At 63.4% G+C, this 56387-nt stretch carries 49 protein-coding genes and 1 tRNA gene (1 of these 50 running past the window's edge); 15 read left to right on the forward strand and 35 right to left on the reverse strand.

Going from position 1 to position 56387, the window contains the following annotated elements; all coding sequences use genetic code 11:
• Positions 1-184 precede the first annotated feature (184 nt).
• Positions 185-261: transfer RNA gene (locus JAB6_RS15785), tRNA-Met, on the forward strand.
• A gap of 70 nt (positions 262-331) precedes the next feature.
• Here JAB6_RS15785 and JAB6_RS15790 read toward each other — a convergent pair.
• Positions 332-1120 (reverse strand): helix-turn-helix transcriptional regulator, encoded by a 789-nt coding sequence (locus JAB6_RS15790; RefSeq protein ID WP_070303573.1) that lies wholly within the window; start codon positions 1118-1120, stop codon positions 332-334.
• Positions 1121-1230: 110 nt separating this feature from the next.
• Here JAB6_RS15790 and JAB6_RS15795 point away from each other — a divergent pair, with 110 nt between their 5' ends.
• Positions 1231-2424 carry an MFS transporter gene (locus JAB6_RS15795; RefSeq protein ID WP_070303574.1) on the forward strand — a complete coding sequence of 398 codons (1194 nt, stop codon included), beginning with the start codon at positions 1231-1233 and terminating at the stop codon, positions 2422-2424.
• On the opposite strand, the gene JAB6_RS15800 is transcribed toward JAB6_RS15795, so the two are convergent.
• Positions 2421-4727 carry a xanthine dehydrogenase family protein molybdopterin-binding subunit gene (locus tag JAB6_RS15800; protein ID WP_070303575.1) on the reverse strand — a complete coding sequence of 769 codons (2307 nt, stop codon included), beginning with the start codon at positions 4725-4727 and terminating at the stop codon, positions 2421-2423. The two genes, JAB6_RS15795 and JAB6_RS15800, sit on opposite strands and share 4 nt — an antisense overlap.
• Positions 4724-5200 (reverse strand): (2Fe-2S)-binding protein, encoded by a 477-nt coding sequence (locus tag JAB6_RS15805; RefSeq protein ID WP_034754200.1) that lies wholly within the window; start codon positions 5198-5200, stop codon positions 4724-4726. Before JAB6_RS15805 ends, JAB6_RS15800 begins: the two co-directional genes overlap by 4 nt.
• A 151-nt stretch (positions 5201-5351) precedes the next feature.
• On the opposite strand from JAB6_RS15805, the gene mug reads away from it, so the two are divergent.
• A complete protein-coding gene (mug, locus tag JAB6_RS15810) occupies positions 5352-5873 on the forward strand; it encodes a G/U mismatch-specific DNA glycosylase (protein ID WP_070303576.1) in 522 nt (173 codons plus the stop codon).
• Here the strand turns inward: mug and JAB6_RS15815 are convergent.
• Positions 5806-6768 carry a LysR family transcriptional regulator gene (locus JAB6_RS15815; protein ID WP_083292748.1) on the reverse strand — a complete coding sequence of 321 codons (963 nt, stop codon included), beginning with the start codon at positions 6766-6768 and terminating at the stop codon, positions 5806-5808. The genes mug and JAB6_RS15815 overlap by 68 nt on opposite strands.
• Before the next feature lie 137 nt (positions 6769-6905).
• Between JAB6_RS15815 and JAB6_RS15820 the strand changes: the two genes are divergently transcribed.
• Positions 6906-8126 (forward strand): MFS transporter, encoded by a 1221-nt coding sequence (locus JAB6_RS15820; protein ID WP_070303577.1) that lies wholly within the window; start codon positions 6906-6908, stop codon positions 8124-8126.
• Here the strand turns inward: JAB6_RS15820 and JAB6_RS15825 are convergent.
• The 5 genes from JAB6_RS15825 to JAB6_RS15845 all read right to left on the reverse strand — a co-directional run bounded on the left by JAB6_RS15825 (position 8123) and on the right by JAB6_RS15845 (position 11882).
• On the reverse strand, positions 8123-8914 hold the full coding sequence (locus JAB6_RS15825; RefSeq protein ID WP_070303578.1) for an anti-sigma factor: 792 nt from the start codon (positions 8912-8914) through the stop codon (positions 8123-8125). The genes JAB6_RS15820 and JAB6_RS15825 overlap by 4 nt on opposite strands.
• Positions 8911-9432: an RNA polymerase sigma factor gene (locus tag JAB6_RS15830; RefSeq protein ID WP_070303579.1), complete on the reverse strand. Its 522-nt coding sequence runs from the start codon at positions 9430-9432 to the stop codon at positions 8911-8913. The genes JAB6_RS15825 and JAB6_RS15830 overlap by 4 nt, the downstream gene beginning before the upstream one ends.
• A gap of 21 nt (positions 9433-9453) precedes the next feature.
• Positions 9454-9825 carry a hypothetical protein gene (locus JAB6_RS15835; RefSeq protein ID WP_058050557.1) on the reverse strand — a complete coding sequence of 124 codons (372 nt, stop codon included), beginning with the start codon at positions 9823-9825 and terminating at the stop codon, positions 9454-9456.
• Between the two features lie 57 nt (positions 9826-9882).
• Positions 9883-10794, reverse strand: a complete 912-nt coding sequence (locus JAB6_RS15840) for a DNA-3-methyladenine glycosylase 2 (protein ID WP_070303580.1) — start codon at positions 10792-10794, stop codon at positions 9883-9885.
• A gap of 80 nt (positions 10795-10874) precedes the next feature.
• Positions 10875-11882: an XdhC family protein gene (locus JAB6_RS15845; RefSeq protein ID WP_070303582.1), complete on the reverse strand. Its 1008-nt coding sequence runs from the start codon at positions 11880-11882 to the stop codon at positions 10875-10877.
• A 97-nt stretch (positions 11883-11979) separates the two neighbouring features.
• Here JAB6_RS15845 and JAB6_RS29360 point away from each other — a divergent pair, with 97 nt between their 5' ends.
• Positions 11980-12120 (forward strand): hypothetical protein, encoded by a 141-nt coding sequence (locus tag JAB6_RS29360; protein ID WP_175444556.1) that lies wholly within the window; start codon positions 11980-11982, stop codon positions 12118-12120.
• 31 nt (positions 12121-12151) lie between these two features.
• On the opposite strand, the gene JAB6_RS15850 is transcribed toward JAB6_RS29360, so the two are convergent.
• From JAB6_RS15850 to JAB6_RS15915, 14 genes are all read right to left on the reverse strand, one after another.
• On the reverse strand, positions 12152-13255 hold the full coding sequence (locus tag JAB6_RS15850) for a M48 family metallopeptidase (protein ID WP_070303583.1): 1104 nt from the start codon (positions 13253-13255) through the stop codon (positions 12152-12154).
• Between the two features lie 137 nt (positions 13256-13392).
• A complete protein-coding gene (dut, locus tag JAB6_RS15855; RefSeq protein ID WP_034754180.1) occupies positions 13393-13842 on the reverse strand; it encodes a dUTP diphosphatase in 450 nt (149 codons plus the stop codon).
• Between the two features lie 35 nt (positions 13843-13877).
• A complete protein-coding gene (coaBC, locus tag JAB6_RS15860; RefSeq protein WP_070303584.1) occupies positions 13878-15098 on the reverse strand; it encodes a bifunctional phosphopantothenoylcysteine decarboxylase/phosphopantothenate--cysteine ligase CoaBC in 1221 nt (406 codons plus the stop codon).
• Positions 15099-15115: 17 nt separating this feature from the next.
• Entirely contained in the window at positions 15116-15625 is a 510-nt protein-coding gene (gene lspA / locus JAB6_RS15865) for a signal peptidase II (RefSeq protein ID WP_034754175.1), read from the reverse strand.
• 89 nt (positions 15626-15714) lie between these two features.
• Positions 15715-18615 carry an isoleucine--tRNA ligase gene (gene ileS, locus JAB6_RS15870; protein WP_070303587.1) on the reverse strand — a complete coding sequence of 967 codons (2901 nt, stop codon included), beginning with the start codon at positions 18613-18615 and terminating at the stop codon, positions 15715-15717.
• 67 nt (positions 18616-18682) lie between these two features.
• A complete protein-coding gene (locus JAB6_RS15875; protein WP_070303589.1) occupies positions 18683-19654 on the reverse strand; it encodes a bifunctional riboflavin kinase/FAD synthetase in 972 nt (323 codons plus the stop codon).
• Positions 19655-19844: 190 nt separating this feature from the next.
• Entirely contained in the window at positions 19845-21056 is a 1212-nt protein-coding gene (locus JAB6_RS15880) for a tetratricopeptide repeat protein (RefSeq protein ID WP_070303591.1), read from the reverse strand.
• A 78-nt stretch (positions 21057-21134) separates the two neighbouring features.
• Positions 21135-21566 carry a biopolymer transporter ExbD gene (locus JAB6_RS15885; RefSeq protein WP_176741207.1) on the reverse strand — a complete coding sequence of 144 codons (432 nt, stop codon included), beginning with the start codon at positions 21564-21566 and terminating at the stop codon, positions 21135-21137.
• A gap of 105 nt (positions 21567-21671) precedes the next feature.
• Positions 21672-22100 (reverse strand): biopolymer transporter ExbD, encoded by a 429-nt coding sequence (locus tag JAB6_RS15890; RefSeq protein ID WP_034754165.1) that lies wholly within the window; start codon positions 22098-22100, stop codon positions 21672-21674.
• 5 nt (positions 22101-22105) lie between these two features.
• Positions 22106-23032: a MotA/TolQ/ExbB proton channel family protein gene (locus tag JAB6_RS15895; protein ID WP_175444557.1), complete on the reverse strand. Its 927-nt coding sequence runs from the start codon at positions 23030-23032 to the stop codon at positions 22106-22108.
• Positions 23033-23118: 86 nt separating this feature from the next.
• Positions 23119-23775 (reverse strand): energy transducer TonB, encoded by a 657-nt coding sequence (locus JAB6_RS15900; protein ID WP_034754161.1) that lies wholly within the window; start codon positions 23773-23775, stop codon positions 23119-23121.
• A gap of 539 nt (positions 23776-24314) precedes the next feature.
• Complete coding sequence (locus JAB6_RS15905) at positions 24315-25916, reverse strand: SpoVR family protein (RefSeq protein ID WP_046686270.1); 1602 nt, start codon at positions 25914-25916, stop codon at positions 24315-24317.
• Positions 25916-27184, reverse strand: coding sequence for a YeaH/YhbH family protein (locus JAB6_RS15910; protein WP_070289103.1), 1269 nt, complete (start codon positions 27182-27184; stop codon positions 25916-25918). The genes JAB6_RS15905 and JAB6_RS15910 overlap by 1 nt, the downstream gene beginning before the upstream one ends.
• A 72-nt stretch (positions 27185-27256) precedes the next feature.
• A complete protein-coding gene (locus tag JAB6_RS15915) occupies positions 27257-29179 on the reverse strand; it encodes a PrkA family serine protein kinase (RefSeq protein WP_034754154.1) in 1923 nt (640 codons plus the stop codon).
• Positions 29180-29758: 579 nt separating this feature from the next.
• Between JAB6_RS15915 and JAB6_RS15920 the strand changes: the two genes are divergently transcribed.
• Together JAB6_RS15920 and JAB6_RS15925 are read left to right on the forward strand one after the other, a co-directional pair.
• Positions 29759-30790, forward strand: a complete 1032-nt coding sequence (locus tag JAB6_RS15920; protein WP_046685964.1) for an adenosine deaminase — start codon at positions 29759-29761, stop codon at positions 30788-30790.
• Between the two features lie 36 nt (positions 30791-30826).
• Entirely contained in the window at positions 30827-33358 is a 2532-nt protein-coding gene (locus JAB6_RS15925) for an ABC transporter permease (RefSeq protein WP_070303592.1), read from the forward strand.
• An 8-nt stretch (positions 33359-33366) separates the two neighbouring features.
• Here the strand turns inward: JAB6_RS15925 and JAB6_RS15930 are convergent, their stop codons facing one another.
• Both JAB6_RS15930 and JAB6_RS15935 read right to left on the reverse strand, forming a co-directional pair.
• Complete coding sequence (locus tag JAB6_RS15930; protein WP_070303594.1) at positions 33367-34374, reverse strand: response regulator; 1008 nt, start codon at positions 34372-34374, stop codon at positions 33367-33369.
• A 3-nt stretch (positions 34375-34377) separates the two neighbouring features.
• Entirely contained in the window at positions 34378-35697 is a 1320-nt protein-coding gene (locus tag JAB6_RS15935; RefSeq protein WP_070303596.1) for a HAMP domain-containing sensor histidine kinase, read from the reverse strand.
• 163 nt (positions 35698-35860) lie between these two features.
• Here JAB6_RS15935 and cqsA point away from each other — a divergent pair, with 163 nt between their 5' ends.
• Positions 35861-37105 (forward strand): alpha-hydroxyketone-type quorum-sensing autoinducer synthase, encoded by a 1245-nt coding sequence (gene cqsA, locus JAB6_RS15940; RefSeq protein WP_070303597.1) that lies wholly within the window; start codon positions 35861-35863, stop codon positions 37103-37105.
• A 3-nt stretch (positions 37106-37108) separates the two neighbouring features.
• Here cqsA and JAB6_RS15945 read toward each other — a convergent pair whose 3' ends face one another.
• From JAB6_RS15945 to JAB6_RS15955, 3 genes are read right to left on the reverse strand one after another with little or no spacing between them, the layout of a single operon-like run.
• Positions 37109-37576, reverse strand: a complete 468-nt coding sequence (locus tag JAB6_RS15945; protein ID WP_070303599.1) for a MarR family winged helix-turn-helix transcriptional regulator — start codon at positions 37574-37576, stop codon at positions 37109-37111.
• 57 nt (positions 37577-37633) lie between these two features.
• Positions 37634-37981, reverse strand: a complete 348-nt coding sequence (locus JAB6_RS15950; protein ID WP_070303601.1) for a GIY-YIG nuclease family protein — start codon at positions 37979-37981, stop codon at positions 37634-37636.
• Positions 37982-37993: 12 nt separating this feature from the next.
• Positions 37994-39262 (reverse strand): MFS transporter, encoded by a 1269-nt coding sequence (locus tag JAB6_RS15955; RefSeq protein ID WP_070303603.1) that lies wholly within the window; start codon positions 39260-39262, stop codon positions 37994-37996.
• 131 nt (positions 39263-39393) lie between these two features.
• Between JAB6_RS15955 and JAB6_RS15960 the strand changes: the two genes are divergently transcribed.
• Together JAB6_RS15960 and rmuC are read left to right on the forward strand one after the other, a co-directional pair.
• Entirely contained in the window at positions 39394-39789 is a 396-nt protein-coding gene (locus JAB6_RS15960; RefSeq protein ID WP_034754244.1) for a group II truncated hemoglobin, read from the forward strand.
• Between the two features lie 5 nt (positions 39790-39794).
• Positions 39795-41156 carry a DNA recombination protein RmuC gene (rmuC, locus tag JAB6_RS15965; RefSeq protein WP_070303605.1) on the forward strand — a complete coding sequence of 454 codons (1362 nt, stop codon included), beginning with the start codon at positions 39795-39797 and terminating at the stop codon, positions 41154-41156.
• A 27-nt stretch (positions 41157-41183) separates the two neighbouring features.
• Here the strand turns inward: rmuC and JAB6_RS15970 are convergent, their stop codons facing one another.
• The 6 genes from JAB6_RS15970 to JAB6_RS15995 form a co-directional block, all read right to left on the reverse strand.
• Positions 41184-41975: a hypothetical protein gene (locus JAB6_RS15970; RefSeq protein ID WP_070303607.1), complete on the reverse strand. Its 792-nt coding sequence runs from the start codon at positions 41973-41975 to the stop codon at positions 41184-41186.
• Between the two features lie 57 nt (positions 41976-42032).
• The gene (locus tag JAB6_RS29565) at positions 42033-42947 is read right to left on the reverse strand and encodes an MHFG family PEP-CTERM protein (protein WP_139143405.1); all 915 of its coding nucleotides are present in this window, start codon (positions 42945-42947) and stop codon (positions 42033-42035) included.
• A gap of 260 nt (positions 42948-43207) precedes the next feature.
• On the reverse strand, positions 43208-45055 hold the full coding sequence (glp, locus tag JAB6_RS15980; protein WP_070303610.1) for a gephyrin-like molybdotransferase Glp: 1848 nt from the start codon (positions 45053-45055) through the stop codon (positions 43208-43210).
• Positions 45056-45117: 62 nt separating this feature from the next.
• Entirely contained in the window at positions 45118-46239 is a 1122-nt protein-coding gene (gene moaA / locus JAB6_RS15985; protein WP_070303611.1) for a GTP 3',8-cyclase MoaA, read from the reverse strand.
• 29 nt (positions 46240-46268) lie between these two features.
• Entirely contained in the window at positions 46269-47606 is a 1338-nt protein-coding gene (chrA, locus tag JAB6_RS15990; RefSeq protein WP_070303613.1) for a chromate efflux transporter, read from the reverse strand.
• Between the two features lie 91 nt (positions 47607-47697).
• Positions 47698-50856, reverse strand: coding sequence for an Rne/Rng family ribonuclease (locus tag JAB6_RS15995; protein ID WP_070303615.1), 3159 nt, complete (start codon positions 50854-50856; stop codon positions 47698-47700).
• A 696-nt stretch (positions 50857-51552) separates the two neighbouring features.
• Between JAB6_RS15995 and JAB6_RS16000 the strand changes: the two genes are divergently transcribed.
• The 4 genes from JAB6_RS16000 (at position 51553) to JAB6_RS16015 (ending at position 54714) form a co-directional block, all read left to right on the forward strand.
• Positions 51553-52548 (forward strand): RluA family pseudouridine synthase, encoded by a 996-nt coding sequence (locus JAB6_RS16000; RefSeq protein ID WP_034754116.1) that lies wholly within the window; start codon positions 51553-51555, stop codon positions 52546-52548.
• A gap of 90 nt (positions 52549-52638) precedes the next feature.
• Complete coding sequence (locus tag JAB6_RS16005) at positions 52639-53298, forward strand: HAD-IIIA family hydrolase (protein WP_034754241.1); 660 nt, start codon at positions 52639-52641, stop codon at positions 53296-53298.
• Positions 53295-53672, forward strand: coding sequence for a Rieske 2Fe-2S domain-containing protein (locus tag JAB6_RS16010; RefSeq protein ID WP_175444558.1), 378 nt, complete (start codon positions 53295-53297; stop codon positions 53670-53672). Before JAB6_RS16005 ends, JAB6_RS16010 begins: the two co-directional genes overlap by 4 nt.
• A 40-nt stretch (positions 53673-53712) precedes the next feature.
• Positions 53713-54714, forward strand: coding sequence for a S49 family peptidase (locus JAB6_RS16015; RefSeq protein WP_034754114.1), 1002 nt, complete (start codon positions 53713-53715; stop codon positions 54712-54714).
• Positions 54715-55094: 380 nt separating this feature from the next.
• On the opposite strand, the gene JAB6_RS16020 is transcribed toward JAB6_RS16015, so the two are convergent.
• On the reverse strand, positions 55095-55478 hold the full coding sequence (locus tag JAB6_RS16020) for a hypothetical protein (RefSeq protein WP_051991492.1): 384 nt from the start codon (positions 55476-55478) through the stop codon (positions 55095-55097).
• Between the two features lie 256 nt (positions 55479-55734).
• Between JAB6_RS16020 and JAB6_RS16025 the strand changes: the two genes are divergently transcribed.
• Positions 55735-56387: the 5' portion of a pseudouridine synthase gene (locus JAB6_RS16025; RefSeq protein WP_034754110.1), read on the forward strand. 58 nt of this gene lie beyond the right edge of the window; only the first 653 of its 711 coding nucleotides appear in the window; it begins with the start codon at positions 55735-55737; its stop codon lies off the right edge, out of view.

Here is a 56387-nt window from a genome sequence, read left to right on the forward strand (position 1 = left end):
GCTCGTCGGGCTCATAACCCGAAGGTCACAGGTTCAAATCCTGTCCCCGCAACCAATACCGGAAAGCCGCTGATTCTTGCAAAAGATCAGCGGCTTTTTTCATTCTCAAGCCGCCCATGCAGCTCTTCCAGCCCGCTGCCGCGATTAGCTCCCCGCAGTGCAGCAAACTGGTATATAATTCGCCTGCGGGGTGGAGCAGTCTGGCAGCTCGTCGGGCTCATAACCCGAAGGTCACAGGTTCAAATCCTGTCCCCGCAACCAATTCGAAGCCGCTGGTTCCTCGCAAGAGGGCCAGCGGTTTTTTCGTTGTGCACCCCGTTGTGCGCCCCGTTTACTCCGGCGCCTGGCGCGCATACACGACCAGGCGCAAGTGGCGGTCCGCATCGATGGTCAGCGAGGTGTGCTCATAGGCGACCTGCTCGCCGTCGATTGTCAGCTGGCGCACGCCTGCACACGGCGCATGCACGTCGTGGCGGCGCCACCACAGCTTGAATTCGGGTGAGACTTTTTCCAGTTCCTGCACCAGCGCGTGGATATCGGCTTCCTGCGTGGCGCGCACATAGTCGCGGCGAAAGCTCGACAGCATCAGTGGCGCCTGCTCTTCCCAGGCCGTGAAGCGTGAGCGCAGCAGCGGATCCGTAAACAACAGCCACAGCAGATTGCGGCGCGAGGCGGCATGCGCGCCGAAACCAAACAGCGCGTCCGTGCCCGCATTGAACGCCAGCACGTCCCAGCGCAGGTTGAGCACATAGGCCGGATGCGCCAGTTCGTGCATCAGGCGGCGCACCGGCGGCGGCACCACGCAAAACGTCTTGCCTTCTTCGGCCGGCGGGCGCGCATGCGCGAGCAGGAACAGGTGGCGGCGCTCGCCCGCGTCCAGTTTCAGCACTTCGGCCAGCTTGTCGAGAAAGGCGCTCGAGACGCCGATGTCGCGCCCTTGTTCCAGCCACGTGTACCAGGTCAGCCCCACGCCAGCCAGCGCCGCCACTTCTTCGCGGCGCAGGCCGGGCGTGCGCCGCCGTCCTCCGCCGGGCAAGCCCACGTCTTCCGGCGACAGGCGCGCACGCCGCGCCTGCAGGTAGGCGGCGAGTTCGTGGCGGGTGCGGGCTAAAGTGCGCATGGTGCGGTCTTTCCGGTGAGGCTGTTGCTATCAGTAATAGCATAAACAGTTAAATTGTAATTGTTTATATTGTATTCCAGAATGCCTGCTTTCTTTTCGAAGGCTTGCCCATGTCTGACTCTTTCCGCAGCGCCCCCGCAGTTGGCACTGCCGCGCTTCCCGCCACCGTCTACCTGATCGCCATTGGCGCATTCGCGCTGGGCATGGCGTCGTATGTGACGGCGGGCCTGATGCCGATGATCGCCGGCGCGTTTTCCGTTTCCCTGGCGATGGCCGCGCAACTGGTGACGGCGTTCACCCTGGCCTATGGCCTCGGTTCGCCGCTGGCCGTGGCCTTGCTGCCGGCGCGCGCGCAGCGCTCCGGCCTCCTGATCGCGCTGGCCGTGTTCGTGCTGGCGAACGGGGCCAGCGCGCTGGCGCCCGGTTTCAGCGGTTTGCTCGCATGGCGCGCCATTGCGGGCATCGGTGCCGGCGTCTACCTGGCGCTCGGTATCGCGGCGGCGGCGGGTGTGTCGGCGCCGCAGCAGCGGGGCAAGGCCATCGGCGTGATCATGGGCGGCATGGCGGGCGGCACGGTGCTGGGCGTGCCATTGAGCTTGCTGCTGGCGCAGCAGCTGGGCTGGACGGCGGCCCTGTGGCTGGTGACTCTTTTGGGCGGGCTGGCGCTGGCGGGCTTGCTGTGGCAGCTGCCCGCGCTGCCGGCGGCACCGGCGATTTCTCTGCGCCGCAAGCTGGCCTTGCTGGCCGATGGGCAGGTGCTGGCCATCTTGCTCGTGTCCTTGCTGGCGGCCATCGCCAGCCTGGGCATGTACACGTTTATCGCGCCGCTGCTGGCGTGGTCGGCGAACGGTATGGCGATGTCCGCCACGCCCTTCCTGTGGGCGTGGGGCGTGGGAGGGATCGTGGGCAGTGTGCTGGTCGGGCCATGGGCGGACAAGGTGGCGGCGCCGAAGCTGACCTGCATCATCTTGCTGCTGCTGGCGCTGGCCTTGTGCGCGCTGCCGCTGGCGGCCGGCTGGTCGGCCTGGCTGATGCTGGCGCCGATCGCGCTGTGGGGCGCGGCTGGCTGGGCCCTGCAAGTGCCGCAAAACCAGCGGCTGCTGGCCGTGCGTGCGCGGCAGGGCGACGGCAATCTGGCCATCGCCCTCAACGAATCGGCGCTGTACCTGGGCAGCGCCATCGGCGCCGCCACGGGCGGCCTGCTGCTCCTGCTCAACTGGCCGATGTGGCTGCTGGCGGCAGGCGCCGCCTTGGTCGCCACTGCGGCGTTGCTGCTGCAGTGGCCTGCCGCGCGGCGGACTTAAGCCTTTTTCGCCAGCTGCATGCCCACGGGCAGGGCGCGGATGCGCTTGCCCGTGGCGGCGAAGATGGCGTTGCACAGGGCCGGGGCGATGGGCGGCGTGGCCGGTTCGCCCACGCCGCCGAGCTCCATGTCCAGGGTGCCCGGCACCAGATGCGTGTGGATCACGCGCGGCGCATCGGCGGCGCGCAGCACGGCGTAGTCGTGGAAATTGCTTTGCTCGACCCGGCCATTCTTAAAGCTGATCTCGCCGCTCATGGCCAGCGACAGGCCCATGATGCAGGCGCCCTCGATCTGCGAGCGCACGCGGTCCGGGTTGATCTGCGGGCCGCAATCCATGGCGATGTCGACTCTCGGCACGATGACTTCGCCGGCCGCATTGATCTCCACTTCGATCACGGCCGCCACATAGGTGACGAAACTGTAGGACACGGCCAGGCCCAGTCCCCGTCCCTTGGGCAGCTTGCGGCCCCAGCCCGCCTTGGCCGTCGCCAGCTCGATCACGTGACGCATGCGGCCGATATCGACCGGATACTTCGCCGGGTCTTCGCCATAGTTCCAGCCGTCGGACAGGTCGGCCGGGTTGATCTTGCGCGCGGGGCCCAAGAGCGCCAGCAGGTAGTCGCGGTGGTCCTTCTTTGCCGCGTGAGCCAGTTCGGCCGTGAACGACTGGATGGCAAACGCGTGCGGGATGTTCGACACGGAACGGAACCAGCCGATGCGCGTGTGGGCCGGCACTTCGGGCACTTCGACGCGGACGTTTGGAATAGCGAACGGCACGTTGATGGCCGACATGCCCAGTTCGAACGGCGCCTGCTTGTTTGCGCCGGCGGCAAAAGTCGAGGTGATGGTGGGGGCGGCAGTGCGGTGCAGCCAGGCCGTCGGCATGCCTTTCGCGTCCAGCGACGCTTCCAGCCGTTCGACGGACACCGTATGCAGATAGTCGTGTTGCAGGTCGTCGTCCCGCGTCCACGTCAGCTTGACGGGCGCGCCATCCATGGCCTTCGACAGCAGCGCCGCCTCGACGGCGAAATCGGGTTTCGATTTGCGCCCGAAGCCGCCGCCCAGCAAGGTCACGTGGACGGTCACATCGTCGTACGACAAGCCCAGGGCCTTGGCCACGTTGCTGCGCGTCGCTTGCGGCGCCTGCACGCAAGCCCACACTTCGGCCTTGCCGTTGGCGATGCGCACGGTGGCGGCGGGCGGCTCCATGGTGGCGTGGGCCAGGTGGGGCAGATAGTATTCGGCGCTCAGTTTGCGCGCGGCGGGAGCGGCGGCCAGGGTAGCCACCGTCTTGCCCTGGTCGCGCGCCGGGCTGGCCGGCTGGCGCACGGCCGCTTCCAGCGTCTTGCGGAAGGCTTTTGAGTCGTAATCGCCGTTCGGGCCATCTTCCCATTCCAGCACCAGCGCTTCGCGGCCCTTGATGGCGGCCCAGGTGTTCCTGGCGATGACGGCCACGCCGCCCAGCGGATTGAACATGGCCGGCGGCGGGCTGCCCGCCAGTTCGACGATGCGCAGCACGCCAGGCACCTTCAGGGCCGCCGTCTTGTCCACGCTTTTCAGCTTGCCGCCGAAGACGGGCGGACGGGCGATGACGGCATACGCCATACCATCGAGGCGCGTGTCGATGCCGAAGTGGGTATTGCCCGTGACGATGTCGCGCAGGTCGATACCGCGCGTGCTGGTCTGGCCGATGTAGCGCAGCTCGTCCGCCGTTTTCAGGCTGATGCGCGCGCGTGGCGGCACCGGCAATTTGGCCGCTTCCTCGGCCAGGGCGCCGAACGACAGCGAACGTCCGCTGGCCGCATGCACGACCGCATGGTTGACGGCTTTCACCTCGGTGACGGGCACATCCCAGCGCACGGCGGCCGCCGTTTCCAGCATCAGGCGCGCCGTGGCGCCCACGTGGCGCATGGCGCGGAACGAGTGGCGCATGCTGCGCGAACCGTCCGTATCCTGGCTGCCGTAGCGCGCTTCGTCGGCGGGCGCCTGCTGCACGCGCACCTGCGCCCAGTCGGCGCCCAGTTCATCGGCCGCCACCATGGGCAGGCTGGTGCGGATGCCCTGGCCCATTTCGGAACGGTGCACAACAATGGTGACGATGCCGTCGGCGGCCACCGACAGGAAGGCCAGGGTGTCGTCGACCACGCCGCCGGCCATCTTGTCGCCGCCGTATTTGACGGCGTCGGCCGCCATCACGAGGCCGGAAGGGCCTGCCACCAAAGTCAGACCGGCCAGCGCGCCGGCGGCCTTGAGCCAGTTGCGCCGCGCAGGCGAATGGACGGCGGGAGTGTCATGGATGCTCATTTGGCCGCTCCTTTTGCGTTGATGCTGGTGGCGGCCTGCTTGATGGCCGCGTGGATGCGCGTGTAGGTGCCGCAGCGGCAGATATTGCCGCTCATCGCTTCGCGGATTTGCTGGTCGTTCGGCTTGGGCGTCTTGTGCAGCAGGGCCGTGGCCGACATGATCTGCCCGGCCTGGCAGTAGCCGCATTGGGGCACGCCGTGCTCCTGCCACGCTTGTTGCAAGGCCAGGCCGACCTTGTCTTCGCCCACGGCTTCGATGGTGGTGATCTTCTTGCCGGCGGCGGCCGACACCGGCGTCACGCAGGAGCGGATGGCTACACCATCGAGGTGCACGGTGCAGGCGCCGCACAGGGCCATGCCGCAGCCGAACTTGGTGCCGGTCATGCCCAGTTCGTCGCGCAGGGCCCACAGCAGGGGCGTGTCTTCAGGCAGGGCAAGGTCGTGCTGTTTGCCATTGATGGTCAGGGTCGTCATGTGTATTCCTCTGTGGGGGCTGGTACGGAAAGCGCGACGGCCATCCGCCATACGGATTAGCTCATCAGTAGGGGATGGTAGCACCAGCCGCCATGCGCTGCAGGGAGTGGGGTCCGGTGGCATACTGCGGCTTCTGATATTGGAGTTTTCCATGGCATACATCGCAGCGGCGCAGGGCTTGCCGGACATCCTCGCTCCCGGCTTGCAGGTGGTTTTTTGCGGCCTCAATCCCGGCGTGGACGCGGCGGCGGCCGGCCACCATTTTCTCGGCCGCGGCAACCGCTTCTGGCCCGTGCTGCACCTGTCCGGCTTCACGCCGCATCTGGTGGTGCCGCAGGACGATGCCAGCGTGCTCGGTTTCGGACTGGGCTTGACGGCGGCCGTCGGGCGCCCGACCAGCCGCGCGGACCAGGTGGGGGCGGACGAATTCGCGCAAGCGGCGGCGGGCCTGCAACATAAACTGGCATTGCTGCAGCCGCAGTGGATCGCCTTCCTGGGCAAGGCCGCCTACGCGGCGATGACGGGCAAGCGCCAGCTGGAGTGGGGCGAACAGGCAGAGCGCTTCGGCGGCGCGCGTGTGTGGATCTTGCCCAATCCGAGTGGGCTCAATCGCGGCTATTCGAAGGAGCGGCTGGTCGACGCGTATGCGGAACTCCAACGCGCGCTGGGCTGACGTCCAGTGCCACCGCGCGCAACAGCGGTGTGACGAAATCGAGGAAGGCGCGCAATTTCAAGGGCAGCGGCGCTTGTCCCTTGTGCAGCAGGCTGACGGGCAAGGGCGCCGCTTCGAACGGTGCGAGCACGATGCGCAGCCTGTCGCCGCGCAGGGCGTCCATCACCTGATACGACAGCACGCGGATCACGCCCGCGTCCAGGGTGGCGGCGGCGATCGCCGCGTCCACCGTATTGACGGCCAGGCGCGAGTGCACGGGCACGGACTGCGCAGCCTTGCCCGTGCCGAAGACCCAGGCGCGCCGCGATTCCAGCACCTCGAAACTGATGCAGGCATGCGCGGCCAGATCGCCCGGCGCAGTTGGCGTGCCATGCGCGGCCAGGTAGCCGGGGCTGGCGCAGACGACCCGGCGCACCGTGCCGACCCGCGTCGCCACGAAGCTGCTGTCGGGCAGGTCGCCGATGCGCATGGCCACGTCGACCTGCTCGTCCATCAGGTGCAGGACGCGGTCCGTCAGTACCAGCTTGATCTCGATGTCCGGATAGCGGGCGAGAAACGCCGCCACCACGGGCACGATGTGCAGGCGTCCGAACATGACGGGCGCCGTGATCGTCAGTTCGCCTTTCGGCACCGCATATTCGCCCGTCGCAATACGCTCCGCTTCGCCGATCTCTTCGAGGATGCGGCGGCACGCGGCCACGTAGGAGTGGCCCGCCTCCGTCAGCGACAGCTGGCGCGTCGTGCGGTGCAGCAGGCGCGTGTTGAGGTGCGCTTCCAGCGCCGCCACCTTGCGGCTGACGTTGGCCAGCGGCATGCCGAGATGGCGTGCGGCGGCCGACAGGCTGCCCGCGTCCACCACGGCCAGCAGGATGGTCATGGATTCCAGTCTATCCATCGCGTGTTCTCATGTGAGTCTATCGAATTTTGGAAGAATGATTCTCAATCTTATGGGATTCTCTTTGTTGGTGCAAGTACGTAAGCTGGTCTCCTTCGCCGCGGCATGTTGCCGCGGCAACATGAAAGGAGAGCGCCATGCGCCCCACACCCATTCCCCCGCCCGATGCACACACCGTGGCGTCCGCGCCGCGCGGCAAGATCCTCATGATGGCGGTGATCGCCGGCGCGGTCATCACCAACATCTATTGCACCCAGCCTATCCTGCCCCTGATCCAGTCCGGCCTCGGCGTCGACCTGGCGGCCGTCAACCTGGTCGCCGGCGCGGCGCTGCTGGGCTTTGCCACGGGACTGGCGCTGCTGCTGCCGCTGGGCGACCGCGTCGACCGGCGCACCCTGGTGCTGGGGCAGATCGCGCTGGCTTTCGTTTGCGCCCTGGCGGCGGCGCTGGCACCGGGCATCTGGCCGCTGATCGGCGCTTCGTTTGGCCTGGGCATCGTCAGCTGCGTGCCGCAGCAACTGGTGCCGCTTGCCGCGAGCATGTCGCCGCCCGCTGAGCGCGGCCGTTCCGTCGGCACGGTGGTCAGCGGCATCATGGTGGGCATCCTGCTCGGGCGCACGGTCGCCGGCGTGGTGGGCGAGGCCTGGGGCTGGCGCGCCGTGTACGCCATGGAAGCGGCCTTCATGGTGCCCGTGTGGATCGCGGCGGCGGCCTTGCTGCCGCGCGGGAAACCGGGTAGCCAGCTCTCCTACCTTGGCTTGCTGGCGTCGTTGTGGCCACTGGCGCGCGACCATCGTCCCCTGCGCGAATCGATGCTGATCCAGGCGCTGTTGTGGGCCTGCTTCAATGCGTTCTGGGTCAACCTGGCCTCGCTGCTGGCCAACGGTCCATGGCACCTGGGCAGCGCCTGGGCCGGCGCCTTCGGCATCATCGGCGCGGCCGGCGCACTGGCCGCCACCGTGGGCGGCAGGGCCACCGACAGACTCGGTTCGCGCACGGTCATTGGCCTGAGCATCGCCATCGTGACCTTGTCCTACCTGCTGCTGGCGGGCGCCGCCTCGTCGCTGGCCTTGCTGGTGATCGGCGTCATCGTGCTCGACATCGGCGTGCAGGCTGCCCTGGTGGCCAACCAGACGCGCGCCTTTGCCGTCGATCCGGCCGCCCAGGGTCGCATCAACAGCCTGTACATGACGGCGACTTTTATTGGCGGCGCCGCGGGCGTGGCGGTGAGCGGCTGGCTGATGCAGCGTTACGGCTGGACGGGCGTGGCGGTGTTTGGCGTTGTATTGGGCTTGCTGGCCGGAGCGATCCACCTGGCCGGATCACGCGCACAGCGGCGCGCGCCAACCTTAACTTAACGCGGCTGTTCCAGCTGCGCGTACACGGCGCCGGCGATCTTGCCCAGTTCCTGCTTGGGCAGGTTCGCCGAGAGGGCATAACCGAGCTGGCCGTCGATCCAGTAAAACACACTCAATTCCTTTTCCTGCGTGTAGCGGAAGGCCGTTTCCTGCCTGCCGGCCCGCTCTTTCGCCACGTACAGGGTCAGGCGCTTGCCGCCGCCATCTTCATACATGAATTGCGCCACGGGGCCGTCGCCATCGCCGGGCAGCAGGCGTCCGCCGATCAGGTGATAACCGAGCGGCGACAGCGCGGGCGGCTGCAATTTCGTGCCCAGGCGTTTCGACAGCCACTGCACCAGGTGCGCCTCCTGTTCCGCGCCCACCTCGACGGGGTGGCGCACTTCGGGTGTGTAGACGGCGTGGGCGATGGCGGCGCTGCGCGCCAGGGCAAGGGGGCTGGCGCTGGTGGTGATGCTGTCGCTTGCATCGCCGCGCAGCAGCCAGCCGCCCGCGCCGCCAGCGATCACCAGCACGACGGCCGCTGCTGCCTGCATGGCGGGGCGCTGCCAGGCGCCGTTCGCGGCCGGTGGCGATGCCGATTGCAGCAGGGCCGGTGGCACGGTTTCGTCCAGCACGGGGTCGAACAGGGCGCGCAATTGCAGGTTCTGTGCACGCCAGGCGTCGACTCGGGCGGCGTCTTCTGGATGCGCGCGCAGGTGGTCATCGATGGCCGCGCGCTGTTCCTCGGGCAGGACGCCGTCGGCCAGGGCGTGCAATTGCGCTTCGCTGATGGCTTGCGTTGTCATTTCACGACTTTCAGGGTGGGGGCGCCATGGCTGCCAACGGGGCGGCCGTCGAGCAGTTCGCGCAGCCGCTCGCGCCCGCGCGATAAACGCGACATCACGGTGCCGACGGGGATGTCCAGGGTGGCCGCCACCTGCTCGTACGGCATCTGTTCCAGCGCGACGAGCAGGATCACTTCGCGCTGCCCCAGCGGCAAGCGGGCCAGCGCCGCATCCATTTCGCCGATGGCGATGGACTGCCCGGGCGTACGCTCGGGCGCGGGCAGCAGGGCGTCGTCGTCGAGCTCCTGCAGCGCCAGGCCGGGACGGCGCAATTGATCCACGTGCAGGTTGTGCATGATGGAGAACAGCCAGGGCCGCATCTCGCCGCCGCGCTGCCGCTGATCGAGCTTGCGCCAGGCCCGCTCCACGGTGTCCTGCACCAGGTCGTCCGCGTGCAGGGCGCCCGCCAGCGCGCGCGCATAGCGGCGCAGGCCGGGCAGGCACGCTTGCAGCTGGCGGCTATCGTCTTGCGTGGCCATCGTGGCGGCGGGAAGGGCTGCTTACGGCTTGACGACGTGCCACACGTTCTTGAAATTGTCGCCGGCCACGTCGCCCGGCTTCTTGTCTTCCTTGTACAGGTACAGAGGCTTGCCCTTGTAGGTCAGCTGCATGGCGCCGTTGTCTTCGCGCTTGATGCTGCCATACGGGGCGGCGGGCGCCGCTTCGGTGGCGATGACGGCGGGCCAGGCCACCAGGCAGCCGCCGCTGCAGGCGCTCTTGCCGCTGTCGGCGACATCCTTGTCGAACACGTAGACGGTCATGCCGCTGGCGTTGACCAGCATGCCGTTGGCGGGCATGACGTCGGCGGCGAACGCCAGCGGGGCGGACAAGGCGGTGAACAGGGCGGTGGCGGCGAAAGTGGTAAAGCGCATGATGGTCTCCTTGAGGTTTTGGGGGCTTGCAAGGGATAGACGCGTGTCGCCCGCCGTTTATTCCCGCGCTGGCGGATTATTTTTTGGATGCAGGCTGGCCCACAGGTGGGCCGCCGCCATGGTGCGGTGCGGCGCGTACTGGCGCAGCCACTGTTCCGTGCGCGCCATGTCAGGTTTCGTTACTTCGCCGAGCAGCTTTTGCAGGGCGGCGCGGATGGCCACGTCGCCATGCAGCGAGCAGTCGGCATAGCCGTAGCCGCGCAGCAGCGCGTAGTTGACGGTCCACGGGCCGATGCCTTTCACGGCCAGCAGCGCTTGCGATATCGCCGCCACGTCACCGGAAGGCGGCAGCTCCAGCGACAGTTCTCCCTCATCGACGAGGCGTGCCAGGCGCAGCACGGTTTCCGCCTTGGCGCGCGAGAATTTGCGGCTGGTCAGATCTTCCACCGACAACCGTGCCACGTCGCGCGCCTCGGGATAGCACCACAAGCCGCTGGTGTGCCGGCGTCCCGCTTGCAGAATGAAAGTGCGGCGCAGGGAAATGGCGAACGGCAGGTTGATCTGCTGGCCGATGATGGCCCAGGTCAGCGCTTCGAAAGGGCTGGCCGATTGCACGATGCGCAGGCCCGGATTGACGCTGACCAGAGGCGCCAGCAGCGGGTCGCCGGCGGCCAGTTGCGCGAACGGCTGCGGGTCGATGCGCAGGCCGAGGATGTTCAGCAAGGCGCCGTGCAGCGGTGTTTGAAGGCCGGCATCGGTATCGCCATCGATGTCCGCCTGGCAGATGGCCGCAGCGTCCGTGAAGGCCACGTCCAGCACGACCGGCACGCCCTGCATCAGGATGCCCTTGCGCAGTCCCGTTGGCGTGACTTGTTCGGCCACGGCTTCGCCATCGCGGCTGTGGAAGGCGATGACGTCGTCGCGGCGGTAGCCGGCGGGCAGGGGGAGGGTCCAGTGCAACAGGGTCATGGTGGGCAGGAAATTAGGGAGCGTATCAGGGACGGTATCAGGGGGCCGATGCGGGCGCACCGCGTTTCTTGCTTTTTACCTTAGCGCGCGCAGATGTCGGTGCTGGGTGGACTCAGGGCCGCCGCGTGCTGGATCTGCAGAGTCTCGGGTACGCCATTTTTCACGGCCGTCAGTTCGGCCAGGATGGAAATGGCGATTTCGGCCGGCGTCTTGCTGCCGATGTACAGGCCTATGGGTCCATGCAGGCGCGCCAGCTGTTCTGCGCTGACGTCGAACTGCAGCAGCCGTTCGCGGCGCTTGGCATTGTTGGCGCGCGAGCCGATCGCGCCCACGTAGAACGCGGGCGATTTCAACGCTTCCATCAGGGCCAGGTCGTCGAGCTTGGGGTCGTGCGTGAGGGCGACGACGGCGCTGCGGCTATCGAGCTTGAGTTCGAGCACGAGGTCGTCCGGCATGGCGTGCAGCAGGGGCACGCCGGGCACGTTCCAGCCGCCCCGGTATTCCTCGCGCGGGTCGCAGACGATGACGTGGTAATCCATGGCCGTGGCGATCTGCGCCACGAAGCGTGACAGCTGGCTGGCGCCGATGATCAGCAAGCGCCAGCGCGGGCCATGCTGCGTGGTGAGTACGCCATCTTCGAGGGCCAGCACGGCCCCCGGCGTGGCGCGCCGCAGGGTGACGGCGCCGCTATCGAGATCCAGGCGGCGTTCGACCAGTTCATGCGCTTCCAGGCGCGCCAGCAGTTCGGCCACCTTGCTGTCCGCATGCAGCGGTTCGATGGCCAGTTCGATGGTGCCGCCGCAGGGCAGGCCGAAGCGGTGCGCCTCGTCCGCGCTGATGCCGTAGCTGACGATTTCCGGCTGCGTGCGCACGATGCCGTGCACGCGCACGGTATCGATCAAATCATCTTCGATGCAGCCGCCGGAAACGGAACCGACCACCGTGCCATCGTCGCAGATAGCCAGGGTGGCGCCCACGGGGCGGGGGCTGGAACCCCACGTCTTGATGACGGTGACGAGTTCGCAGCGGTGGCCGGCGGCGAGCCAGGCGGCGCTGGTTTTCAGAACTTCAAGGTCGATGCTGTCCATGGGGCGCGGAAGGAAAGCCGCAGGTAGGCGGCAAAGTATGGAATATTTTTTAATATTGTGGCTATACTACGCTCTCCAACAGCCTGCGGAGAGTTTCATGTCGAACGACCAAAAGACGCAAGATGACGGCATCCCCAAGTTTGGCAAACTGCTCATCGCCCTGTTCCTGGCGGTGGTGTTTTGCGGCGCCCTGACCTGGATCATGGGCACCTACTTCCCGAACTTCCCAGGCGCCTGAGCAAACCTGCTGTATCAGGCGCCTTTGGCGTTTAAGGCTTCAACGGCTTCTTCGCCGCCTGCTTCGCGCGCACGTCGATGACGGCGCGGTTGACGGCCGCCATGCGCGAGTTGGTGCCCGGGTGCAGGGCCGTGTAGCCGTTGGCGACCGTCGCCGGCACTTGCGCGGCCAGGCGCTGCCAGAAGCGCGCGGCGTTGTCGACGTTGTAGCCGGCGCGCGCCAGCAGGTAGATGGCCAGGGTGTCGGCTTGCACGTCGAGTTCCTGCGGCATGGCCTTGATGCCGGCGGCGCCCGTGAGCATCGACACGTCGGGCTGCACAGCGCCCAGGCTGTCGATGATGCTGCCGGCCGTGCCTGCCGTGCGCTGGCTGCGCGCGTGGTCGAGGATGTTGTGCGCCATTTCGCGGGCGATGACGAAAGCGATGCCTTCGTCGTTTTGTGCCGCATTGACCATGCCGCGCGTGAGCATGATGCGTCCGCCGTCCGAGTACGCGTTGATATTGTCCGCATTGCCCAGGGCGACGCGGAAGGCGCAGGCGCGCGTGACGGGAATTTTGAGGTCCTGCTGCTGGCCGTCGCGGGCGATGGTCATGTTCAGGCTCGCGCTTTTCGAGGCCAGCGGGCCGACGATGGCGCCGAACGGGCCTTCCGCTTTCGGGCCGGCCGGCAGCGGCTTGCCTTCGGCTGCCAGCAAGCCGTCGCCCTTGCGCAAGCCGGCGCGCGCGGCGCCGCTGCCCGGCAAGACGCCGGACACCTGCATCTGTTCGCCGTAGCCGAGGGCCGCCTGCGCCGCGTCGGCATAGATGCCAGGGTAGGAATACTTGTTCTGCGCCGTGAAGCCCAGCAGGTTGCGCGCATACGTCTTGCACAGATCCGCATTGTTGATCAGCAGGGGCGCCGAGACTTTCGACAGGCGGTCCTGCAGCGCCACCATCTTCACCAGTTCTTCCTGCGCCGCCTTTTGCTGCGCCGTCGGCGCGGGCGCATCGGGCGCCGGCACGACGTTGAACGGGCCGCTGACATTCGTCATCGGGGTGGTGCAACCAGCGAGGATGGCCGCACTGGCCAACAGGAGAGGAGTGGCCAATCGGCGCAGCGAAGTTGGGGCTGGGATCAGATGGCGGAAACCTGGCATGGACTATTCCTTCGTGTAGCTCCTGACAAAACCTACTGCGCGGCGCGATTTGCGGCCTCCGATGCTCACTGTGCATTCGCACAGCTCCGCTTCTCAGCCACAACTCACATCCGCTCGCTACGGTTTGTCAGTCGCTGTTAATGTTTGCCGGTGCTGCCGAAACCGCCAACACCGCGTTCGCTGTCGCCGAATTCCTCGACGACGTTAAAGCCCACTTGCAGCACCGGCACGATAATCAGTTGCGCCAGGCGTTCCATGGGATTGAGCGTGAAAGCGCTCTGGCCCCGGTTCCAGGTCGATACCATCAGCTGGCCCTGGTAATCGGAGTCGATCAAGCCTACCAGATTCCCCAATACGATGCCGTTTTTGTGGCCCATGCCGCTGCGCGGCAGGATCATGGCCGCATACGACGGGTCGCCGATGTGGATGGCCAGGCCGGTGGGAATGAGCACGGTCTGGCCGGCTTCGATGGTGATCGCTGAGGCTATGCAGGCGCGCAGGTCCAGGCCGGCGCTGCCGGGCGTAGCGTAGGCCGGCAGCAGTTCTTTCATGCGGGCGTCGAGGATCTTGATGTCGATATTTTTCATGAATCTAACTAACTAAGCTAAGTCGTTTAATGGGATTATTTGAGCAGCGAATTCTTGGCAATGCGCTTCGAGATTTCCGAAATCAGCTGGCGCGCCAGGTTCAGTTTCGAGGCGCGCGGCAGTACGGTATGGCCTTCTTCGTCGAACAGGATGATGGTGTTGTCGTCCTGGCCAAACGTGTTGTGGCCGATATTGCCGACCAGGAGGGGAATGCCCTTCTTTTCACGCTTGGTCGAGCCGAATTCCACGAGGTTTTCCGATTCGGCGGCAAAGCCCACGCAGTAGGGATAGCCGGCCAGGTTGGTGCGTGCCGCCACGGTGGCGAGGATGTCGGGGTTTTGCGCGAACTGCAGTTCGGGTACGGAGCCGTCGGCCTGCTTTTTCATCTTCTGGTCGCTGGCGTTGGCCACGCGCCAGTCGGCGACGGCGGCCACGGCGACGAAGACGTGCTGGCCGTCGACGTGGGCCAGCACGGCATCATGCATCTGCTGCGCGCTTTGCACGTCGATGCGGCGCACGCCGAATGGCGCGTCCAGGGCAGTTGGGCCGGAAATGAGCAGCACTTCGGCGCCCGCTTCGCGCGCTGCGCGCGCCACCGCATAGCCCATCTTGCCCGAGGACAGATTGGTGATGCCGCGCACGGGGTCGATGGCTTCGAACGTGGGGCCGGCCGTGACCAGCACGCGCTTGCCCGCCAGGACTTTCGGCTGGAAGGCGGCGATCAGCTCCGTCAGCAGCTGTTCCGGTTCCAGCATGCGGCCCAGGCCCACTTCGCCGCATGCCTGTTCGCCGGCGGCCGGGCCGAACAGCTTGATACCGTCGTCGCGCAACTGCTGCACATTGCGTTGCGTGGCCGGGTTCTGCCACATTTCCACGTTCATGGCCGGCGCCACCAGCAGGGGCAGGTGGGCGGGACGGGCCAGGCACAGGGTCGACAGCAGGTCGTCGCACACGCCATGCGCGAGCTTGCGCATGAAGTCTGCCGAACACGGCGCGATCAGGATGGCGTCCGCATGGCGCGTCAAATCGATATGCGCCATGTTGTTGTCGATGCGGGCATCCCACTGGCTCGTGTGAACGGGGTGGCCGGACAGCGCCTGCATCGTGACGGCCGTGATGAAGTGGCTGGCCGCATCCGTCATCACCACTTGCACCGAGGCGCCGGCCTTTGTCAGCGCGCGGCACAGTTCCGCCGCCTTGTAGCAGGCGACGCCGCCTGACAGTCCCAGGACGATTTTTTTGCCGGACAATTCCATGCCGTTCTCCCGCGTGTTTATTTGTTTACCCGGCGCAGTTCATCGATGATGAACAGGGCCGCGCCGATGCAGATGGCGCTGTCGGCGATATTGAAAGCGGGGAAATGGCCCCAGCTTTTCCAGTGGAAGTCGAGGAAGTCGACCACGTGGCCGTACATCAGGCGGTCGATGGCGTTGCCCAGCGCACCGCCGAGTATCAGCGCCAGGGCCCAGCAGAACATGCGTTGTCCCGCGTGCTTTTTCAGCAGGTAGATGATGTAGATGGCGGCCGCCAGGGCGATGCCGGTGAAGAAATAGCGCTGCCAGCCACCCTGGTCGGACAGGAAACTGAACGCGGCGCCCTTGTTATACGCGAGCACCAGGTTGAAATACGAGGTGATGACCATCTCCTGCGCATAGCGGAAGGTCTTCAGGATCGTGATCTTGGTGATCTGGTCGAACAGGATGACGATGGCGGCAATGCCCAGCCAGGGCACGAGCGACGCCGACGATGACGATTTCGATGAAAAACGGTTTTTGGTGGCCATATTTTTCCAGGGAAGATAAAGCCGCCGCTGCCCTTGCAGGCAGCGGCGGTGGGAGCGGGGCGGAAGTCATCCAGCCCCGGCTTGCTGTTCTAGGCGAAGCGGCGTTTCTCGCCCGCGCCAAACAGATTGCTGACGCAGCGGCCGCACAGGGTAGCATGCGCGGCGTCCGTACCCACGTCCGCACGGTAGTGCCAGCAGCGCTCGCACTTCGGCGCCGTCGACGCGGCCACGACCACCTCTTCTGCCGCTTCGTCGGCCACTTCAGCCACGGTTGCCTGCGAGGTGATGAAGACGAACTTCAAGTCTTCGCCCAGGGTGGTCAGCAGCTTGTACTTCATCGGCGCGGCCTTGATCGTCAGTTCCGCCTGCAGCGACGAACCGATGGCGCCCGAGGTGCGCAAGTCTTCCAGCTGTTTCGTCACATCCGTGCGCACGGCGCGCAGTGCCGTGTATTTCTCCAGCAGGCCGGCGGCATCCGCCACTTCCGGCAGCTGCCACCACGTTTGCGTGAAGATGGTTTCATCGCTGGCGGCATACGCTTCGCTTCCTGCGAAGACAGCCCATGCTTCTTCGGCCGTGAACGACAGGGCCGGGGCCATCAGGCGCAGCAGGCTTTGCGTGATGTGCCACAGGGCCGTCTGCGCCGAACGGCGCGCATGCGACGTCAGGCCCGAGGTGTACAAACGGTCCTTCAAGATGTCCAGGTAGAAGCCGCCCAGGTCTTCCGAGCAGTACGTCTGCAGCTTCGACACGACCGGGTGGAACTCGTAGCGCGCGTAGTTGTTCTCGATCTGCGTTTGCAGCGATGCCATGTTGGCCAGCGCATAGCGGTCGATTTCGAACATCTCCGCCACCGGCACGGCGTCCGTGGCCGGATTGAAGTCCGACGTATTGGCCAGCAGGAAGCGCAGGGTGTTGCGGATGCGGCGGTACGATTCCGTCACGCGTTTCAGGATCTCGTCGGAGATCGACAGCTCGCCCGTGTAGTCGGTCGAGGCGATCCACAGGCGCAGGATGTCCGCGCCCAGGGTGTCCGAGATCTTTTGCGGCGCCAGCGTGTTGCCCAGCGACTTAGACATCTTCTTGCCTTCGCCATCGACCGTGAAACCGTGCGTCAGCAGGGCTTTGTATGGCGGACGGCCGTTCAGCATCGACGACACGAGCAGCGACGAGTGGAACCAGCCGCGATGCTGGTCCGAGCCTTCCAGGTACAGGTCGGCCGGGAATTGCAGCTGCGTCGAATGCGAACCGTGGCCTTGCGGGCCGCCCAGCACCGTCTGGTGCGTGGCGCCGGAATCGAACCACACGTCCAGGGTATCTTTGTTTTTCGCGTAGATGGCCGCTTCGTCGCCAATCAGGTCTTTCAGATCGAGCGCCTGCCATGCCTCGATGCCGTTCTTTTCGATCAGCTTGGCCACTTGCTCCAGCAGTTCCGGCGTGCGCGGATGCAGGTCGCCCGTTTCCTTGTGCACGATGAAGGCCATCGGCACACCCCACTGGCGCTGGCGCGACAGGGTCCAGTCAGGACGGTTGGCGATCATGCCGTGCAGGCGCGCCTGGCCCCAGTCCGGGAAGAATTCGGTGTCGGCGATGCCTTTCAGGGCCGTCTCGCGCAGGGTCGCGCCGCCGTCTTTCGGCGTCACGTCCATGCCGGCGAACCACTGCGAGGTGGCGCGGTAGATGATCGGCGTCTTATGGCGCCAGCAATGCATGTAGCTGTGGTCGAACATCTTGACTTCGAACAGCGCGCCCGCTTCGCGCAGGGCGTTGCAGATCGGCTTCGACGCTTCCCAGATGGTCATGCCGCCGAACAGGGGCAGGGTCGAGGCGAACTTGCCGTCGCCCATGACGGGCTTGATGATGTCGTCGTCCTTCATGCCGTGCGCCTTGCACGAGATGAAGTCGTCCAGGCCGTAGGCTGGCGCCGAGTGCACCACGCCCGTGCCGCTTTCCGTGGTCACGTATTCGGCCAGGTACAAGGGCGACAGGCGGTCATAGAAAGCGTCGCTCGCATGCAGCGGGTGGCGGAAGCTGATGCCGGCCAGGGCCGCGCCGTCGCAGGTGGCGATCGTCGTGCCTTCGAGCTTGAAGCGCGCCAGGCTGGCCACGACCAGGTCTTGCGCCAGGATCAGCAGCAATGGCTGGCCATCGCGCTCGGCTTTCACCAGCGCGTATTTGACTTCCGGGTGCACGTTCAGCGCCTGGTTCGACGGGATGGTCCACGGCGTCGTGGTCCAGATGACGATGAAACCGTTATCGGTCGGCAGCGATGGCAGGCCGAAGGCAGCCGCCAGTTTGGCCGGCTCGGCGAACTTGAAGCCGACATCGATGGCGGGATCGCGTTTTTCCGCGTATTCCACTTCCGCTTCGGCCAGGGCCGACTGGCAGTCGAAGCACCAGTTGACCGGTTTCAGGCCGCGGTAGACATAGCCTTTTTCCAGCAGCTTGCCCAGCGCGCGCAATTCGTCCGCTTCATTGCCGTGCGCCATCGTCAGGTAGGGGTTGTCCCACTCGCCCAGCACGCCCAGGCGGATAAAGTCTTTCTTCTGGCGCTCGACCTGCACGTTGGCGTAGGCGCGCGCTTTTTCCAGCACTTCGGCCGTAGGCAGGTTCTTGCCGTGCAGTTTTTCGATCTGGATCTCGATCGGCATGCCGTGGCAATCCCAGCCCGGTACATACGGCGCGTCGAAGCCTGCCAGCGAGCGCGACTTGACGACCATGTCTTTCAGGATCTTGTTGACTGCGTGGCCCAGGTGGATGTCGCCATTCGCGTACGGCGGGCCGTCATGCAGGATGAATTTCGGACGGCCGGCGGCAGCCTTGCGCACGCGCTCGTAGATCTTCTTGTCTTGCCATTGCTGTACCCATTGAGGCTCGCGCTTGGCCATGTCGCCGCGCATCGGGAACGGGGTTTCCGTCATGTTGACCGGGTATTTGCTTTCAGGCTTCTTGTTCTGCTTGGGCGTGGCTGGCTTGTTTTGATCGGACATAATCTTCTTTAATGATATTGAATGGTTTGCGGCGGCGGGAGCCGCCAGTCGGCGGAGTTGGCCGGCGTCAAATTCGGTCGGTGGCGGTAATGGCGCCGCTGCGCTGCTCGAAGTAGGCGCGCGCCTGGTTCGAGTCGCGCTCGATGGCGGCCGTCAGGGTGGGCAAGTCGTCGTACTTTTCTTCGTCGCGCAGCTTTTCCAAAAACTCCACGCGTACCAGCTTGCCGTAGCAGGACTGGGCGAAATCGAACAGATGCACTTCCAGCAAGACGCGGCCGCTGTCGTCGACGGTGGGGCGCACGCCCAGGCTGGCCACGGCCGGCAACGGTGCCGGTCCCAGGCCGTGTACCTGCACGATGAAGACGCCGGACAGGGCGGGGCGGTGCGCCACGCGCAGGTTCAGGGTGGGGAAACCGAGCGTGCGGCCCAGCTTCTGGCCGTGGATGACGTGGCCGGAAATGGCGTACGGATGGCCGAGCAGCTGCGTGGCCAGCGGGAAATCGCCGGCGGCTAGCGCCAGGCGCACGGCCGATGACGAGATACGCGTGCTGCCATTCATCACCGTCGGTAAAGTTTCTACGTGGAAACCGTATTGGCGGCCCGCTTCCTGCAGCATGGCGACGTCGCCGGCGCGCCGGGCACCATAGCAGAAGTCGTCGCCGACCATCAGCCATTTCACGTGCAAGCCGTCGACGAGGACTTTTTCCGTGAATTCCTGCGGCGTCAGGGCGGCGAACTGGGCGCTGAAGTGCTCGACGACGACACGGTCGATGCCGGCGTCGTCCAGCGACTGCAGCTTGTCGCGCAGGTTGGCGATGCGCTGTGGCGCCTTCGACAGGTCACCCGCGCGCTGCGCGAAGAATTCGCGCGGGTGCGGCTCGAACGTCATCACGGCCGCTTCGATGCCGAGTTCGGTGGCAGCTTCGCGCACGCGCGCCAGCAAGGCCTGATGGCCGATGTGGACACCGTCAAAATTGCCGATGGTCAGAGCGCAAGGCGCTCGTGCCTGGGCATTGGGAAGTCCGCGGAATACCTTCATAGGAATCTGATGAAAAACTGTGCCAAAAGGGGGATTATACGGACTGTTTCAGGGATGCACACCCGGCAGGGCGGGCGCAGGGGCAATTTCCCTGCTGAAATGATAAAAAGCGTTGCCGGCGAGTGTGCTGGCAACGCTTTTCGCGATGGGCACTCAACTAGCTGCCCGACAATATCTTGGCGATATTGTCTTACTTGTTCATCAATGCCCAGTAACGGGCGAGGTCCGCAGCGCCATCCGTGCCCTTGACGGCTTTCAGCGCGGTCGATGCGTTGGATTTCTTGCCGGCGTGGATGTAGGCAATGCCCAGATGCAGCTTGGCTTCTTCCGGATACTTGGCGGTGCCCATTTTCACGGCGTCATTCATCAGGCCCAGGCCTTTGTCGGTCTGGCCATCGTAGACCAGGGCGAAGCCCAGCTTGCTCAAGCTGTCGGCGTCCTTGTTCTTGACGTATTCCGCTTCCGACTTGGCGGCGTTGGCCTTCAGGTCAGCCTGGGTCTTCAGGGCCAGGTCTTTCAGGCGCTGGTGGCGGGCAGCATCGGTGCCGGTGCCCAGCACGCCTTTTTTGTAGCCTTGCTCGATGATGGCCAACGCTTCGCCAGGATTGCCTGCTTGCAGGGCCAGCTGGCTGATTTCCATGTATTCGGACGGCTTGGTGAACAGGCCGTTGGCCAGGCGCAGGCGCTGGACGTCCAGGCCCAGGCGCTGCGAGAAGCCAGGTTTGCCGGAAACGCGGTTCAGCAGGTCGGCCCAGTAGCTGGTTTTCGGATAGCTCGATGCCAGTTTTTCCAGGGTGGCGACGTAGCCGGCCTTGTCGTTCTGTTTCAACTGGATGTTGGCCAGCATTTGCAGGCTCGCTTCCGAGTTGCCGCCGCGCGATTGCAGTTCTTTCGCCGCTTCGGCGTAGTTGCCGCTGACGTAGTAGGTCTGGATCAGCAGTTCGCGCATCTGTGGATCTTCGCGGTCTTTCAGCGAACGTTTGATCCAGGTGATGGTGTTCGGCCAGTCCTTGGCGCGGTAGTACATGCCTGCCAGCGCTTGCGTGAATTTGGGGGCTTCGGCGGCGCTCAGGCGGCCGGAATTGATGACGGCTTCAAACGCCTTGATGGCGGTGCCGTTGTCGCCGGCGGCAGCAGCGGCCGAGGCGCGCACGCGCTCGATCTGGTAGCTTTCAAAGGCGGTCTTGCCGCCGACGCTGTCAGCTTCGCGCAGCTTGGCCAGCGCTTCCTTGTTTTTGCCGCTGCTAGCGAGTTTTTGCGCTTCTTGCAGTGGCTTGCCCACTTCGGCACGCACGGTGTCCGCGGCGTATGCCAGCGAGCCCAGGCCGATTACGGGAGTTGCTGCGGTAAAACCGATAGCGGCCATGACGAGGCCGAGATGAGCGAGACGAAACTTGGACATAAGAAAGTCTTTCAGTAAAAAGCGAATAGGCAGGAAGTCCTGCCTATTCGGATGTAAAGAGAACCTGATTGCTGCAGCTTACTGGAATTGCTCGTTGCCGACCAGACCGATTTTGGTCACGCCCAGACGCTGCGCCGACGCCATCACACCGGCGACGACTTTGTATTCCACCAGCTTGTTCGGACGCAGATGCACTTCCGGCTGGTCTGCTTGCGCAGCGACGTTGCTCAGCTTGGCTTCCAGCGAAGCGCGGTCAGGAACGACCTGATTGTCCCACAAGATCGTACCGTCAAAATCGACATCGATCGTGACGACCACTGGTTCGGTTGTCGGTGGCGGCGGGGTGCCGACCGGCATGTTCAAGTTCACCGAGTGGTTTTGCTTAGGAATCGTGATGATCAACATGATAATCAGCACCAGCATCACGTCGATGAGGGGCGTCATGTTCAGTTCCATCATTGGTTCCGGATCCGCGCCTGGAGCGCTTCCCGAACCGACATTCATACTCATAGTGTTTCCTTTAAGAAGTCCAACGAAGCACCGGGCGAAACTGCCGCCCGGTCAGCTTCCGGCAGTGGCGCACCCTTGTTGCCGGGGCGCCGCTGCCAGTCGCTATCAGCCCTTGTCAGGTGGTTCGGTGATGAAGCCGACCTTCTGGATCCCGGCACGTTGGGTCGTGTAAATAACCCGGCCGATCGATTCGTAGCGTGTTTCTTGGTCGCCACGAACGTGTACTTCCGGCTGCGGTACTTTCACTGCTTCAACTTTCAGATAATCGAACAGTTCGCTCGTATCTTTCAGTTTCTTCTGGCCCAGATAAATCTCGCCATCCTTGTTGACAACGATGTTGACGTTTTCTGGCTTGCTTTGAAGGGCTTGGTTGGCCTCGATCGGCAGATCGATTTTCTGCAATTTGAGGACAACCGGACTGGTGATCAAGAAAATGATCAGCAAAACCAACATGATGTCGACGAGCGGCGTCGTGTTGATTTCTGACATTACTTGATCTTCATCTCCGCTGTCGGAGCCGACGGACATCGACATGATTCTTATCCGATCTTTTTAGCGCCGGCAGCACGGCCAGCTTCGCTGGTCGACATTGCGCCGGAGATCAGTACCGAGTGAACGTCGGCGCTGAACGAGCGTACGTCTTCCATTGCGGTTTTGTTACGACGCACCAGCCAGTTGTAACCCAGAACGGCAGGAACGGCGACCAGCAGACCGAAAGCGGTCATGATCAGTGCTTCACCAACTGGACCTGCAACTTTATCGATCGAAGCGTTACCGGTCATGCCGATGTTGGTCAGCGCGCCATAAATACCCCAAACGGTACCGAACAGACCGATAAACGGTGCGGTCGAACCAACGGTTGCCAGGAACGACAGGCCATCTTGCAGACGCGATTGGACTTTGTCCGAAGCGCGCTGGATCGACATCGTCACCCAGGTCGACAGATCGATTTGTTCCAGCAGGGCGCCGTCATGGTGAGCCGTTGCCTTGGTGCCCGATTCAGCGATGAAGCGGAATGGCGAGCCTTCGGTCAGCGTTGCCGAACCAGCAGCGATCGAAGGTGCTTTCCAGAATTTGGCAGCGGTTTCTTTAGCTTGCTTGAAGATCTTCATTTGATCCATCAGCTTGGTGATGATGATGTACCAGCTGCCGATCGACATGATGGCCAGGATGATCAGGGTGGCGCGTGGCACGAAGCCGCCGTCCCACACTGCTTGCAGGCCGAACGGGTTGTGGACTTCTTCGGTTTTGGCTGGAGCTGCTGCGTCAGCGGCTGGAGCGGCTGCGTCTGCTGCTGGAGCTGCTGCGTCAGCAGCTGGTGCTGGTGCAGCGTCTGCCGCTGGAGCCGTAGCTGCTGCCGATGCTGGCGCGTCAGCGAATGCCGGAGCTGCTACCAGAGCGGTAGTAGCGGTAACGGACAACAGAACCGCGGCAAAAAATGCGGACAAACGGGTATTCTTAAACATGCTTCCTCCAAAATTAAAAATAACAGATCGCTGAACGTAATGACAACGAAATCATAGTGTGAGACAGGGGATAACTGTCTCGGGTTTTAATCCAGCGACCAAACGTATTGCATTTGCTGCCAGCCTTGTTCCGGCTTGCCGTCAACTGTTGCCGGCTTAAATGTACAGCGGCTGATACCTTGCACCGCGGCTTTGTCCAGGTCTCTGAAGCCGCTGGACTTCACGATCTTCGAATCAGCGACCTTGCCGTCTACACCGATCAGGAACGACAGTGTCACCACACCGGTTTCCTCATTGCGCTGCGACGACTTTGGATAAGCCGGCTTTTCGCAGACACTGAAGTCAACCACGGCCGGCGTACGCACCGATTTGGCTGGTCCAGGAGTTGGCGCAGGCTGTGCAGGCGGTGCTGGCGGTGCCAATACATTCGTGGCTGGCTTCACAGCAGTCGTATTTGCAATCACGTTTTGCTGTGGTGGCGGCTGCTGCACGTTCACCTCGACTGGCGGAATGAATGGCGGCGGTGGCGCTTTCATTTCTGGCGGCGGTGGTGGCGGTGGAAGATCCTTCGGTGGAGGCGGTTTGACTTCCTCGATAATCTTGGTTTCAACCGGTTCCATCATTTTGGTGACCAACCGCTTGCCCAAGCCCGTCACGATCCCGTAAGCCGCGAGAACGTGCAGCAGGACAACGATAGTGATGCCTGTGTAGTTCTTGGGACTTTTCTCGTTCGAAAAATTCATGCCTGCTTTCTCCAAATACCATCTCTTGTCTTGCAACTGAACCCCAAAATGACGACACAAAGCTCCAGCCGTATCCGGGACGTCGCCGAATTATACATACGAATTCTTTATTTTACACAGATTTTTAACGCCTAAAACCGGTTAAATTTTTGGCGCTTTTGCGCCCTGAAAAGGTACTTGCTTATGTCATCTTTGCACGCTTTCGGACAGAAAAAAAGGCGGTCTTATCGGTTTTTTACAGCCGTTTTGGGCTACCACTGCTAAGTTCTCCGATGTGCCCATATGGCGGAATTATATTTCGTGATATTCAATATGGAAACTGCTAAATTTGGAGGAAAATCTTTCCTTTTGGAAATGTTTTACCTCGGAACCAGACCACTTAGCGGCACGCGCGCACCAAACGGGTGCGGAAGCCACTTCACCCAGGTCAAAAAAGGCGGTCCTGGCGGCCCATTTGAGGCCGCCAGGCCATACTGAATTCCTATGTAGGCATAGGAAACGCTTATATTCTTGCCATTGATTATTATCAACAAATCATTTCATGGCCGGACAACGGGGTCATCGCGCCGGTTGCGTTTTTCCCGTCGGCAATTCAGGGTGCCCAGGACGACGCCCTGCGGGTCGACCGTATCGAGGTGCACATCGAAGCCCCACAGCCGTGCCACGTGCTTGAGCACTTCGGCCGCCTGCTGGTTCAGCGGGCGGCGCTGGAATTGCGTGTGGCGCAGGGTCAAGGCGCGGTCGTCGCGCGTATTGACGGACCAGACCTGGATGTTCGGCTCGCGGTTGCCCAGGTTGTACTGCTCGGCCAGCTGCTGGCGCACGTAGCGGTAGCCGGCATCGTCGTGGATGGCGGAAATGGCCAGCTTTTCATTCTTGTCGTCGTCGAGCACGGCAAAGAAATGGAATTCGCGGATCAGCCGCGGCGACAGATACTGGGCGATGAAGCTTTCATCCTTGAAATTGCGCATGGCAAAGTCCAGGCTCTTGCGCCAGTCGCTGCCGGCCATGTCGGGAAACCAGGCGCGGTCTTCGTCCGTCGGGTGCTCGCAGATGCGGCGGATGTCGCTCATCATGGCAAAACCCAGCGCATACGGATTGATGCCGCTGTAATACGGGCTGTCGATGGGCGGCTGGTAGACGACGTTGGTATGGCTTTTGAGGAATTCCATCATGAAGCCGTCGCCCACCACGCCTTCGTCGTAGAGCTGGTTCAATATCGTGTAATGCCAGAAGGTGGCCCAGCCTTCGTTCATGACCTGGGTTTGGCGCTGCGGATAGAAATACTGGGAAATCTTGCGCACGATGCGCACCATCTCGCGCTGCCACGGTTCCAGCAGCGGCGCATACTTCTCGATGAAGTACAGCAGGTTTTCCTCGGGTTCGGGCGGAAAGCGGGGGGCGGCCTTGCGCTGGTCGTCCTCGTCCTCGTCTTCGTCGCGCCGGGGCAGGGTGCGCCACAGCTGGTTGATCTGCGACTGCACATAGGCTTCGCGCTCTTTCTGGCGCGCATATTCCTTCGCCATCGACAGTTTCGCCGGGCGCTTGTAGCGGTCCACGCCATAGTTCTGGATGGCGTGGCACGAATCGAGCAGCAGTTCCACGGCATCGACGCCATGGCGCTGTTCGCATTCGGCGATGTAATTCTTGGCAAACACCATATAGTCGATGATGGCGTCCGCATCCGTCCAGGCGCGGAACAGGTAATTGCCCTTGAAGAAGGAGTTATGCCCGTAGGCCGCATGCGCGATCACCAGCGACTGCATGGTCAGGCTGTTTTCCTCCATTAAATAGGCGATGCACGGATTCGAGTTGATGACGATCTCGTAAGCCAGGCCCATCTGGCCCCGCTTGTAGCTTTTCTCGGTAGACAAAAAATGCTTGCCGAACGACCAATGGTTGTACGAGACGGGCATGCCCACCGACGTGTAGGCATCCATCATCTGTTCGGCCGTGATGATTTCCAGCTGGTTCGGATACGTGTCGAGGCCAAATTGTTTCGCCACCCGGCGGATTTCCTCGTGGATTTGCTCGATCAGTTCGAACGTCCATTCCGACTGCTCGGGCAGGGCGTTCGGGTGGCGCAGGCGCACGAACGGTTCGCCCGGAGTATTGCTGGCGCGGTCAAAGGCTGCACTCATCATTTCACCTGTTTCTTGAACAGTTCGCGGAAGACCGGATAGATATCGGCCGGCGTGACGATCTTTTGCATGGCGAAATGGGCGTGATGGTCGAGCACGCCCGCATATTGCTCCCACAGGTTTTGCTGCGGGCCGTCGGTGATCTCGACATAGGTGTAGTACTGCACCTTGGGCATGATGGTATTGATCAGCAACTGGCGGCACAGCATGGAATCGTTGTCCCAGTTGTCGCCGTCCGATGCCTGCGCTACATAGCTGTTCCATTGCCCGGCGCCATAGCGTTCGTCGATGATGGTGTTGAGCAAGTGCAGCGCGGACGACACGACGGTGCCGCCCGACTCGCGCGAATTGAAGAATTCATGCTCGTCCACTTCGGCCGCCGCCGTATGGTGGCGGATGAAGACCACCTCGATCTTGTCGTAGACGCGCTTGAGGAAAAGATATAACAGGATGAAGAAGCGCTTGGCCGTGTCCTTGCGCGACTCGTCCATGGAGCCGGAGACGTCCATGATGCAGAACATGACGGCTTGCGTCATCGGCTTGGGCACCTTGATGCGGTTGCTGTAGCGCAAGTCGAACGGGTCGATGAAGGGAATGGCCAGCAATCGCGTGTGCAGGTGGTGGATCAGGCGGCGCAGTTCCGTGACGAGCGGGTCGCTGTCGGGCGCCCCTTCGTGCAGCAGGGCCGCCAGGTCTTCCTCGGCCTGCGCCAGCTGCTTGCGGGCGCCACCGCCGACGGCGATGCGCCGGCCCAGCGCGCCGCGTAAGGAACGCAGCACGTGGATGTTCGATGGCGTGCCCGACATATTGTAGCCGGCGCGCTGGTTCTTGAATTCCGTGGTGGCCGTCAGCTGGGTTTTCACCATGTGCGGCAATTCCAGGTCTTCGAAGAAATAATTCATGAATTCTTCGCGCGACAACTCAAAGATGAAATCGTCTTCCGTCGTCTCGTCGCTATTGCCCGCCTTGCCCCGCCCGCCGCCACCGCCGCCTTTCGGCCGGGCGATCTGGTCGCCTTTCAGGTATTCCTTGTTGCCGGGATTGACCACTTCCCATACGCCGCCATGCGCGTGGCCAAACGACGGTTCGCCCACGTCCTTGACGGGGATGCTGACCTTCTCGCCATTCTCGACGTCCGTGATCGAGCGCCCCTTGATGGCGCGCCCCACGGCATCCTTGATCTGGCCCTTGTAACGCCGCAGGAAACGCTCGCGGTTGACGGCGGATTTATTCTTGCTTTGCAAGCGCCTGTCGATGAGATATGTCAAAGGGTGCCTCCTTGCCTCTCGTCTCGCGCGCCCCGCCGGTCGTCAGGCGGGAACGCGCCTCCGCTGTCCGCGCTATGACGACTTGCGTACGCGCAAGTACCATTCGCATAACAGGCGTACCTGCTTGGCCGTATAGCCTTTTTCCACCATGCGGGCCACGAAGTCGGCGTGCTTGTTGGCATCGTCGGCGCTGGCCTTGGCATTGAAGGAAATCACGGGCAGCAATTCCTCCGTATTCGAAAACATTTTCTTTTCAATCACGGTGCGGAACTTTTCATAACTGGTCCAGGCGGGATTCTTGCCACCGTTCGAGGCCCGCGCGCGCAAGCCGAAGTTCACGATTTCGTTGCGGAAATCCTTCGGATTGGAAATGCCCGCCGGCTTCTCGATCTTTTCCAGTTCATTGTTCAGCGACTCGCGGTCAAAGCTTTCGCCCGTGTCCGGATCGCGGTATTCCTGGTCCTGTATCCAGAAATCGGCAAACGTCACGTAGCGGTCGAAAATATTTTGTCCGTATTCCGAATAGCTTTCCAGGTAAGCCGTCTGGATCTCCTTGCCGATGAATTCCACATAGCGCTGCGCCAGGTGCTCTTTAATATACGAGAAGTAGCGCTGCTCGAGTTCCGGCGCGAACTGCTCGCGCTCGACCTGCTGTTCCAGTACATATAATAGATGCACTGGATTGGCGGCCACTTCGGAATTGTCAAAGTTGAACACCTTTGACAGGATCTTGAAGGCAAAGCGCGTCGACAGGCCGTTCATGCCCTCGTCCACGCCCGCATAATCGACGTATTCGTGCATGGACTTGGCTTTCGGGTCCGTATCCTTGAGGTTTTCGCCATCGTAGACGAGCATCTTCGAAAAGATGCTCGAGTTTTCCGGATCCTTCAGGCGCGACAGGATGGCGAACTGCGCCATCATGCGCAAGGTGCCGGGCGCGCACGGGGCCTTGACCAGCGAGGAATTGGCCACCAGTTTGTCGTAGATCTTGATTTCATCGGACACGCGCAGGCAATACGGCACCTTGACTATATAGATACGGTCAAGAAACGCCTCGTTGTTGCGGTTGTTCTTGAACGTCTTCCATTCCGACTCGTTCGAGTGGGCGAGGATGATGCCGTCAAACGGAATCGCGCCAAAGCCTTCCGTGCCCTTGTAGTTGCCTTCCTGCGTGGCCGTCAGCAAGGGGTGCAAGACCTTGATCGGCGCCTTGAACATTTCCACGAATTCCATCAAGCCCTGGTTGGCCAGGCACAGGCCGCCCGAATAGCTGTAGGCGTCCGGGTCGTCCTGCGCATAGTCTTCCAGCTTGCGGATGTCGACCTTGCCCACCAGCGAGGAGATATCCTGGTTGTTCTCGTCGCCCGGCTCTGTTTTCGAGATGGCGATCTGTTTCAGCACGGAAGGATAGCGCTTGACGACGCGGAACTGGTTGATATCGCCATTGTATTCATGCAGGCGTTTCACGGCCCACGGGCTGGGGATGTTGCGCAGGTAGCGGCGCGGGATGCCGTAATCCTCTTCCAGGATGGTGCCGTCCTCTTCCTCGTTGAACAGGCCCAGCGGCGATTCGTTGACGGGCGAGCCTTTCAGGCAATAGAAGGGCACGTGTTCCATCAGCGACTTGAGTTTTTCCGCGATGGACGACTTGCCGCCGCCGACAGGCCCCAGCAAGTACAGGATCTGCTTGCGTTCTTCCAGGCCTTGCGCCGCGTGGCGGAAATACGAGACGACTTGCTCGATCACTTCCTCGGTGCCGTAGAACTCGCGGAAGGCGGGATAGATCTTGATCACCTTGTTGGCGAAGATGCGCGACAAGCGCGTGTCGTTGCGCGTGTCGACCAGCTGCGGCTCGCCGATGGCGGCCAGCATGCGTTCGGGCGCGCTGGCATACGTCAGCTTGTCCTTCTTGCACAGGGCCAGGTATTCGGTGAGCGACATTTCCTCTTCGCGGGTGCGCTCGTAGCGTGCTGCATAGTTATCAAAAATGGTCATGTCAATGTCCTTTAATGTAAACCTGAACTGCCAGTCACCATGGCCGCCCGCCTGGCACTCGCCTGGGCTTGCCGTCTGAATTTTTTCTGTACCCCGTACCGATTTTTATTGTTGTTTCAAGCCCGGCTGTCTTTGCGAGTCCGGATTGCCCGGACCAAAAAACTGGCGCTTGATGCCGTGTGCTGACGTGGCCAGCCGGCTTATTTTTTCACTGTTGATAGCGCTTGTTGCACTTACCTTTACCCCATGAAATTAATTATTGCTCTAAAGGATCAGGAAGTCAAAAGATATGTCAGCATATCCTTAATACTTGTTTGTAAATTGTTGATTTAATTGGATAAATCATCAAATTTTTCCTCAATTTCAATGAACCTTTGTAGGCCTTTTAAACCATCATACGACAATTCGCCAGCGCGTGCCGATGCCGGCCGTGGCGCTGCCGCAGCCGGCGCCATGGCGGCCGGTCGCCGGTGAGGCTGGCCATCTTGCGCTAAGATGCCTGCATGTCTGATGGCCCTGCGCGCCGCGCGTGCGCGTGCGCGAGCCAGCATTTTTATCGTCACCCTATAAGGAACACCCATGATGAACCCCCAATTGCGCGCGATCGTCCGCGGCATGCCGAAGGCCGAACTGCATATCCATATCGAAGGCTCGCTGGAGCCGGAACTGATTTTCGCACTGGCAGCGCGCAATGGCGTGCCGCTTGGCTATGAATCCGTGGAACACTTGCGCAGCGCCTATGCTTTTACGGATTTGCAGTCTTTTCTCGACATTTATTACGCTGGCGCAAGCGTGCTCTTGAAAGAGCAGGATTTCTACGACATGACGCAAGCCTACCTGCAGCGCGCCGAGGCCGATAACGTCTTGCACACGGAAATCTTCTTCGATCCGCAAACCCACACGGCGCGCGGCGTGGCCATGGCCGACGTGATCAACGGCATCCACCGCGCCTGCCAGGACAGCCCCGTCAGCGCTGCCCTGATCCTGTGCTTCCTGCGCCACCTGAGCGAGGAAGAAGCGTTCGAGACGCTGGAAGACGCCTTGCCGCACCGCGACAAATTCATCGGCATCGGCCTCGACTCGTCGGAAGTGGGCAACCCGCCCGAGAAATTCTCGCGCGTGTACACCCGTTGCCGCGAGCTGGGCCTGCACCTGGTGGCCCACGCGGGCGAGGAAGGTCCGCCAGCCTACATCCGCACGGCGCTCGACGACTTGCAGGTCGAACGCATCGACCATGGCGTGCGCTGCCTGGAAGACGCGGAACTGACGGCCCGTTTGGCGCGCGAACAGATCGCGCTGACCGTGTGTCCGCTGTCGAACACCAAGCTGCGCGTGTTCGACCAGATGCATGACCATAACCTGGTGCAACTGCTCGACGCCGGCCTGCTGGTGACGGTGAACTCGGACGATCCCGCGTATTTCGGCGGCTACATGAACGACAATTTCGACGCCATCTTCGACGCGCTGCCACTGGGCCTTTCCCACGCGCATCGCCTGGCGCGCAACGGTTTCATCGCCGCCTTCCTGCCGCAGGCACAGAAAGACGCCTTCCTCGCCACCGTCGATGCGTATTTCGCCCAGCACGCGGCTGCCCACGGCATCGCGCAATAACGCATCACAACCAATTCGCATAAAGACCCGCCGCCCATGTTCCGCCTCTCCCTGAAAATGACCGGCCGCGACTGGCGCGCCGGGCAACTGCGTTTCCTGCTCGTCGCGCTGATCGTCGCCGTGGCGGCCCTGTCGGCCGTCGGCTTCTTCGTCGACCGCCTGCGCGCGGGCTTGAACCGCGACGCGCACCAGCTGCTGGGGGCCGATCTCGTCATCAACGCCGACCAGCCCGTCAATGCGGCCTGGCGCGCCGAAGCGCAACAGCGCGGCTTCATCCTGGCCGACACGGTGACGTTTCCCAGCATGGCGCAAGCGGGCGAGGGCGAGCAGTCGCTGTCGCAGCTGGCGTCCATCAAGGCCGTCTCGCCCGGCTACCCGCAGCGGGGCAAGCTGAAAATCACGACCACACTGAGCGAAGCGCAGGATGCCGTGGGACGGCCCACGGACCAGGTGCCGGCGCCCGGCACCCTGTGGGTCGATGCGGCGATTCTGTCCAGCCTGAACGCCAAGCTGGGCGATACCCTGACCCTCGGTGACAAGGCATTTACGGTCACGCAACTGATCGCCAGCGAACCGGACCGCGGCGCGTCCTTCTTGAACTTCGCCCCGAGAGTCATGCTGCCCCTGGGCGACCTGGCCGCCACGGCGCTGGTGCAGAACGGCTCGCGCGTGTCGTACCGGCTGCTGCTGTCGGCGCCACCGGCCAAGGCCGCCGAGCTTGCGCAGTATCAAGCCAGGCTGGAAAGCCAGATCAAGACGCAGGCCATCAAGGGCGTGCGCATCGAATCGCTGGAATCGGGCAGCCCGCAGATGCAGTCGACCCTGGACCGCGCCGACCGTTTCCTGTCCCTCGTCGGCTTGCTGTCGGCCATGCTGGCGGCCGTCGCCGTGGCCATGGCCGCGCGCCGCTTCATGCTGCGCCACCTGGACGCGTGCGCCATGCTGCGTTGCCTGGGCTTGACGCAAAACCAGGTCACGGCCATGTACGTGATCGAATTCCTGCTCGTCGGCCTGGCCGGCAGCGTCGTTGGCGTGATAGTGGGTTTCGGCGGCCACCTGGTGCTGCTCGAACTCTTGGGCAAACTGGTGCAGAACGACTTGCCGCCCGTGTCCATGCTGCCCGCGCTGCAAGGCGTGGCCACCGGCATGCTGCTCTTGCTGGGTTTTGCCCTGCCGCCGATTTTGCAGTTGCGCAATGTCCCGCACAACCGCGTGATCCGCCGCGAGCAGGAGCCGCCGCAGGCGCTGGCCGTGGCCACGTATGGCCTGGGCATCGCCGCCTTCGTCGTGCTGCTGTTGTGGCAGGCGGGCGACGTGAAACTGGCGCTGCTGACGGCGGCCGGCTTTCTCGGCGGCTTCGCCCTGTTCGGCCTGGCCGGCTGGCTGGGTATCAAGTCGCTGAAAACCCTGCGCGGCGTTTTCAACCACCAGGGCTGGCGCTTTGCCGTCACGTCCTTGCAGCGCCGCCCGGGCGCCACCGTCATCCAGGTGGTGTCGCTGGCCCTGGGCTTGATGGCCTTGCTGCTGCTGACGGTGGTGCGCGGCGACCTGATGGTGGCCTGGCGCAATGCCACGCCGCCGGACGCGCCGAACCGCTTCATGATCAATATCCTGCCGGAACAGAAAGAGCCGATCACCACGCGCCTGGCGCAAGCGGGCGTGGCCAATGCGCCTTTGTATCCGATGATACGCGGGCGCCTGGTGGCCGTGAACGGCAACGCCATCACGGAAACCACCTACGAAGACGACCGCGCCAAGGGCCTGGCCGACCGCGAATTCAATCTGTCGACGATGGTCACGATGCAGGAAGAAAACAAGCTGGTGGCCGGCAAGTGGTTCGCCAATACGCCCGGCGCGCCTGCCGAAGCGTCGGTGGAAGAGGGCATCGCCAAGACCCTGAAGCTGAAACTGGGCGACAAGCTGCGCTTCGACATCGCCGGCCAGCCCGTGGAAGCGGCCATCACGAGTTTGCGCAAGCTGGAATGGGGCTCGATGCGCGTCAATTTCTTCGTCATCATCAACCCTGCCGCCATGGCGGACACGCCGCAGACGTGGATCACGGCGTTTCACCTGCCGCCCGCGCAGGCGGACCTGGGGAATGCTCTGCTGCGCGACTACCCGAACCTGACGGTGGTCGACGTGGGCGGCGTGCTCAAACAGATTCAGGGCGTGCTGGACCAGGTGGTGACGGCCGTGGAATTCCTCTTCGCCTTCACCCTGGCCTCGGGCTTGCTGGTGCTGTATGCGGCCTTGATGGGTTCGCAGGACGAGCGCACGCGCGAAGCGGGCTTGCTGCGCGCCTTGGGCGCCACGCGGCGCCAGCTGGCGCAGGCGCAGCTGATCGAGTTTTCCCTCGTCGGCGCGCTGGCCGGCTTGCTGGCCGCATCGGGCGCGGCCGCCATGGGCTGGGCCCTGGCCACGTACCAGTTCAAGTTCGCCTGGAGCTTCGCGCCCGGCGTGTGGGCGTTCGGCCTGCTGGCCGGCGCCTTGTGCGCGATCGCCGGCGGCTGGCTGGGCTTGCGCAACGTGCTCAAACATCCGCCGCTGCAAACCCTGCGTGAGGGCTAATTTGCCAACTACGCGCTGATGCTGTCGCCCGCGCCCGCGCGCAAAAATTGCGAGTAGGACATGACTGCTTGCCCCAACTGGTGCGCCGGCACGTCGAACAGGGCCCAGAAATACGTCACGCTGCCCAGGCAGATGGTGGGCGCGGCGCAGTAGCGGAACCAGTTCTCGCCGATCTGCGCCGCGTACATGCCGTCGCTGTCGGCGTCGGAAAAGTAGGGAATCACGCGCATTTCCAGCAGCGCCAGCAGCAAGGATTCGGGCGCGTCGCTGTCGCGTGCCATTTCGTATTGCGTGTGCAGGCTGCGTTCCGTCTCGATGATCATCAGCTTGGCGTGGCCGTCGCGCGTGAAAAACAAGATGCCGCTGGGATTGGGAAAAATATAGTATTCGACAAAGCCATGGCGCTGGCACAGCTCGTGCACGACGGCGGCCAGCGCCTCGTCTTGCAGGAAACTGTAATCGTGCAGCATCAGCAAGTCGCGCACGGTGTCCGTTTGTTGCAGGAAGAATTCGCGCTGCAGGGCATGGATTTCCTGTTCCAGGATGTCGAGCGCATCGTCGTCGCTTTTCTTGATGTAGCGGTCGATCAAGCCCCGGTTGAAGGCCGTCACGGCCACTTTTTCATCGGCCGCCCCTGTAAATAATATCTTCTTGCAGGGCAGGTCGCGCACGGCCTCGCAAAATTCCAGGCCATTCATCTGCGGCATCGAATAATCGACCACCAGCACGGAGGGCACGGCAAAGCGCTGCGCCTGGCCGCTGATGCGCCAGATGCGTTCGATATCGAGCGCCACGTTGCATTGGTCGGGCGGCAGGTTTTGCGTGTCGAAGTTCACGTGCAGCGGCGTTTCGCCCGGTTGCGCGCTCTGGCGCAGCCAGTGCAGGGCGCTGCTGGTGTCGTGGAAAGTCTTGCGCGCCAGGCCGGGATCGAGCTGGAACGCCAGGCTTTTCAGGAAGGAATCGCTGTCGTCGATCAGTACGGTCAGGGTCGGATGGGTGTAGACGGGCAGTTGCATGCGTCACCTCGCGCGGTGGATGGATGGAAAACGGTTGTGCGTGGGCACGGGCAGGGGTTGGGGAAATTCCAGTACGAAGATGGCGTAGGCGCCTTCGCGCGCGACGCAGCGGATGCGCGCTTGCCAGGCTTGCATGATTTGCCGGCACAGGGCCAGGCCGATGCCGCTGCCGTTGTGCGAGGGATACGAATAGAAGCGGTCGAAGATCAGCGGCAGGCGGCTGGTGGCGATGCCGCAGCCCGTGTCGATGAACAGCAGGCGCGGCACGGGATGGGCGCCATCGATGATGATGCGCACGCGGCCCTTGCCCGCGCGGTGGATGCTTTTCAAGGCATTGCGCAGCAGGTTGAGCAGGATCACCACGCACAGTTCCGACTGGCCGGGAAACGTGAAATCGGCGCGTACGTCGATCTTGACGATGTCGCGCTGGGCCGTGCTGGTAAACGGATAGCGGCGCAGCACGGCCGCCACGCTGTCGTGCATGGCCACCGCTTCGTTCGCCTCGAGCTTGCGGTTGACGGCGCTGGCGCTGAGCAGGAACAGATCGATCATGTGGTGCATATGGCGCACTTCGAACTGGATGCGCGCCAGCGCTTCCAGGCTGGCCGCGTCGGGTGGCTGGTCTTGCAGGTTTTGCTGTAGCCCGCGCTGCAGCCCGCGCACGTTCGCCTCGACGCTGACGAGGGGCGTGCGCAATTCGTGCGCCACGCTGCCCAGGCCAGCCGCCAGCCCGGCCAGTTTCTCTTGTGCGCCCACGTTGCGCCCCACTTTGACCACGGACAGCACGGCAATCGTGAACCAGTGCACGGGCAATTGCTGCAAGACGTCGCCGCTGAGCAGGAAGGCGGGATCGCCGGCCACGGCAAACGCCAGGCAGGCCAGCAGGGTGCCGCTCAGGTAAGCGAGTATGGCGATGCGCGTATCGAAGTGAAACAGCACGACCAGCGCCACCAGCAGCGAATGCACCCACATGGTCGAGGCATGGTTCATCAGGAACATGTACGTGAAGAAAAACGGCAGTTCGAAGGTCAGCCCCAGGAACAGGTAGACGCTGAACCAGGTATTGCTGAAGCGGTCGGGCCATAGCGCGGGCAGGAACAGCAGCGCCGCCACGATGCGCAGCAGCGGCGATTCATATTCCTGCGGAAAAAAATAATGCCACAGCGCGTAGTACAGGGGCATGCCCAGCGCACCGATGAGCGCCAGCTTACGCACCTGTGCGCGCCGCACAGGTGTGTGTTCGATGGCGTCGTGGAAATGCAGGAAAGGCTGGAGCAGCTTGCCTTGCCATCGTTTTCCGGAAGGGGACTGCGCATGCTTCATGATCAGGGGGCGCGTTCGTTGAGGCGTGTCAATGCAACATGATCGGCGGGTTCCCTCTGTATCAGCAGGATATCGGCATAACTGTTGAGCTGTATCAAACTCTTGCCCGATGGCTCGCGCATGTTGGATGCGGTAGTTCCCTCGCAACCAATCAGGAGTTCCTATGTTAAACGCCATTTCCCCCCTGTCTTCCCGCGCCATCCACGCCGAACAACGGATGCCCGCCTTCGTGCGCGCACGCATGGATGAACATTACGTCGAGCGCATCGAGAAGCTGCTTGGCGGCCAGCATTTGCACGAATGGCAAGCCATGCCGGCCAGTGCGGTCATGCTGGCAGGTAATGATTACCTGAACATCGCCGGCGAGGCGGCGCTGCTGGCGGCCCAGGCGCGCGTCTTGCAGGGCGGGGGCGCCATGCTGATGTCGTCCGTCTTCCTGCAGGAAGGCAGCCGCCAGCACCGGCTGGAACAAAAATTCGCGGACTATCTGGGCAGCGAAGCGTGCGTGCTGGCGCAGTCGGGCTGGGCCGCCAATGTGGGCTTGCTGCAAAGCCTGGCCGGGCCCGGCATCCCCGTGTACCTCGATATGCAGGCGCACGCTTCGCTGTGGGAGGGCGTGCAATCGGCGCAAGCCGTGCCTGTTGCTTTTCTGCACAACGATGGCACCCACCTGCAGCGCCAGATCGACAAGCATGGCCCCGGCATCATCATCGTTGATGCGCTGTACAGCACGAATGGCAGCGTGGCGCCGCTGCTGGAGATGGTGGAAATCGCCGAGCGCAGCGGCAGCATGCTGATCGTCGACGAGTCGCACTCGCTGGGCACGCATGGCCCGCAGGGCGCGGGGCTGGTGGTGGAGCTGGGCCTGGCCGAGCGCGTGCATTTCCGCACGGCGTCGCTGGCCAAGGCGTTTGCGGGCCGGGCCGGGCTGATTACCTGTTCGGCCCGCTTCAAGGGATATTTTTTGTCCGCTTCGCGGCCCGCCATCTTCAGCTCCTGCCTGCTCGAGCACGAGCTGGCGTGGTTCGATGCGGCGCTCGATTTCATCCGCGCCGCCGATGGCCGCCGCGCCGCGCTGCACAGCCACAGCGTGCAGTTGCGCCAGGGGCTGATGGATCTTGGCTACAACGTCAGCGACGGCACCGAGCAGATCATCGCGCTGGAAGCGGGCAGCGAGCCCGATACCCTGATCCTGCGCAAGGCGCTGGAACGGCATGGCATCTACGGCGCCGTCTTCTGCGCGCCGGCCACGCCGAAGAACCGCTCGCTGGTGCGCCTGACCCTGAATGCGGGCTTGCGCGAGGACGAGTGCGCCAGGGTGCTGGCCGCCTGCGCCGCCATCCGCGACGAGACGGGCATGGCGCGCTGGCCATCGACGCGGCGCCTGCGCAAGCTGGCGCTGGTGTAGATATCAGACTTGGCCGGGCTGGTTGCCGGCAATGCCGTTCAATAGCAGGGACAGGGGCGCCAGCTGTTCCGCGCTGGCATTGCCCAGCAATTCCTGGCCCAGCGCCTGCGCCGTCGTATTCGCGTGCGCCAGCAATGCCAGTCCTGCGGCCGTGATGGCGGCGTAGCCGACGCGGGCATCGCGCGCATCGGCCTGGCGCGCCACCAGACCGATTTTTTCCAGCGGCATCAGCGAGCGCGTGATGCCGGACGCCGTCAGCGCCAGACGCTCGGCCAGGTCGATGCGGCGCAGGCGTCCGCCGGGCGCCCGCTGCAAGTGGTACAGCAATTGATAATCGCCAAAGCTCAAGCCGTGCAGATTGCCCAGGGTGCTGTCGAAGCGGCGCACGAGCATGGCCTGGGCGCGCGCCAGGCGCAGGCAAAAGTCCAGCGCGCTGCCGCCGTCCGGCGGCGGGGGAGTGAGATCGGTCATGACATCCTTTTCATTTGCTGCGCAGTGCGTGAGTGCGCAAGTGTAAAGCATGGCCGCTCAATAGCGTGATTGCCCCTGCTCCAGCAGCTGCGCCTGGTGCAGCGCCAGCAGGGCGTCCAGTTCTGCGTCCGCGTCGAAACCGGGATCGGCCGATGGCTTGACGGTGTCGATGATGTCGAAGCGGAAAGCCGCTTCGCCGTCGCGCCGCCAGTCCGCCTGCAGGTGCGCATTGCGGTGCGAGCCCAGCGCGAGTTCGAAGCGGTGGCGGTTCAGCGCGCCGGGCGCATTGCGGCTGCGTTCGAGCAGGGTGCGGCCGCTGGGCAGGTGGCGCAGCGCGATGATGCCCAGCGCGGGTGCTTGTTGCCGGTAAGCTGCTTTCAAGGCAGCTTGCTGTGTTTTATCCATGGTGAGACGTCCTCAAGCTTGGGTGATGTAATCGGTGCTTGCGATGCGCGCAATATCCGTGAGCAGGGCGGCGGCGATGGCGGCGGCCAGCAGCAGGGCGCCGCCGGCGCAGAACAGTTCGCCCACGCTCAGGTGGCGCAGCAGCGCGCCCGTGGCCGCCGCCGACAGCGGTGCCAGTCCCAGGAAGATACCCATGAACAGCGCCATCGCCCGGCCCAGCATGGCGGGCGCCACGCGCCGCTGTATCCAGGTAAAGATGGCCACCTGCACGTAGCCGCCCAGCAATCCCGTGACGGCCAGCAAGGCCGCGCCTTGCCAGGCTGTATCGATTTGCCCCAGCGCCATCAGCAGCAGGCCCACGACCGCATCGACAGCCAGCAGGGTGGCGCCGAAGCAGCGGCGCAGCCAGGCGCCGCCCAGGCTGGACGCCAGCATGCCGGCCAGGGTACCGGCGCCGTGCGCGCCCATCAGCAAACCGAGCGCCGGGGCGCCGTGCAGACGCTCGCTGGCCAGTACGGGCAGGGCCACTTGCAGCGGTCCCATGACGAAGAACGCTACCACGGCCCAGTAGGCATAGCAGCTGCGCAAGGCCATGTCGCGCCACACCATGAACAGGCCCGCCGCCATGTCGCGCCACATGCCTTGCGCCGCCGTGGCCGCTGCCAGTGGCCGCAGGCTGACTTGCCGCAAGGTCCAGGCCGAGAACAGAAACGTCAGCGCATCGATGGCAAAGGCGGCGGCCAGCGCCGCCATGCCGGTTTGCTGCCCGCCATCGCGGGCGCCGAGTACGAGCGCCGCCAGCAGCGGGCCGGCCAGCAAGGACAACTGGCGCGCGCCCATCTGCAGGCTGTTGGCCGTTTGCAGCACTTGCGGCGGCACGGCTTGCGGCAGGATGGCGGTGCCGGCGGGAATGCCGAAGGCGGAGGCGACGCCCAGCGCCAGCGCGGCCGCATACGCAAGCGCCACACTGGCCTGGTCCAGCATCAGCAGGCCGGACAGTGTCAGCAGGATGGCGGCGTTCGCATATTTGCTCAGCAGCAGCACGCGCCGGGGCGAGTAACGGTCGGCGATGGTGCCGCCCAACAAGATGAGCACGGCGCGCGGCGCGCCCATCAGGGCCACGGCGATGCCCAGGCTGAGGCTATCGTTTGTCAGGCTCAGCACCAGCCAGGGCAGGGCCAGCATGCTGAACTGGTCACCGAGCATGGACACGAGGCCGCCGCCGAGCAGCCAGCGGAAGTTGGTATTGCGTAGTAAAGGAGCTTGGACGGCGGTTGACATGCTGTTTTATCTCTCGTTAAAAATTGCATGGTATTTGATAAAAGCTTGATTAGTCAAGTATATTGCCATTTATTGTGGCAGAGGGGGCTGGCGCCGCATGGGCCGCCAGCGCTTGCGCTATCATGGCGGCCATGACTGATACCACTGCCCCCACCCTGTACGAGACCATCGGCGGCGCCCCCGTGCTGCGCGAAATGGTCGACCGTTTTTATGACTTGATGGAGCTCGAGCCCGAGTTCGCTGGCATCCGCGTCATGCATCCGCCATCGACGGACGGCTCGCGCGACAAGCTGTATTTTTTCCTCACGGGCTGGATGGGCGGACCAGATTTGTATATCGAGAAATTCGGCCACCCGCGCCTGCGCGCCCGTCACTTGCCGTATGCCATCGGCACCAGCGAGCGCGACCAGTGGCTGCGCGCCATGGCCTGGGCCATGGAAGACACGGGCATCGAAGAATCCTTGCGCGTGCGCCTGATGGAATCGTTCTATCAGACGGCCGACTGGATGCGTAACAAACCTGACTGATACCCATGAGCCCAATCGAGTTCTACAGCCTGCTGGGCGCCGCCATCGTCGCCATCGTCCTGTTGCTATTGATCTTGCTGCGCCCGCGTGGCGTGGCCGGCGACGGCGCCACCACCCTGGCCCTGGTGCAGCAGCACCAGCAGCAAAGCCTGGAGCGCATCGACCGGGTCGAGCGCGAAGTGCGGCTGCAGCTGCAGGCGTCGGCACAGGCCACGCGGCAAGACCTGGCCGCTGGCCTGGCGCAATTCCAGGCGGCGACCCTGCAACAGCTCGACAGCCTGCGCACGCAGATGCAGGCGCAGGGCAAAGTCGGACGCGAAGAACAGGCGCAAAGCCTGGCGCGCTTTGCCGAGAGTACGAATCAAACTCTGGCGCAGCTGACGGAATCGAATGCGCAGCGCATGCTGGAAGTGCGTGCCACGTTGGAAAACAAGATCCGCGATTTGCAGGCCGACAATGGCGCGCGCCTGGAAGAGATGCGCAAGACGGTCGACGAGAAACTGCACGCGACCCTGGAAACGCGCCTGTCCGCCTCGTTCCAGCAAGTGTCGGAGCGGCTGGAAAAAGTCCATCAGGGCTTGGGCGAGATGCAGCAGCTGGCGCTGGGCGTGGGCGATTTGAAGCGGGTGCTCACCAACGTCAAGACGCGGGGAACGTGGGGCGAAGTGCAGCTGGAAATGCTGCTGGAGCAGGTACTCACTGTCGACCAGTACGCGAAGAATGTGGAAACCTTGCCGGGCAGCGGCGCGCGCGTGGAATTCGCCTTGAAACTGCCGGGCATGGTCGACGGCGGGCCGCCAGTGTGGATGCCGATTGACGCGAAATTCCCCAAGGAACAATACGAGCGCCTGGTCGAGGCGGCCGAGCGGGCCGATGCCGACGGCGTGGCCCTGGCCGGACGCGAACTGGAGCGGGCCGTGCGGGGCGAAGCGAAAACCATCGCCGAGAAATACCTGGCGCCGCCGCTGACCACCGACTTTGCCATCCTGTTCCTGCCTACCGAGGGGCTGTATGCGGAAGTGCTGCGCCGCCCGGGACTGGCCGACGAATTGCAGCGCGTGCACCGGGTCAGCATCGCCGGGCCATCGACCCTGACGGCCTTGCTCAACAGTCTGCAGATGGGTTTCCGCACCCTGGCGCTGGAAAAGCGCTCGTCCGAAGTGTGGCAAGTGCTGGGCGCCGTGAAGACGGAATTCGGCAAGTTCGGCGAGGTGTTGTCGCAAACCCGGCTGACCCTAGAAAAGGCGGCGAAGAATATCGAAAGCGCGGAAGTGCGCAGCCGGCAGATGGCGCGCAAATTGAAATCGGTGGAAGCCTTGCCGGGCGAGGCGGCCGCCTTGCTGCTGGGTAAGGCGGATGCCGAATAGCGCCGTTTCGTTCGCCGCAGCGGCTGGCTAAGTCTGCTGGTCTTGCTGTTCTTGCGCCATCTGATGGTTGACTAGTTCAGCGGTGATGCTGCCCGGCGCATCGAGTTCGCGCTGTGCCAGTGTGCGCATGGCGTCATTCGCCAGGCCGGCAAGCAAGGCAGCGCCCAGTGCGTCCGCCTCGGCGCTTTGCCCTTGTCCACGCAGTATGGCAGCGGCGATCCGCACGTCTTTTGCCAGATTCATCAACTCCGCCGCCAGGCGCGGCGGCGTGCCCGGCGCAGGAAACAAGGGCAGGCTGGCGGACAGGGCATTGACCATATCGAGGTGCTCCAGCGGGGCGCGGTGATAGCGGTCCGCGAGCGCGAAATTGCCCGCCTCGACAACAGCTTGCAGGGCTTGCCAAGCGTATTGGCGCGCCAGTTCGGGGGCGCTGGCGTCCAGCTGGGCGAACAGGTCGGCGGTGGAGCGGGCATCGCCCAGCGTGTCGTTCATCTCGGCGATGAGAGAGAAGCGCGACCTGCGGCCAAACGTGCTGCCTGCCTGTGGCGCGCGGCTGTCGTGGTGGCCGAAATCATGCTGGCCCGACAGCAGCAACTGGATTTGCGCATCACGCTCCGCCTGCAGGGCGGCGTACGCTGGCGCGTATGCCTCGGCCAAAAACTTCCACTCCAGCATGACAATGAAATAGCTCGACCTTGCCGGATTCAGGGTTTGCCCGGCCTCGGCGAACAGCTGTTGCAGCAGCGGCAGCGCTTCCGCGTACCGGCCTTCGTTGCGCAGTGCAACGAGACGTGTCGAACGGCTATCGATGTCGGGCATGGCGGTCCTTGTCTGGAATGCACCATAGTAACAAGTCCGCATACGGCTGGCTACGCCTCAAGCGGCATGCTTGCTGGCAAGGCGTTTTCTGGCGCCGAAGGCTGTCAGCGCCAGTCCCGCCAGCAGCATGGCCCAGGTTTGCGGTTCCGGCACGGCCGGCAAAACGGTCGGCACCGTCGGTGGCAAGGTAGGGATGATCACGGTGGGCGGCACGATGATGCTGCTGCCCTGGTCCGGCGGCCGGCCGCTGCCGCCACCACCACCTCCGCCGCCCATGCCGGCCGGCGACGTGATGCCGCCGACGGTACGCACATAATCGAAGGGCAGGAAAGGAATGCTGGCCACCTCGGGCGGCATGGCGCCGCCCGTGAAGGAACCGCCGCGCAAGGCGTCGGGGTTGTCGATCAGTGGTACGCCTGCCGCTGCCGGGGCGGCGGGCGCGGCGGCAACGGGTGCCGCACCGCCGGGAGCGGCACCGGCCGCTGGCGGCGCTGATGCGGGCGCTTGCGTGATACGGCTGACGTTGCGGCAGATCGTCGGCACCAGGATGCACTGGCCCTGCACGCAATACACGAGTCCCCGTTCCTGCATCTGCTCGTTCCAGCCCGCGCGCGTGACGTTGCGGCAAACGCGACCCGGGCCGAAATGCATGTCGCTGATGCGCGCGTTGTAATTGCCCTTGCCGCGGATGGCGTCGCGGCTGATCACGACGATCTCATCGTACTGGCGCGCACGCATGCGCTCCTTCAATTGTTCGCGTACGGGCGGCGCGATATCCGTATAGCGGTCCACGGCCGCCACCACGTCACCCATGAAAGGGTCGACGCCGGGACGATTCCAGTTGCAGTTATCGAGCACATCGGCGCGCGCGATGCCTTTCGCGCTGGCAGGCAAGGGCGCCAGGGACAAGGTGGCAAGCATGCAGGCCGTACCCAGCAAGCTGGCTCCCGCGATCCATGAGCTGTGTCTCATTGTTGTTCCTCGTGAAAACAATATCAAAATTGAACTTTTTTGCATGAGTTCGAATGTTATCACCGAAGAAACTTCAATATCAACTAATAAATAAAATTATTGCAATTAGTGTTGTGTTTATTGATTTGTTTTAATGAGAAATGATTGATATTTTTATCTCGATAGGCGAACGTCGGCCGCGCAGGGGAATTGATTGCAATGGGGAAATGCAAACGGCCCGCGCAGGGCGGGCCGTTCAGGAGACGGGAAGGGGGAGCTGCTTAGATCAGCCCATGGAACAGCACGACGTCGACGAGGTCGCCGGCCGCCACGTGGCCTTGCGCTTCATGCAGCACGATCATGCAATTGGCTTGCGTCATCGAACGCAGGATGCCCGAGCCTTGCGCACCCGTCACGCGCACGTGCTGGCGCCCGTCCGCGTCGCGTTCGACGATACCGCGCTGGTATTCCGTGCGGCCCCGTTTCTTGCGGATGGGCGCTTGCGCCGCCACTTGCAGCAGTGGCAGGGTGGACGTGTCCGCATCGGCGCCCATCAGGCGCAGCAGGGTGGGGCGGGCGAGGAAATAAAACGCCGCCATCACGGCCACGGGATTGCCGGGCAGGCCCAGCAGCAAGGCCGTGTCGCCTTCGCTGGCAATCCGGCCAAAGGCCATGGGGCGGCCCGGGCGCATGTTGATGTGCCAGAAGGCCACGTCACCGAGGCGGGCGAGGATCTCGCGCGTAAAATCGGCCGCGCCGCTGGACACGCCGCCCGAGGTGATGATGACGTCAGCCTTGGCGCAGGCACCGCGCAGGGCAGCTTCCAGCGCTTGCGGATTGTCCTTGACGATGCCCATGTCGAGCACGTCGCAGCCCAAGCGGGTCAGCATGCCCAGCAGGGTGTAGCGGTTGCTGTCGTAGATGCAGCCCGCGTCGAGCAGCTCGCCGATCGAGCGCAATTCGTCGCCGGTGGAAAAGAAGGCCACGCGCAGGCGCCGGCGCACGGGCACTGTGGCGATGCCGAGTGATGCCAGCAGTCCCAGTTCGGCCGGTCCGAGTAGTTTGCCCTGCAGCAGCGCAGGCTGGCCCTGCATCAAGTCTTCACCCTTGAAACGGCGGTTGTCGCCAGGGTGGATGGAGTCCGGCGCGATGGTGATGCTGTGCTCGCTGGCTTGCCGCACCAGTTCCTGCGGCACGACGCTGTCGCAGCCGTCCGGCATGACGGCGCCCGTCATGATGCGCGCGCATTGTCCGCGCTGTACGGTGACCGTACCCGGGCGGCCGGCCAGGATGGTGTCGACCAAGGTCAGGGTCAAGGGCGTGTCGCCGCCCAGGTCAGCCCCATGCAGCGCATAGCCATCCATGGCGGAATTGTCGTGCGCGGGTACGCTGATGGGCGAGATGATGTCGGCGGCCAGGATGCGCTCGAACGCTTGCGGCAGCGGCAGTTCCTCGATCTCGGCGACGGGCGCGACGGTGTCGGCCAGGATGGCTTGCGCCATCGGCACGGACAAGCCCTGCGCCTGCAGGGCGGCCAGCTCGTCTGGCGTATTGATGTTGCCGAACGCGCCATGGTTCTCGAAGAGCACTTCTGCCAGTTTCAAGGGGCCATGCCAGGTACGCATGCGGCGCTCGCCGCCGCGCAGATACGAGTCTAACTGGGGCAGGGCCGAGGTTTTCACCAGGCAAAAAACCGGGTGCGGGCGGCGCACGGCCGCTCCCGTCGCCGGGTCGGTCTCCTCGGTGACGGCGATGGCCAGGTCGGCATCGTTGTCGATCAAACCGGCCGCCAGGCGCGCTGCCAGGTCGGGCGGCAACAGGGGCGAATCGCAGGGCACGGTGAGCAGATAGGGCGTGCCGGCGTGCCGCATGCCGCTGTGCAGGCCGGCCAGCGGCCCCAGCTGGCCTGGCAGTGCGTCGGGCCACACGGGCAGGCCAAAGCGCGCGTAATCGCCGGCATCGGCGTGGACACTGATGGCCAGTTCGCCCACTTGCGGCGCCAGGCGCTGCAGCACGTGGCGGGCCAGGGGCTGGCCATGCAGGGGCAGCATGCCCTTGTCGCGCTGGCCCATGCGCGTGCCGAGGCCGCCGGCCAGGATCAGGCCGGTAATGTCGTGTTTGTTGATCATGTCAGGTAGGGAAATTGGTGCATGCGCCATGGTAGCAGCGCGGGGCGTGCGCCGCCCCGGATTCAGCCGCCGATGTACGACATTTCCACTTTCTTTTTACCGTGCTCAAGTGTGCCGCCCGTCAAATCCGTCTGGCTGGTGCGCAATTGCGAATAGCGGTCGCCGCGGCCGCGCCACAACTGCGCCACGGCCGAGGATATTTCCGCGTCGCTGCGGCCGCCGCGCAGCAGGCTGCGCAAGTCGTGGCCGCTGCTGGCGAACAGGCACGTGTACAGCTTTCCCTCGGTCGAGAGGCGGGCACGGCTGCAGTCGGCGCAGAACGCTTGGGTGACGCTGGAAATGAGGCCGATTTCGCCGCCGCCATCCGCATAGCGCCATCGCGCCGCCGTCTCGCCCGTGTAGTTCGGGTTAATCGGCAGCAAGGGCATGTGTGAGGCGATGCGGCGCACGACTTCGGCCGAAGGGATGACTTCCTGCAAGTTCCAGCCGTTCGAGGCGCCCACGTCCATGTATTCGATGAAGCGCAGGATATACGGCGTGCCCTTGAAGTGGCGCGCCATGGGCACGATTTCCTGCTCGTTCATGCCGGCCTTGACGACCATATTGATCTTGATGGGTCCCAGGCCCGCCGCGTGCGCCGCATCGATGCCGTGCAGCACGTCGGCGACAGCGAAATCGACGTCGTTCATGCGCTTGAAGGTAGCGTCGTCGAGCGAGTCGAGCGACACGGTCACGCGGTTCAGGCCGGCATCCTTGAGCGCTTGCGCTTTTCTGGCCAGCAAGGAACCGTTGGTGGTCAGGGTCAGGTCCAGCGGCTGGCCCGACGGCGTGCGCAGGGCGGCCAGCATGGCGATGAGCTTTTCGATATTCTTGCGCAGCAGCGGTTCGCCGCCCGTCAGGCGGATCTTTTCCACGCCGTGTTCAACGAACAGGCGCGCGATGCGCGTGATTTCCTCGAACGACAGCAAATCCGTGTGCGGCAGATACACGTGGTTCTTGTCGAACACGTCCTTCGGCATGCAATACACGCAACGGAAATTGCAGCGGTCGGTAATCGAGATGCGCAAGTCGTGCAGGGGCCGGCCCAGGCTGTCGGCCACGTTGCCGCTGGGACTTTCCAGCCGTGCGGGGATCTCCGGTGCCCCATTGCGGGCTTCGGCGAGGTAGATAATCTTGTCAGCCATGAAAGGTCATGCCACTTACGTAAAATCGGTCAAGGCAGATACGATAGCACGAGGCCGAGGATGGCACAGGCGAGCAGCAATTTGATGGTGCCAACTTGAAACCGGATCAGCGCCACGCCGGCCGCCAGCGCGATGGCAATCGCCAGCCAGTCCCAGTGCGGCAGCGGGCTTGTTTGCCAGAAGACATGGTGGCCAAAGAACAGGGCCAGGCTGGCGATGACGCCCACCACGGCCGCCGAGATGGCCGTCAATGGCGCGCTCAGGCGCAGATTGCCGCGCGACGCTTCCACGAGGGGCGCGCCTGCCAGGATGAAGATGAACGAGGGCAGGAAAGTAAACCAGCTGGCGACGAGCGCGCCGCACACGCCTGCCAGCCACAGCTGCTCACCCGTCACGGCATGGCTCCAGCCGCCGACAAAACCGATGAAGGCGACGATCATGATCAGGGGGCCGGGCGTCGTTTCGCCCAGCGCCAGGCCATCCATCATTTGCGCGCTGGTGATCCAGTGGTAGTGGTCGGCGGCGCCCTGCACCAGGTAGGGCAGCACGGCATACGCGCCGCCGAACGTGAGCAGGGCCGCCTTGCTGAAAAACACGCCCATCTGCGCCAGCGGCTGGTCCGTGCCGCCCGCCAGCGCCAGGCCCAGCCAGGCGACGAAGGCCAGCGCCAGGCCCACGGCAGCCGTGCCAAGCAGGCGCGGCCAGCGGAAGCGCGCGTGGTCCGGCGTCGGCGTGTCGTCATCGATCAGGGCTGCGCCGTAGCGGGCCGCGCCGCCATGCGACGCGCCGTTGGCATGAAAGTGGTCCGGCAGCCAGCGCCCGCCCGCCATGCCGAGCAAGGCGGCGGCGAGCACGATCAGCGGAAATGGCAGCTGTAGCGCGGCGATGGCGGCAAATGCGGCCGCCGCGATGGCGATCAGGGCGGGGCTGCGCAAGGTGCGCCGGCCCAGGCGCCAGGCGGCCGCCAGCACGATGGCGACGACGGCCGGCTTGATGCCGTACAGGACGCCGGCGATGGCGCCCACGTGGCCATACGCCATGTACAGCCAGGACAGGGCGATCAGCACCAGCAGCGAGGGCAGTAAAAACAGCAGGCCCGCCACCAGGGCGCCGCGCGTGCGATGCATCAGCCAGCCGATGTAGATGGCCAGCTGGGTCGCTTCCGGCCCCGGCAGCAGCATGCAGTAATTGAGCGCGTGCAGGAAACGCTGCTCGGAAATCCAGCGCCGTTTTTCCACCAGCTCCGCATGCATCATGGCGATTTGCCCGGCCGGGCCGCCAAAGCTGACGCAGCCCAGCTTGAGCCAGTACCAGAAGGCGCTGCGCAGGCTGACGGGGGCGGGAGGCAGGTTGGCGTTCTCGTGCATGGCGGGTGGAGGGCAGCAAAAAAGTGGACATAAAAAAGGGGAAGCCTGAGCTTCCCCTTTCATCATTGGCGGCTGGGCGAACCCGGCGCGCTTATGGACGTTGCGTGTTGACCTGGATCAACGGCTCATCCGATTGCGGCGGCAATGGCTTGCGTTCGCGCGGCTTGCGTACCGGAGCGACTGCCTTGGCGGCCGCTTCCTGCGCCAGGCGCAGTTTTTCCGGATCGGTGGCAGCCAGGGTCAGGCCGGCCGAACCGAGCACCGCGCTCAAGTCCAGCGGCGCGGCAGGAGCAGGAGCAGGAGCAGGAGCAGGAGCAGGAGCAGGAGCAACGACAGGCGCTGGTGCTGGTGCCGGAGCAGGGGCGGGAGCCGCTTCGGCAACCACCGGGGCAGCTTCCACCACGGCTGGTGCCGCTTCGGCAACTGGCGCTGCTGCTGGAACTTCTTCAGCCACTGCGACGGTTTCCACGGCAGCTGCCGTTTCCACGACTGGCGCCGCTTCGACGATGACTTCCGCCGGCGCCGGCGCCGGTGCTGGTTCCGCTTTCTCGGCAAAGCTGTACTCGGCAGCTGGTGCTGGTTCGGCAGCGGCTGGTTCAGCTTGCGCTGCAGCAACGACGGCTTCCACAGGGGCTGGCGGCACGATCACTTCAGCGGCAGGGGCGGCTTCCTCAACCTTGGCCACTTCCACCACTTCGACCACTTCCACGACTTCAGCCACGACGGCAGGAGCGGCATCCAATGCAGCTTCCACTGGTGCGGCAACGGCGACGACAGCGGCGGCGGCCACGACGGCGACCGGAGCGGCATCAGCTGCCGCTTCCGGCGCAGGAGCGACCGTAAAGCTGATCACTGGTGCGTCCTGGCCTTCGTTGTCACCGTTTGCCGATTCGATCAGCTCGCCCGTTTCGCGGTCGCGGCGGTTGCGGTTGCGGCCACCACGACGACGGCGGCGGCGCGGTTCTTCGCCTTCCACGTCGTTTTCCGTCTCTTCGCCTTCAGGACCGGCATTTGCCGGCGCTTTCAGCAGGTTTGCCGGTGCGGCGTCGGACTCAGGGCCGTTTGACGCCACGACGACGTTGACTGCGCTGGCGGTGGCGCCAACCAGTGCCAGCTCTTCAGCTTTCACTTCAGCAACAACAGCCTTGTCGGCGCGTGGTTCGCGCGCTTCGCGTGGCTGGCGTGGCGGACGCTCGGCGCGCTCTGGACGTTCCGCGCGTTCCGGACGCTCGGCGCGTTCAGGACGTTCGCCGCGTTCGCGCGGTGCTGCCGCCGTATCGCCGTTCTCGCGCGCTTCACGCGGTTCGCGTGGTGGACGCGGTGGACGTGGCGGACGGGCCGCTTTTTCCAGTGCTTCCGCTTCTTTCGCTGCATCGTCCTGGGCTGGACGGCCCTGGCCCGGTTCGCGTTCTTCGCGGCCAGGCTTGCCGTTGCGGCCACGGCCACGCGGGCCACGGCTGTTGCGGTCGCCACGGTCGGCGCCGGCCGGCTTGGCTGGTACGACAGGAGCAGGTGCGGGCGCCACCGGTGCCGGAGCGCCGGTGAAGAAGCTGATGATCTTGGCGATCAGGCCCTGTGGTGCGGCGGGCGCGGCCACTGGAGCCGGTTTCGCTTCGACGGGCTTGCGCTCGACCAGCGGTGCCGGCTGGTCAGGGGTGATCGTCTTGACGACGGCTTCCTGGCGCGGCTTGGCTTCTTCCTTCTGGCGCTTGCTGTACGCCATGTCGGTTTCAGCGCTTTCCGCCAGGTTGTAGCTGGCCTGGCTGTCTTCCAGACGCGGGTCGTCGTGCTTGATGCGTTCCAGCTTGTAATGCGGCGTTTCCAGATGCTTGTTCGGGATCAGGATCACGGCGATGCGGTGGCGGTTCTCGATCTTCAATACTTCGCCGCGCTTTTCGTTGAGCAGGAAGGCGCCCACGTCCACGGGCACTTGCACGTGGATGGTGGCCGAGTTTTCCTTCATCGCCTCTTCCTGGATGATGCGCAGCACCTGCAGGGCAGACGATTCCGTATCGCGGATGTGGCCGGTGCCGGAGCAGCGCGGGCACGTCACGTGCGAACCTTCGGACAGCGAAGGGCGCAGGCGCTGGCGCGACAGTTCCATCAGGCCGAAGCGCGAAATCTTGCCCATTTGTACACGGGCACGGTCATGGTGCAGCGCATCTTTCAGACGCTGTTCCACTTCGCGCTGGTTCTTCGCCACTTCCATGTCGATGAAGTCGATGACGATCAAGCCGCCCAAGTCGCGCAGACGCAGCTGGCGGGCCACTTCTTCGGCCGCTTCGCAGTTGGTGTTGAAGGCGGTCGTCTCGATGTCCGAGCCGCGCGTGGCGCGGGCCGAGTTGACGTCGACGGAAACGAGCGCTTCGGTATGGTCGATGACGATGGCGCCGCCCGATGGCAGCGGCACGGTGCGGCTGTACGCCGTTTCGATCTGGTGTTCGATCTGGAAGCGCGAGAACAGCGGCACGTCGTCGCTGTAGCGTTTTACGCGGTGCACCATGTCGGGCATCACGTGGCTCATGAACTGGTGCGCCTGGTCGTAGATCTCGTCGGTGTCGATCAGGATCTCGCCGATGTCGGGCTGGAAGTAGTCGCGGATGGCGCGGATGACGAGCGACGATTCCTGGTAGATCAGGAAAGCGCCGTTGGCCGACTTGCCGGCGCCTTCGATGGCGCGCCACAGTTGCATCAGGTAATTCAAATCCCACTGCAGTTCATCGACGTTGCGGCCGATGCCTGCCGTGCGGGCAATCACGGACATGCCAGCTGGCAAGTCCAGTTTGTCCATGGTTTCGCGCAATTCCTGGCGCTCTTCACCTTCCACGCGGCGCGATACGCCACCGCCACGCGGGTTGTTCGGCATCAGGACCAGGTAACGGCCGGCCAGCGAGACGAACGAGGTCAGGGCGGCGCCCTTGTTGCCGCGCTCTTCCTTCTCCACTTGGACCATGATTTCCTGGCCTTCGCGCAGCGCTTCCTTGACGGAAGCGTTACGCACGTCGACGCCTTCGCGGAAATACGTGCGGGCAACTTCCTTGAAAGGCAGGAAGCCGTGGCGGTCTTCGCCATAGCTGACGAAGCACGCTTCGAGCGATGGCTCGATGCGCGTGATCACGCCCTTGTAGATGTTGGATTTGCGCTGTTCGCGCCCGGCTGTCTCGATATCGATGTCGATCAGTTTTTGTCCGTCGACAATCGCTACGCGCAGTTCTTCTTGCTGCGTGGCATTAAACAACATGCGTTTCATTTTTATAACTCCGCGACCCGTAGGCCATCTCAAAGCCGCTTCCGGGGAAGCGGCGAAGTACAGGGATATATGCGAGAACGGGAGTGCTGGCGGGGGAAATGCCCAGGCGTGCGGAGCAACAACGCGTACGAGGTATACGTTACGGCCGCAACAGGCGCGGTGAGGTCGATCGTCATGCCGAGTGCACAGGACACTTGCAACTCATCTGAAACAGCCCGGATGAGAATGAACTGCATCGGGGGCAGAGAATGCAAGTGGTCAGCAAATTCAGAGCCAAAATCGTTAGCCGGCTCATTACAGGGATCGCGATGGCGAGGCTTGGCCTCAGCCTATCATCGACAACCCTCAGTATTTGGCCACATACGGGGTTTGGCGAAAACGGCAAGCGTTATCAACTTCATCAACCCGCGAGCCCGACTCGATAAGTCGCGCTAACGGGTACTTATCCTTATAATCCCACACTCACTTCAGCATCTCCACGCGTTATCCGATTACAACTACGGTGCAACCTTGATTCGCGCAGGGATGGTGCATATACATTTTTTTCCACCGAATTTGCAATTTGGCGAGGCCGGTGGAGACGCCCCTGTGTAAAATGTGCTTTTATTCTTACACTCGCAGCAGCCAGGGCCGCAGCAAAAACAATTATATATTCAAAATGAAGGACTTAGAGAGATTTCTGGGAAGACATAGTAAATGAAGAGTCAAAATGATGTTGTTCCCCCTTCAACACCCCCGGTTCAGCCGCAAGCCCAATTCGTAACGATCGCCGAGGAAGAAGCAGGCCAGCGCATCGACAACTACTTATTAAGAGTGTGCAAGGGAGTGCCTAAAAGCCACATCTACCGGATCTTGCGATCGGGAGAAGTGCGGGTCAATAAAGGCCGTATCGATCAGCTGTACCGTCTTGCCGCTGGCGACGTGGTGCGCATTCCACCCGTGCGCGTGGCCGAAAAGGCCCCTACGGGCGCGCCGGCCGCCGAATTCAAGATCATCTTCGAAGATGCGCAGCTGCTCGTCATCGACAAGCCGGCCGGCGTGGCCGTGCATGGCGGCTCGGGCGTCTCGTTCGGCGTGATCGAGCAATTGCGCGCTTCGCGCCCCGACGCCAAGTTTTTGGAACTGGTGCACCGCCTGGACCGCGACACGTCCGGCCTGCTGTTGCTGGCAAAGAAACGCACGGCGCTGACCAACCTGCACGAGCAGATGCGCGACGGCGTCACCGACAAACGCTACCTGGTGCTGGTGGCCGGCGACTGGAAGAATGCGCGCCAGCATATCAAGTTGCCGCTGCATAAATATACGACGGCCGAAGGCGAGCGCCGGGTGGCCGTGCAGGCCGATGGCCTGGCGTCGCACACGGTGTTTTCACTGTTGCATAAATATCACAACTTCGCCTTGCTGGAAGCGGAATTGAAGACGGGACGCACGCACCAGATCCGCGTACACCTGTCTTCGTCCGGTTTCCCCATCGCCGGCGACGATAAATATGGCGACTTTGCCCTCAACCGTGCCCTGTTGAAGGCCGACAGCACGCGCGGCGCCCTGAAACGCATGTTCCTGCACGCGCACCAGATCACGTTTACGCATCCGGAAACGGGCAAGACGATGACTTTGAACGCGCCGCTGGCTGCCGAATGCGAGCGTTTCTTGGTAAGCTTGGGCAAACCATTGGCCGTTGCCGCACGATAAGTAACCAGCGCGTGCGCGCGACACTACTCATAAGGTAGTCAGTCGCCATCATTCATTCTCAAGGAGCCGGCGGCTATGCTGTCGGGAAACATGGCAAGAAAGCAATTTGATCTGATCGTCTTCGATTGGGACGGTACCCTGATAGACAGTACCTCGACCATCGTCAAGTGCATCCAGGCATCGGCCAAAGACCTCGGCTTGCCCATTCCCACCGAGTTGCTCGCTTCGCACGTGATCGGCCTGGGCTTGCAGGAAGCGATGCAGCTGGTGATGCCCGACGTGGAGCCGAAATACCATGCGCGCATGGCCGAGCGCTACCGCTATCACTATCTGTCGCGCGACCATGAGCTGACCCTGTTTCCCGGCGTACACGAGATGCTGCAGGAACTGTCGCAGCAGGCATACTTCCTGGCGGTGGCCACGGGCAAGAGCCGTGTCGGCCTGAACCGCTCCTTGAATGCCGTCAAGCTGCTGTCCCTGTTCGATGCGACGCGTTGCGCCGATGAAACGTTTTCCAAGCCCCATCCGGCCATGCTGCAGGAACTGACGCGCGAGTTGGGGCAGGATATGCGCCGTACCGTGATGATCGGCGACACCAGCCATGATTTATTGATGGCAAGCAATGCAGGCGCGGCAGGTATTGCCGTAGAGTATGGAGCGCATCCGGTGGCGCAGTTGCAAGCTTGCAATCCCCTGTATTCGGCCGCCACGGTGGCCGACCTGCATCAATGGCTGAGCGAGCACGCATGATGACTGATGTTGCGGAAGTGTTGATTTGTGCGGCCGATGCCGTGGCCGATGGTGGCAAGGGCGTGCGCTTTCCCGTCGCTGCCGGCGGCGAAGCGACCACGGGCTTTGTCGTGCGCCATGGCGGCAAGGCGTATGGCTACCTGAACCGCTGTGCCCACGTACCGATCGAACTGGACTGGGCCGAAGGCGAGTTTTTCGAGTCCAGCGGCTTGTACCTGATGTGTTCGACGCATGGCGCCATCTATGTGCCGGAAAGCGGTCTGTGCGCGGGCGGCCCCTGCAAGGGCGGGCGCCTGCGTCCGATCGCCGTGGCCGAACGCGATGGCCGGCTGTACTGGCAGCCCGACGAGTATGTCCAGCCGCTGCAGGCCTGAGGCCGGGGCAGGCTTTATTGTAATTTAAACAAAGTGAATCATGAGCGATAACACGAATGACAAGCTGGACAGCAGCGCGCCAGCCGCCGGCCACGGCGTCCCTGCGGGGCACTGGGAGCGCGACGTGCTGGAAAAGCTGGTATTTGCTACTTTGCAAGAACAACGCGCGCACCGCCGCTGGAGCATCTTTTTCAAGGTCTTCGGCCTGCTGATCGTGCTGTTCGCCCTGTGGGTGTTTTATGACTACAACACGGCCGACGACAGCGAAACCCTGGGCCGCCACACGGCCCTGATCGACATCAACGGCGCCATCGAGTCCGAAGGCAGCGGCTCGGCCGCCGTCGTCATCCCCGCGCTGGACAAGGCGTTTTCCGATAGCGGCTCCGTGGCCGTGGTGCTGCATATTAATAGTCCGGGCGGCAGTCCCGTGCAGGCCGGCATGATCGTCGACGAGATGCAGCGCCTGCGCAAGGGCTATCCGGACAAGCCTTTATATGTGGTGGTCGATGAAATGTGCGCTTCGGGCGGCTATTACATCGCGGCCGCCGCCGATCGAATCTATGTCAACAAGGCCAGCGTGGTCGGCTCCATCGGCGTGCTGATGGATGGCTTCGGCTTTACGGGCGTGATGGAAAAGGTCGGCGTCGAGCGCCGTTTGCTGACGGCGGGCGAGAACAAGGGCTTCATGGACCCGTTCAGCCCCCTGACGGAAAAGCACAAGGCGTATGCGCAAGGCATGCTCAATGAAATCCACCAGCAATTCATCGAGGTGGTGCGGGCGGGACGGGGCAAGCGCCTGAAGGAAACGGCCGATACCTTCTCCGGTTTGTACTGGACGGGCGCGAAAGCCGTGGAAATGGGCCTGGCCGACGATTTTGGCACGGTCGACAGCGTGGCGCGCGACGTCGTCAAGGCGGAAGACATCGTCGACTACACGCAGCATGAAGGCTTGCCGGAACGGGTGCTGAAAAAGTTTGGCGCCGCCATGGGCGCGGGTGCCATGAAGGCGGCCGTGCAGCAGTCACAACCGGCGTTGCGCTGAGGACATCACTCTTGGCTGGCAGGCAAGCCAATCGAGAATGATTTTCAATAAGGTGGTAAATTGGCTTGAAAATGGAGCTGCTTGGGCTATAGTGAAAGCGTAGTTCTTTTCAAGGAGGGGCGATATATCAACTATGTTGTCAGTACTAACTTGATTGGCAGGTCATGGAACTACTCGCCGCATCGCAGATGTGGTTTTGAGTGAATTTACATTCCTCACTAAAGTCCCGATGGGGCTTGGGAACGGCGGCGCAATGCCGCCGTTTCCTTTTGTGCGTCGTTCGTGCCGGACGGGTGAGTGTTGCTCGATGTTGTAGCTGGGCGTGCTGGCAAGGCAGGCATGCGAGGGCGGGGCATGGCCGGTGGTCGGATGGGGGGCGCTCAGACGGCGCAGCCGTTGCAGTGCGCGGGCAGGGCGGCTGCCTGCCGGGCCGGCGCTACGCCGGTACTGGCGCCGGAACTGATCTCGGGCACTGTGTCCACCATGGCGGGCGCCGTCACGTTGTCGGTTTCCGCGTTTGCGTCCGCATCCGCGTGGGCAAAACCGCCGAGTTCCAGCCAGCACATGAAATGGCATTGCGCCTCGGCATGCCAATGCGTCTGGCTCGCTGGCGATGGCGTTGCGTCCGCATCCTGCGGCGCCGGGGCGCTGCTCCAGCGCGCCACGCCGAGTCTGACCTTGTGCATGGCCGCCTGTTCCGTAGCGATGCGCAGGCGCATGTCGGCGATGCTGCCTTGTAAGGCGATGGTATCGGTATGCTTCATACAATGTCCTTGTGAATCGTTGCTTGGTTATTATTCCTAAAGCTCGTTAGGCGGATTCCTAACGAAGTTTCAGTCTATCAATGCGATATTCCGAGCGCTTGATATTGCTCAAAGGAATTGGCCATTTATATCGAAATCTCACCTTGTACTTCAGCTCATCTGTGCATGCGCAAGGCTGGTGCGCCCTCGGCGGCCTTGCGCAGGCCGCGCGCGCGGCCGCTTCACGCTGCCAGCCGCTTCTGGTAAAGTCACGCCCATGAGTAAATTATCCCTAGACCGCATCCTGCAATCGCAGGGTTTTGGCACCCGTAAATATTGCCGTTCCCTCATCGAAGATGGCGATGTCGTCATCGATGGCGTCACCCAGACCAATTACCGCACCACCGTCGAGACCGAAGGCCTGGTGCTGCACGTGTTCGAAGAAGAGTGGGTCTACCGCGCGCACCTGTACCTGGCGCTGAATAAGCCCGCCAACTTCGAATGCTCGCGCAAGCCCAGCCATCATCCTGGCGTGCTGACCCTGCTGCCGGAGCAGTTCACCTGGCGCGAAGTCCAGCCCGTCGGCCGGCTCGACCACGATACGACCGGCATGCTGCTGATGTCCGACGATGGGCCGTTTATCCATGCACAATCGTCGCCGAAGCGCCACGTTCCCAAGATTTACCAGGCTACCACGCAAGAGCCCGTGACCGATGAACTGGTGGCCCTGTTGCTGGCCGGCGTGCAATTGCACGACGAGCCGGCCCCGCTGGCGGCCCTCGTCTGCGTCAAGCGCGGCGAACACCAGCTGGAAATCGTGCTCGAGCAAGGCAAGTACCACCAGGTCAAGCGCATGCTGGCCGCCGCCGGCAACCATTGCAGCGCGCTGCACCGTTCCGCCATCGGCAGCCTGACCCTGGAATCGCTGGG

The organism is Janthinobacterium sp. HH104, from assembly GCF_001758715.1.
In the GTDB taxonomy this organism is placed as follows: Bacteria; Pseudomonadota; Gammaproteobacteria; order Burkholderiales; family Burkholderiaceae_D; genus Janthinobacterium; species Janthinobacterium aestuarii.

Bases quoted from the DNA above. Each gene is read 5' to 3' on its own strand.
- JAB6_RS15790 (WP_070303573.1), bottom strand. From the start codon at position 1,120: ATGCGCACTTTAGCCCGCACCCGCCACGAACTCGCCGCCTACCTGCAG.
- JAB6_RS15795 (WP_070303574.1), top strand. From the start codon at position 1,231: ATGTCTGACTCTTTCCGCAGCGCCCCCGCAGTTGGCACTGCCGCGCTT.
- JAB6_RS15800 (WP_070303575.1), bottom strand. From the start codon at position 4,727: ATGAGCATCCATGACACTCCCGCCGTCCATTCGCCTGCGCGGCGCAAC.
- JAB6_RS15805 (WP_034754200.1), bottom strand. From the start codon at position 5,200: ATGACGACCCTGACCATCAATGGCAAACAGCACGACCTTGCCCTGCCT.
- mug (WP_070303576.1), top strand. From the start codon at position 5,352: ATGGCATACATCGCAGCGGCGCAGGGCTTGCCGGACATCCTCGCTCCC.
- JAB6_RS15815 (WP_083292748.1), bottom strand. From the start codon at position 6,768: ATGGATAGACTGGAATCCATGACCATCCTGCTGGCCGTGGTGGACGCG.
- JAB6_RS15820 (WP_070303577.1), top strand. From the start codon at position 6,906: ATGCGCCCCACACCCATTCCCCCGCCCGATGCACACACCGTGGCGTCC.
- JAB6_RS15825 (WP_070303578.1), bottom strand. From the start codon at position 8,914: ATGACAACGCAAGCCATCAGCGAAGCGCAATTGCACGCCCTGGCCGAC.
- JAB6_RS15830 (WP_070303579.1), bottom strand. From the start codon at position 9,432: ATGGCCACGCAAGACGATAGCCGCCAGCTGCAAGCGTGCCTGCCCGGC.
- JAB6_RS15835 (WP_058050557.1), bottom strand. From the start codon at position 9,825: ATGCGCTTTACCACTTTCGCCGCCACCGCCCTGTTCACCGCCTTGTCC.
- JAB6_RS15840 (WP_070303580.1), bottom strand. From the start codon at position 10,794: ATGACCCTGTTGCACTGGACCCTCCCCCTGCCCGCCGGCTACCGCCGC.
- JAB6_RS15845 (WP_070303582.1), bottom strand. From the start codon at position 11,882: ATGGACAGCATCGACCTTGAAGTTCTGAAAACCAGCGCCGCCTGGCTC.
- JAB6_RS29360 (WP_175444556.1), top strand. From the start codon at position 11,980: ATGTCGAACGACCAAAAGACGCAAGATGACGGCATCCCCAAGTTTGGC.
- JAB6_RS15850 (WP_070303583.1), bottom strand. From the start codon at position 13,255: ATGCCAGGTTTCCGCCATCTGATCCCAGCCCCAACTTCGCTGCGCCGA.
- dut (WP_034754180.1), bottom strand. From the start codon at position 13,842: ATGAAAAATATCGACATCAAGATCCTCGACGCCCGCATGAAAGAACTG.
- coaBC (WP_070303584.1), bottom strand. From the start codon at position 15,098: ATGGAATTGTCCGGCAAAAAAATCGTCCTGGGACTGTCAGGCGGCGTC.
- lspA (WP_034754175.1), bottom strand. From the start codon at position 15,625: ATGGCCACCAAAAACCGTTTTTCATCGAAATCGTCATCGTCGGCGTCG.
- ileS (WP_070303587.1), bottom strand. From the start codon at position 18,615: ATGTCCGATCAAAACAAGCCAGCCACGCCCAAGCAGAACAAGAAGCCT.
- JAB6_RS15875 (WP_070303589.1), bottom strand. From the start codon at position 19,654: ATGAAGGTATTCCGCGGACTTCCCAATGCCCAGGCACGAGCGCCTTGC.
- JAB6_RS15880 (WP_070303591.1), bottom strand. From the start codon at position 21,056: ATGTCCAAGTTTCGTCTCGCTCATCTCGGCCTCGTCATGGCCGCTATC.
- JAB6_RS15885 (WP_176741207.1), bottom strand. From the start codon at position 21,566: ATGAGTATGAATGTCGGTTCGGGAAGCGCTCCAGGCGCGGATCCGGAA.
- JAB6_RS15890 (WP_034754165.1), bottom strand. From the start codon at position 22,100: ATGTCGATGTCCGTCGGCTCCGACAGCGGAGATGAAGATCAAGTAATG.
- JAB6_RS15895 (WP_175444557.1), bottom strand. From the start codon at position 23,032: ATGTTTAAGAATACCCGTTTGTCCGCATTTTTTGCCGCGGTTCTGTTG.
- JAB6_RS15900 (WP_034754161.1), bottom strand. From the start codon at position 23,775: ATGAATTTTTCGAACGAGAAAAGTCCCAAGAACTACACAGGCATCACT.
- JAB6_RS15905 (WP_046686270.1), bottom strand. From the start codon at position 25,916: ATGAGTGCAGCCTTTGACCGCGCCAGCAATACTCCGGGCGAACCGTTC.
- JAB6_RS15915 (WP_034754154.1), bottom strand. From the start codon at position 29,179: ATGACCATTTTTGATAACTATGCAGCACGCTACGAGCGCACCCGCGAA.
- JAB6_RS15920 (WP_046685964.1), top strand. From the start codon at position 29,759: ATGATGAACCCCCAATTGCGCGCGATCGTCCGCGGCATGCCGAAGGCC.
- JAB6_RS15925 (WP_070303592.1), top strand. From the start codon at position 30,827: ATGTTCCGCCTCTCCCTGAAAATGACCGGCCGCGACTGGCGCGCCGGG.
- JAB6_RS15930 (WP_070303594.1), bottom strand. From the start codon at position 34,374: ATGCAACTGCCCGTCTACACCCATCCGACCCTGACCGTACTGATCGAC.
- JAB6_RS15935 (WP_070303596.1), bottom strand. From the start codon at position 35,697: ATGAAGCATGCGCAGTCCCCTTCCGGAAAACGATGGCAAGGCAAGCTG.
- cqsA (WP_070303597.1), top strand. From the start codon at position 35,861: ATGTTAAACGCCATTTCCCCCCTGTCTTCCCGCGCCATCCACGCCGAA.
- JAB6_RS15945 (WP_070303599.1), bottom strand. From the start codon at position 37,576: ATGACCGATCTCACTCCCCCGCCGCCGGACGGCGGCAGCGCGCTGGAC.
- JAB6_RS15950 (WP_070303601.1), bottom strand. From the start codon at position 37,981: ATGGATAAAACACAGCAAGCTGCCTTGAAAGCAGCTTACCGGCAACAA.
- JAB6_RS15955 (WP_070303603.1), bottom strand. From the start codon at position 39,262: ATGTCAACCGCCGTCCAAGCTCCTTTACTACGCAATACCAACTTCCGC.
- JAB6_RS15960 (WP_034754244.1), top strand. From the start codon at position 39,394: ATGACTGATACCACTGCCCCCACCCTGTACGAGACCATCGGCGGCGCC.
- rmuC (WP_070303605.1), top strand. From the start codon at position 39,795: ATGAGCCCAATCGAGTTCTACAGCCTGCTGGGCGCCGCCATCGTCGCC.
- JAB6_RS15970 (WP_070303607.1), bottom strand. From the start codon at position 41,975: ATGCCCGACATCGATAGCCGTTCGACACGTCTCGTTGCACTGCGCAAC.
- JAB6_RS29565 (WP_139143405.1), bottom strand. From the start codon at position 42,947: ATGAGACACAGCTCATGGATCGCGGGAGCCAGCTTGCTGGGTACGGCC.
- glp (WP_070303610.1), bottom strand. From the start codon at position 45,055: ATGATCAACAAACACGACATTACCGGCCTGATCCTGGCCGGCGGCCTC.
- moaA (WP_070303611.1), bottom strand. From the start codon at position 46,239: ATGGCTGACAAGATTATCTACCTCGCCGAAGCCCGCAATGGGGCACCG.
- chrA (WP_070303613.1), bottom strand. From the start codon at position 47,606: ATGCACGAGAACGCCAACCTGCCTCCCGCCCCCGTCAGCCTGCGCAGC.
- JAB6_RS15995 (WP_070303615.1), bottom strand. From the start codon at position 50,856: ATGAAACGCATGTTGTTTAATGCCACGCAGCAAGAAGAACTGCGCGTA.
- JAB6_RS16000 (WP_034754116.1), top strand. From the start codon at position 51,553: ATGAAGAGTCAAAATGATGTTGTTCCCCCTTCAACACCCCCGGTTCAG.
- JAB6_RS16005 (WP_034754241.1), top strand. From the start codon at position 52,639: ATGGCAAGAAAGCAATTTGATCTGATCGTCTTCGATTGGGACGGTACC.
- JAB6_RS16010 (WP_175444558.1), top strand. From the start codon at position 53,295: ATGATGACTGATGTTGCGGAAGTGTTGATTTGTGCGGCCGATGCCGTG.
- JAB6_RS16015 (WP_034754114.1), top strand. From the start codon at position 53,713: ATGAGCGATAACACGAATGACAAGCTGGACAGCAGCGCGCCAGCCGCC.
- JAB6_RS16020 (WP_051991492.1), bottom strand. From the start codon at position 55,478: ATGAAGCATACCGATACCATCGCCTTACAAGGCAGCATCGCCGACATG.